This window comes from Micropruina sp., assembly GCF_047606665.1.
Classification (GTDB): Bacteria; Actinomycetota; Actinomycetes; order Propionibacteriales; family Propionibacteriaceae; genus Micropruina.
The window spans coordinates 1-57136 of the sequence record NZ_JASGEF010000036.1; the positions used below are offsets into that span (position 1 = coordinate 1).

A 57136-nucleotide genomic window follows, 5' to 3' on the forward strand; every position below is an offset into this window, starting at 1 on the left:
CGGGCCCGCTGGACCCAACGATGGAAGCAAGCACTCAACGCATTCGACATCCGATTCGACGGCCGCCTCAGCAGCCCGAGAACAGCATGACAACACAACCCAGTTACACCGTTAAGTTGACAGACCCAGCTCCAGCGTTTCGGGTCTTCCTCCCGCAGCCGCCGGATCAACGCGTCCCGCTCAGCCCGCTGCCGGGCGGCCAGCTCGTCCGCTTCGAGAGCCTTGCGGTGCAACTCCCGTGCCCGCGCGGCCCGGGCGTCCGAGACTCCCCCACTGCGTGACGCGCGAGAGGTGGCACCCCTGACAGGGGTGCCACCTCCTTTCAGCGCATCAGCCACGGGCGAACTCCGTGATCAGGTTCGGCACCGCGGCGTCGAACCCGGCAATGTCGAGCATGCCGGCATCATCCGGATCAGCAATGCTGAAACCGGTCGCCGTCATACCGACCACCACGAGCTTGGCCGCAATCCCGGTCTTCTCGCGGTACGCCCACAGCGCCTGGTGCGGGTGCACCGGGCCGGCCCAGGTCTCGTTGTCGGTGCACCTGGACTAGGGTGTAGGGGTCCTACACAATCGTGTCAAGCTGAGAAGTCGGCGAGACCATGGGCTACGAGGCCAACGCCCTGACAAGTCGACCCCGAGAACACTCACTCTCGTTGTCGACGGACGAACTCCGCCATGGCTGGAACCGTGTAGGCCACAACCCCGTACGCCGGCGAGTAGACGAGGCCCTTCGCTATCAGATTGGCTCTGACGGGGCCGAGCGCCCGGCTCTTCTTTCCCAGCCTCGCCGCTATGTCACCGGACGAACTCCCGGCATCGCCATCGACGGCCATCGCCCTCAGATAGTCCTTCTCGGCCGCGGTTGCCCTGTCCCAACGAATCCTGAAGAACCCGTTGTCGAGCGCCAACTGGCCAGCAGCGATCCCGAGCTGCGCGTCCTGCTGAGTGACTGGCGACCCGCCGGCAACGCTCCACGTGTCCTGGCCGAACTGCTGCAGAAAGTAGGGATACCCAACGGCAGCCTCCACGATCAGCGACACCGCCGAAGTCTCCCATCCGACCCCCTCCGACTCAGCCGGCGACGTGAGGGCAGCGGCGGCGTCCTCGTCTGCCAGCGGGCCGACTTCGTGGTAGCTGAACAGCCGCTCAGCGTAGGACTTGGCCTCGGCCAGCTTGCGAGGGAGACTCGGCAGGCCGGCCAACGCCAGCACCAGGCGATCCTGACGCTGATTCGCAGCGTGGACAATCGAGCACAGTGCAATCAGTTCATCGAACGGCAGGTCCTGCGCCTCGTCAACCAGCACGGCGACACCGACTCCACGATCTTCCGCGGCGCCGGCGAGGTCACGCAGCAGCTTGCCGAGGTCCGATTCGAACACCCCGGTATCCGCTCCCCCGCCGTCCGCGTCATTGAGGTCAACACCGAATGTCCATGTGCCGGCGGCGTCGTAGGACGCCTTGAAGCTGAGCGCCGTTCTGAGCGCCTTCAGCACCCGCTTGCCGACACCCGGCCGAGCCAGGTCGACAAGATCATCGTGGAGCGCCTCACCGACTCCGTCACGAAGGGAGGCGCCCGTCCTCCCCTCGACCTGCGCCGCGATCCAGCCGCGCTCACGCGCCAGCCGCGCGAATCGGCTGAGCAACACTGTCTTTCCAACGCCCCGCAAGCCATAGAGAACGACGGACTGAGCGTCCCGTCCGGCCTGCACGCGACGGAGTGCGACATCCCAAGCGGTGAGTTGCGCCTCACGTCCGACCAGCGCCGCGGGCGGTCGCCCCGCGCCAGGTGCGTACGGATTCGAAACCGGATCCATCAGACCCTCCCACTTCACCAACCACTAACAAGGTATAGCCCGATATAGCGAAACGATATACCGAGTTAGTTCTTGCTAGCCCCGGTGTTTCTTCGGGGGGTGACCGGTCCGTCGGGCTGGAGGGCCGCGTACAGGTTGAGGAGTTCGGCATCCGCCAGAACGACGGACCCCTGCGGGGAAGCTCGTTCCGGGCCGCCGCGTCCGGCCCGCACCCTCTCCACGCCCCGATGGACGACCAGAGAGTCCGAACCGCGGCCCGTTGCGGGAACTGGAGCGTCTTCGCCAGGAGAACGCGCGGCTGTCGCGGTTGCTGGAGGTGCGGGGTGACACCCCTCCGGCGGACGAGCAGCCGGCGATCCCTGTGCACCGGCCGGGCCCCGTCACGCACGAATCCCCGATCGCCGACAAGCTCGCGCTGTACGCCGAACTGTTTCGAGCCCGACGCGACGTGTACGCGCTCCGCTGGGAGAATCACCGCACCGGACGGAGCGGCTGGTCACCCGCGGTCGCCGGCGGCTGGGGTCGCATCGACAAGAAGCACGCCCGCTACTTGCCGTTGACCACCGACGTCCTGGTCGCCCGCCTCAGCGGCGGTGTCTTCATCGGGTTCTATCCGCTCTCGTCAGGCAGCGAATGCCAGTGGCTGGCCGCCGACTTCGACGGACCGACAGCAATGCTGGACGCCCTCGCCTACACGAAGGCGGCACGAAGTCGTGGTATCCCCGCGGCCCTGGAGCTATCTCAGTCCGGACGAGGTGCACATGTCTGGATCTTCTTTTCCGGCCCGGTGCAGGCGGCCTCCGCCCGCGCGGTCGGCACCTGGCTGGTCCGGGAGGCGATCCTGTTGCGCGGGTCGATGGACCTACGCTCGTACGATCGCCTGTTCCCCAATCAGGACGTCGTGCCCGAGGGCAGCTTCGGCAATCTGATCGCTGCCCCGCTCCAGGGCACCCGGCGCGCCAACGGCCTGACCGTCTTCCTCGATCTCGCCACCCTGGAACCACACCCCGACCAGTGGGCGTTCCTGTCCACGCTGGCGCGGCTGAGCCCGAGCGAGATCCTTCGGTTCGCGCGCGAGGCGTCCCGAAGCGTCACCGGCCCGGACGTGAAGACGATCGAGCGCTCGTCCGCCACCAAGGTGAACCCGCCGCTGCCGCCGGTGGTCCGAGCCGAACTCGGTGCTGGCCTGGTGATCCCGACCGAACAGCTGACGCCGGCCGCCCTCGCCACGTTCAAGCACGCCGCGTCCATGGCGAATCCGAAGTTCTACGAACTGCAGCGGCTGCGCAAGTCGACCTGGGACACACCGCGCTTCATTCGCGGCTACGACCTGACCATCGATGACCAGCTGGTACTGCCGCGCGCGCTGCGACACGCGATCGCCGACCTGCTCGCGTCCGCGGGCTCCCGGCTCGACGTCACCGATCTACGGCAGTCCGGCGTCGAGATCGAGGTGAGCCTGGCCACCGAGCTACAGGACGCGCAGGCGTCCGCAGTTGGCGAGTTACTCACCCAGGACGACGGGGTGCTGGTCGCCCCGCCAGGGTCCGGGAAGACCGTGACGGCCTGCGCGATGATCGCCGAGCGCGGCACGTCGACCCTTGTCCTGGTCGATCGCATGGCGCTCGCCGAGCAGTGGCGCCGGCAGCTGGAGCGGTTCCTCGGGGTCCGTCCCGGCCAGCTCGGGGGCGGGCGCAAGAAGCTCACCCGCGTCATCGACATCGCCATGCTTCCCTCCCTGGCCAGGCGGGACGACATCGCGGATCTGACCGCGGGGTATGGCCAGGTGATCGTTGACGAATGTCATCACCTCGGCGCGGCAGCCTATGAGCACTCGGTGAAGCCGATCGGCGCACGGTACTGGCTCGGTCTGACGGCGACCCTGACCCGGCGCGATGGGCTCTCCGACCTGGTCACCTGGCAGCTCGGCCCGGTCCGGCACACTTTCGAGGCTGGACGTGACAGGGACACACTGCTTGATCTGCGCTCCGAACCGGGTCCGCTGCTACGGCTGCATCTCCATGACACCGCCTTCACCCACGGCGACATCGATCTCTCCGAGCCGGCGCCTACGCCGGACTGCTCGGCGTGCTGATCGACGACACCGCCCGCAACAGCCAGATCGTGGACGACGTCGCCGAGTCGCTTCGACGGGGCCGTAACTGCGTGGTGCTCACCCGGCGAGTCAAGCATGTCGACACGCTCGCGACGGCGCTTGCCGAACGCGGATTTCGTGCTCTGCGGCTTCAGGGCGGGATGGCTGTCGCTGAGCGGCGAGCTGTCATCGACGAGCTTTCGGACACCAAGGCCGGGGACGGAGTTCTGGTCATCGGAACCACCCCGTTCATGGGTGAGGGGTTCGACGCACCCGCTCTCGACACCCTCTTCCTGGCCGGGCCGATCGCGTTCGACGGGCATCTCGTCCAGTGCGCCGGTCGGATCATCCGGCCCTTCCCCGGCAAGGAGGTCGCGGAGGTCCACGACTACCACGACACCCAGGCACCGATCCTCGCCGCGTCGTTGCGCCGCCGTCTGCCCGGCTATCGCTCCCTCGGCTTCTGCCGTCCGGACGGCACGGCGGTGTGAGCGGACTTCGCTGGAGGACGAGGCCTGACGGGAGCGACATCGCCTGCGCAAAGACACGTTGCCTGGGTAGCAACGCGGGCGATGTCCCTTACCGCAGGCGACGTGTGTCCGCCGGGCCCGACTCGCGTCCAGATGTTAGATAGCAGCGTGTCCATCTGTTAGTTAGCTATCTGTCCAGCGTCTGCAGGGCGCGAGCCATCCGCCCACTGCCGTGCCGGAACGGGTGGATCATCACGAGATTCAGATGCGCCATCGCGGCCTGCACCATGGCTTCGCCGGACATATCCCCCAAGGTGCGCACCAGGCTGCGGACCAGTTCCGCCACCTTTTCGGGCTCGGGCCCTTCATACACATTGCGGTCGCTACGGTCGTCGTGGACATAAATCGGCGTACTGCGGTAGCGGCCGGGGGCGACTTGGCGAGTTCGTGTTCCAACAGCATGAAGTGCATCGATCGGAGCATGCTCTCGTCAATGGCGAAACCCGGCTCGGACGCCACGCTGAGCACGTAGGTGAGCACCCGCCGGTAGCCGATGATCTCGGCCCAGGTCCGCTCGTCCGCGGTCAGTGGTGGTTCGTCCTCGACCGCGGCGGCAACGTCCGGGTCGCTCACCGTGTAGCCCTCGATGCTGTTGGAGCCCTGAATCGCGCGCGCCTGGGCCGTCCGGCGAAGGCCTCCGTCCCACCGCTTGGGGACGCGCAACACCGACGCCAGGCGCTCGCGGATCTGGCCTATTTCGCCGATGACCGCCAGATCGTCGAGGCCCAGTTCTGGAGGCTGGAAGAGGGTTTCCACGACAATGTCCTTATGTCTCAATCATTAGGACATCCAGAGTGCGAGGCGCGGGCAGATGTCGCAATGTTTGAGACATAGAGACATCGGACGCCAGCCGCCCCGACCCACGCCGTCGTCAACCGACCACGGACGCGCCTGCCGGCGTCAGCGGTAGTACTCCTCCAGCGTGTCGTCGTAGCGTTGGCAGAGTTCCAGCACCGCCATGATCCGCTCCTTCAGCTGATCGGCGGGGAAGTCGTCGTCGTGCAGCGTCGGTCCGGGCTCGACCCTGGCAATGGCGTCCCGCAGCGTGCGGAGTTCGGTTGCGGGCAGCTTGTAGTCGTGCCCGATGACGTCCAGCACCACCCGCATCTCGGCGCGTCCAGCTGGGTCCGACGCCTCCATCACCTCGATCGCGGCGTCCAGCCAGGCCGGGTCGCCCTGTTCGGATTCCTCGGCGACGTCGCTGACCAGGGAGTAGAGCATCAGATGCGCCTCGAGTGCCGCCGGTTCCTGTTCCTCGATCTCGTCGTAGGGCAGCCGCAGCGCCGTGTCCACGTAGGCGCTCGCCTTCGCCGGATCGGTGGCCAACACGCGGCGTGCCTTGCCCAGCACGTTGGCCGCCATCTCCCAGTGAGGCCTGCGCAGGCGGTCCTGAAAGTACCTGTAAGGAGCCGTCCTACTGAATGCGGCAAGCCCGCGGAAGTTGCTCAACGGGTCCAGATCGTCGGTCACACCGCGACCCTATCGCCGCTCCGCATGGGTTCGGCACCGCCCGGTTCGCGGGTGAGCACTGTCGGCCACCGGCCGATAGGGTCGTCGTCGATCAAGGAGGTGCCACCATGGCCGACGACAACCTGATTCCGTTCCCCGGCACAAACCTGCCGAAATCGGCTCTGGCTTCGCTATTCGGGCAGTCCGGATTCGACTGGCTCGCGCACAGCACACCGAAGCTGTTTCCGCGCAAGCCGAAACGCGTCCGGTTCGTCGTCCGGGTCGATCTCGACCACGTCCGTCCGCCGATCTGGCGACGCCTGCAGCTCGCCAGCGATCTCCGGCTCGATCAGTTGCACGAGATCCTCCAGGTAGCGATGGGCTGGACCGACAGCCACCTGCACCACTTCGTGATGGGACCGGGCACGCACAGTCGCAACGTCGACCCGTTCCTCACCGATTTCGACTTGGACGAAGGCGACGAGGGAATCGCCGAATCCGACGTCCGCCTCGACGAGGTGCTGGCCAAGACCGGAAGCCGGCTCTACTACGAGTACGACTTCGGCGACAGTTGGCGGCACACCATTCGGCTGGAGAAGACGGAGCCGTGGACGGACGGCGATCCGGTCGCGCGCTGCACCGGCGGACGCCGCGCCTGCCCACCCGAGGACATCGGCGGTGTGCCTGGATACATGGACATGCTCGACATGCTGGCCGGCCGCACCGACGGAATGGACGTCGACTGGGTCGAGCAGGTGCTCGGCTGGCTACCCGACGGCTACGACCCCGACGCGTTCTCTGTCGACGAGGTCAACGAGGAGTTCACCGTTCCCGAGTTGCCGCCGCTGGCAGGTTGGCATCCGGGCGTCGGTGAGTTGGCCCTCCGGCTGGCGAACCGAGCCTCGGGACGCGCGAGGGCCGACCTGACCCGGCTGATCGTTCGCGCCGCCAAGGGTCCGGAGCCGACGGACGCCGAGATCGAGGCGCTCAGTCGGCGATACCGCCGCCTGCTCGAGATCGTCGGCAGCGGCATCGCGCTCACCGCCGCCGGCTACCTGCCCCCGAAAATCGTGGCGACTCTACACAGCGAGCTGGGCATGGCCGACCAGTGGGTCGGGAAGGGCAATCGCGAGGACCAGACGCAACCCGTCTACCTTCTGCGGACGTCAGCGACGGCCCTCGGATTGCTGCGCAAGACCCGCGGCCGGCTCACGGTGACCGCAGCCGGCGCCAAGCTCGCCGCCGATCCGGCCGCCCTGCTGCGCCACATCGCCTCACGGGTGCCGCTCGGCAAACCGCACGAGCAGGACGCCGGCCTGCTCACACTGCTGATCGTCGCGGACGAGGGCGACCCGTACGAGTTGCGCGGGCTGACCGCCGACTTCCTGTCGGAACTGGGTTGGCAGACCGACGACCCCTACCTCGATCGGGCCGCCTACCAGTGGTCTGCCCCGACCCTGGACGTCATCCGCGGGCTCGCCGGCTGGCTCGACCCTGAGCAGGCGAGGTTGGCGGCCCGCGTGCTGCTGCGCGGCGTCCGTTCAACACCCCAGGAGTGACACACACGGACTCAAGCGCAGGTCCGCACGGTGTGTGCGCAAGGTACTATCGGCTGCCAGACGAACTGCGTGTCTCAGTGATCACGCTCGCCGAACTCGAGGCTGGGTGCTGGCCGCCCAGACCGTGGCCGATCGCGTGGCCAGACTGCAAACCTGGAGCGGGTAGCGCAATTGGAGCCCCTCGTCATCGATATCGCCTCCGCAGCCGCCTGGGCCCGCCTCCGGGTCGAGGTTCACCAGGGTCTGAACGGACACACCTCCGAAACTGTCGGGAGCACTGGCTACAGTCCTGTCGACGGTGAAAGGAGGCGACCATGCCGGTACAACCCAGGTTTCTGCCCGAGGATCTGTTCGCCTTCGCGGGTGCCGATCGGGGCCCGCTCTACACGGCGCTGCTGTACGCGTTCGGCGAGGCGAACGAGCAGTTGCTCACCTCGCTGGCGCTCGATGACGTCCGTGCCCATCTGCTCGACGTGGGCTGGCCGCAGCCTCCGGACGACGCCGAGCTCACCGCCGCGCTCCAGCAACTGCGCAATTGGCAGTTGGTGGACGCCGGCCAGAATCACTCCGAGCACTACCGGACGGCGCATGAATACGAGCGCCGCAATCTGCAGTACTCGCTGACCCGCAACGGCGAGGCCGCGCTCGCCGGCCATCAGGCAGCGGTTTCCGCGCTGGAATCCACCGGCGGCCTGCAGACGGCCGTGCTCGACGCCATCGCCGAGACCCTTGCCCGGCTGGCCCGGCTCGCACAGGCATTGCCCGACGCCGACCCGACGTCGGCGTCGGAAGCCAGCACCGAGCAGCGCCGCAGCTACGCCGCCTTCCAAGAGCTCACCGGCCATTTGGACGCCTTGCGCACCGGCGTCCGTACCTTCAACAGCGATCTTCAACGGCTGTTGCGCGCCGACGAGGTCGACGACACGGTCTTCGGCGAAGTCAAAGAGGCCACTGTGCGCTATCTCGACGACTATGTGACCCGGCTCGACGACCGGACGGCGCGCATTCGGCACGGCATCGACCGGGTGCGATCAGCCGGCCTCGACCGGCTGCTGTCGGCGGCACTGGCCGGTGCAGAGTTGCCGCCGCATCCCCGGCCCGACGAGCGCGACGCGCAGTGGTTGGACGCCGCCCGCGCCCGCTGGGCCGGGTTGGAGGCCTGGTTCGCACCCGCCGACGGCGTCCAGCCCCGCGCCCAGCTGCTCAGCGCGACCGCACGACGCGCCATCGTCAGCCTGCTGCAGGTGGTCGACCGGATGCGCACCGCCCGGCGCCGGCCGTCCTCGGCCCAGGCCGATCTGCGGCGACTCGCCCAACTGTTCGCCGCCGCACCCGCCGACGACGATCTGCACCGGCTCTGGCGGGCCGCGTTCGGGCTGCATCCGGCCCGGCACACCCACCTCGGCCATGCCGATCCCGAACTCGTACCCAACGGGGCCTCGTGGGCCGAGGCCGACCCGGTGCCGGTATCGGCGCTGCTCCGCGAGACCGGACAGACCGAGAAATTCTCCCGCCCGAGCAGGGTGCGCGACGTCGCCGAGGTGCGGGCGCAGCGGGCAGCCCGGGCCCGCGCCGAACGGGCCGCCGCCGAACAGGCGATCCGGGCGCTCGGCACCGACGGTCCGATCCGCATCTCGCAGCTGACCAGCCTGAACACCGACGCGTTCACCGCCTTCCTCGATCTGCTCGGCCGAGCGGTCGCCAACCCGCCGCGGGCCGGACGGCTGCACGCGAAGTCCGCCGACGGCCGCGTCGAGGTCACCCTGACGATTCCCGGCGACGGCGGGCGCGCCGTGCTGCGGACCACCACCGGCACGCTCGAGTGCCCCGACTACGAACTGAGCATTCTGGCGCCACACCGCCGGGTCCCGGTGGTGGCGGAAGCATCGTCATGAGCACCCTGCAGAATCAGCTGGCCGTCCAAGAGCGCGAGGACGTCGCCCGCGCGGTCCGCGGACTGTTGCGCACCCCGTGGGTCACCCAGGCGTCCGACCCTGCTCTGTATGAACTGGTCCGGCGTCGTCGCCTGGCCGTCGTGAAGTGGTTCGAGCACTACCTCGGCTGGGAACTGCTGGTGCAGACCGACGCCGGGTACGTCCGGCTGGCCAAGCAGCCCGGCGATCGGGTGGCGTCCGACGATCTGCGGCCGGCCCGCCGGCAGCGTTCCAGCAAGGCACCGTTCGACCGGCTGCGCTATGTGCTGCTGTGCGTGGTGGCCGCGGAACTCCTGGACGCCCGGCTGATCACCATCGGCGACCTGGCCGAGCGGGTCACCGCCGCCTGCGCCGCCGACGAGGGGCTGCCGCGGTTCCAGACCGATCGCCACGAGCACCGCCGGGCCTTCGTCGACGTCCTGATCGCCCTGGAGAGTTGGGGCGCGGTGGTCCGCATCGACGGCCAGACCGAGGTGTTCGCCGACGACGCCGCAGTCGCCGTGCTGTACCGGGTGCACCCACCCGCAGTGCACCACCTGGTGGCCTGTCCGCAAGGCCCGTCGCTGGTCGCCGCCGACGACCTGACCGTCGCCGAGACGATCGAGGCGCTCACCGACGAGCCCGGGTACGGCCCCGATCACCGCAACTCGGCCCGGCAACCGGCGTCCGAGGGCGATCCGGCACGGCCGAGCAGTGTCCAACGGTCGTTGTGGGCCCGGCATTCGGTGCTGCGCCGGCTGTTCGACGACGCCGTCGTGCACCTCGACGAGCTGACCGTCGCCGAACGCGACTACGTCCGCTCGATCACCGGGCGCAAGATCCTGCGGCAGGCCGCCGAGCTGAGCGGGTTCGCCTTGGAAGAACGGGCCGAGGGCTTCCTGCTGGTCGACCCCGATCGGGTCAGCGGGCCGGACGCCTTCCCGTCCTCGGGCGCTGCCTCCGCCGCCGCGCTGCACCTGATCACCCACCTGCTGACGACCGGCGACACCGGCGCGACCACCGACGAACTGACCGCCCAACTCGCGGCGCTGATGGACGACGCACCGACCTGGGCACGCAGCTATCGCGACGACGCCGGACCGCAACGCCTCGCGGACGAGGCCATCGGCCTGCTCGCCGGCCATCACCTGGTCCACCGAGCCGACGGACGCGTGGTCGCCCGGCCGGCCGCCGCCCGCTACCGGGCCGCGACCCTGACCCGCCGACCGGCCCGCCGTACCACCGCCCCAGCCGCCGAGCCGGCCCAGGACGATCTGTTCGCCATCGAGGAGGCATCGTGACCCGCTGGCGTCCGGTCCGCGCCGGCATCACCAACGTCTGGCGCTACTACGACGAGATCTTCACCTTCGACAACGGCCGGCTGCTGTTGCGTGGGCCGAACGGTTCCGGCAAGTCGAAGGCGTTGGAGGTGCTGCTGCCGTTCCTGCTCGACGCCAGCACGCAGCCGTCGCGGCTGTCGACGTTCGGCACCGCCTCGCGCACCATGCACTGGAACCTGATGGGCGAGGGTGCCACCGGACGCACCCGGGTCGGTTTCGTCTGGCTCGAACTCGCCCGTGACAACGACGAACGCGTGACGATTGGGGCGCGTCTGCAGGCCTCCGAGAACACCACGCGGGTCGAGCCGACCTACTTCGTCACCGACGCACGGGTCGGCGACGACCTGCCGCTCATCGACTCCTACGGCGCGCCGCTCACCGTCGCGGCACTGAAGGAGGCGCTCGACGGCAACGGACGGGCGTTCAGCCGTCCGGCCGAATACCGCACCGCGGTGCGCGAAGGGTTGTTCCCCGGCATGACCGCCGACCGCTACAACACGCTGGTGCAGGCCTTGCTGCAGTTGCGGCGTCCGAAGCTCTCCGAACATCTCGATCCCGAGGCGCTCTCCGGGCTGCTCTCCAGCGCGCTGCCGCCGGTGGACGAGTTGCAGATCGCCGAGCTGGCCGAGGGTTTCGAACGGCTCGATCAGCAGCGCAACCATCTCAAACAGCTCGACCGGCAAGAGGCCGCCGCCCGCGACCTGGTGGCCGCCGTGGCACGCTACGCCCGCGCCGAGATCCGCCGGCATGCCACCGCGCTCACCCAGGCCACCACCGCCCTCGACAACGCGTCGGCCACCGTCCGCAACGGCGAGGAGGAGTTGACCCGACAGCGGCAGGCCGCGCAGGTGGCCCGCGACGAGGCCGGCGAAGCCACCGCCCGAGGGGAGGAACTCGCCGGCGCGAAGGACGCCCTGCAGCGTTCCGAGGCCTACCAGCAGGGACGCAACCTCGACGACCTGCGCCACCGGGTCAGAGACGTCCGGGCCACCGCCGACCGCACCAGCGACGACGCTGCCGTGGCGCTCCAGCGGGCCATCGACACCCAGGCCCAAGCTGACGCCGACCAGGATCGGGCTCAGACCCGCAATGACGCGTTGGCCAGGCATATCGAGGCCGTCGGAACCTCCGCGGTCGACGAGGGGCTGGTCGCGCCCGGCGACCTGGAGCTGCCCGCTCCCCCGCCGCCCGACATGGCGAGAGAGATCGAGAACGACACCTGGCCGGCGACGTTGACCGGCGACCTCGACGGGCTGGACGCCCGTGGTCGCAGCCGCCTGGACCAGATCGCACAACTCGTCGGCCTGCTCGCCGAGCACGAGAAGGCGGTCGAGGAACGGCGACGCTGCGAAACCCAAGTCGATCGGGCTGACCAGCGGCTCGATGAGGCCCGCGCGACGCACGCCCAGGCTCTCCAGCGGCTGAACGACGAGGTCGAACGGCACGACACCGCCGTCGTTGCCTGGCTGGAGACCGCTAGGACGCTGAACATCGATCGCGGGGCCGTTGAGGCGGCACTCGACGCGCTGCGGGACGCGGTCACCGGCGCCGGGGCGTCCGATGAGGCTCTGTCGTTGTCCGAGTTGGTGCAGACCGCGGTCGGCCAGGTCAGGCAGCGGACGGCGCAGCGTACCGGGGAGCTGACCGTCAATCGGCAGGGCGTCCAGGCAGAACGGGACGCCACCGAGGCCGAACGCGTCCGGCTGGAGGCGGCGACCACCGCCGAACCGCCACGATCCGGTTGGCGCGACGAGCCGCCGTCCGAGGGTGCACCACTGTGGCGACTGGTGGACGCCGCGGCCGGCGTCGATCCCACCGCACTCGCCGGCCTCGAGGCGGCATTACAGGCCAGCGGCCTGCTGGACGCCTGGGTCTTCCCCGACGGCGCGGTCCGACTGGACGGTCACGACGTGGTGCTGGGCGTGGCACCGCCGCACCAGCCCGAGCCACGATCGGTGGGTACCCGGCTGGGAACGATCCTGCGTCCCGACACCGCCGACCAACCGGTGCCGGACCAGGTGGTGGCCCGGCTGCTCGCCGCGATCGGGCTGCATCAGGCCGGTGACGATGCCGGGTCGGACGCGGGCCCGTGGGTCGGCACCGATGGTCGATGGCGGTTCGGCGTCCAGCACGGCCGGTGGGCGAAACCGGCCGCGCAGTTCATCGGTGCCGAGGCTCGCGAGCGGCACCGGCGACAGCGTCTGGCCGAGTTGACTGAGCGGCTCGCCGCCCTGGACGACCAGCTCGCCGCGATCGACGCCGAGGTCGCCGAACTCCGTTCGCTCGCCAAGCGGGCACAGGACGAGGCTCGCGCCCTGCCGTCCGAAGCACGATTGCGGGCTGCGGCGCACTCGGTCAGCGGGGCCGAGACGACGGTGCAGAACCGGGAGCACGACCATGCCGAGGCGGTCGCCGCGCGCACCGCGGCGGAGGCCGCGGTGGCGACCCGGTGGCGGGAAGTAGAGGTCGCTGCCGCCGGCTCGCGGCTGCCCGTGCAGCACGGTGACCTCACCGAGCTGCGCCGCCGCATCGATGAGCTGCTGCGCCGGACGTCCGATCTGCGTCGCCAGATCGCCAGTTACCTGGACGTCGTGCGCGCGTTGCTGCGCAGCACCCAGCGCGCCGAGGCGGACGCCGACGCGGCCGAGCAGCTTCGCGAGCGTGCCGACGCCGACCAGACCGAGGCCCGCCGGCTGGAGGCCGAGTTGGCCGAACTCGACGCCACCAGGGGTGCCGAGTTCCGCGAGGTGCTGCGCCGGATTCAGGAGTTGGACGCCGAACTCGGCACCCAGCTGACGATCAGGCGCCGGGCCGAGGACGCCTTCCAGATCGCCGATCGGAAGGCCACCGAACTGGCTGTCCGGCTGGAGACGGCCGAGGCGGCCTACCGCAACGCGGCCAACGAGCGCGACGCCGCACTGGAGGCGTTCGGCTGGGTGATGGGCACCCTGCTGGCCGACGATCTCGACCTCGACGAGCCGTTCGACGTGGACGCCGAGCGGGTCCGCCCCACTCTCGACCAGGCTCGACAGGTGCTACGCACGGTGAAGGCCGAACGCACCGGGCTGGCCGAGCTCAACAGCCGGATGACCGAACAGGTGCGGCAGGCCGAAGCCGTCCTGGCCGACCGCGCACAGCTCGAACTCAACTCCGACCGGGACATCATCGTCGCCTCGGCCATCCATGGGGGACGCCGCACCTCGGTCCGCCGGCTGCTGGACGCCGTCGCCCTGGAACGCGTCCGCACCAGTGACGAGATCACCGAGCACGAACTGGCCCTGTTCCGGCGCATCCTGACCGGCGACACCCGCCGCCACCTGTCCAGCCGGATCCGCGACGCCGGCGACCTGATCACGTCGATGAACAACCGGCTGGCGTTGGTGCGCACGTCGTCCGAAGTGCGCGTCCGGCTGGTCTGGGAGGTGCGCCGCGACGAGGGCGATTCCCTGGCACGGGCCCGTGAATTGCTGTTGACAACGCCCGACAGGTTGTCCGAGGCCGACGAGGCAGCACTCGTCCAGTTCCTCGACGAACGGATCAAACGGGCTCGCGAGGCCGACGACGGGCTGCCCTGGGCACAGCAGTTGGCGAAGGTCTTCGACTACACCGACTGGCATCGGTTCCGCGTCCAGATGGCACGGGGCGAGTCGGCCGAATGGAAGCCGCTCACCAAACAGGTGCACAGCGCGCTGTCCGGCGGTGAGAAGGCGATCGCCCTGCACCTGCCGCTGTTCGCGGCTCTGGCCGCGCACTACGAAGCCACGCCCGGTTCACCGCGGCTGATTCTGCTCGACGAGGTCTTCGTCGGCATCGACACCGCGAACCGCGGTCAGATCTTCGGCCTGCTCACCGACCTCGACTTCGATCTGCTGCTCACCTCCGATCACGAATGGGCGGCCTATCCGCAGGTCGACGGCATCGCCATCCATGCCCTGGCCACCGACCCTGATGACGACGCGGTGACCAGCACCCGGTTCGTCTGGACCGGCACCGAGCTGCTCGAAGACCCGATGGACGAAGGCATGCTGCTGTGAGTTGGGAGGACCACCTCGATGCCGTGCTCGCCACCGCGCACGCGAGGCTGTCCCGCGATCCGGCGGCTCGTTCGTTCCGAGTCACGTTGCCTGAGCCGGCGCAACGCGATGCGCTGGCCGATCTGCTCGGGTCGGCCGCGCGTCCGGGTGAGGTGGTCCGGGTCCAGCTGGACGGCCCACGCGGGTTGGCGGCGGCGGTCGAGCAGGCGTCCGGCCTGACCTTGCGCGACTATCTGACCGCCCGGTTCGGTCCGTTTCTCGACCCGACCGAGGCCAAACGGGTCGCTGCCGGGCAACGCGCCGAATTGTGGGGGTGGTGGCTCGGGCACCCCTACCTGCGGCAGCGGCCCGAACTCGACGAATGGGCGGACGGCGTCGTCCGGCTCGGCACCCGCGGCGGAACGTCCGCGACTCGTGCCTTGCTGGAGCAGGTGCTGACGGTGCTGGCCGAACTGCCGGTCGCCGACGAGTTGCTGCCGATGCTCGCCGGACGTCTGGTGAACGACACCCATGCCCTCGATGCCGGCACCGCTCTCGGATCGCACGTCGTCGCCGCGATCGCCGCCGCCCAGGGTGTCGACCGCCCGGTGGACGCCGCCGGGCGCCGCGCACTGTGGCGTTCGGTCGGGGTGCGGGACGACGAACTGTCGTCGACCGTCCTGGTGGCCGGGCTGCGACCGTCCGGCGATTCGACGACGGCGCGACTGTGCCGACTGGCCGCGGACGCCGGTGAGGCGGTCTCGCTGACCTTGGCCCAGGTGCGGCAAGGCGTTGAGGCCTGGAACGCCGACCGCGTGTTCGTGGTGGAGAACCCAGCTGTGGTGGCGCTTGCCGTCCGCGAGTTCGGACGCCGGGCACCACCCCTGCTGTGTGGGGCCGGCTGGCCCTCGGCCGCCGTCACCGAACTGATCGCACAGCTCCGCGCCGCCGGTGCAGACGCCTGCTACCACGGCGATCTTGACGGCGAAGGCCTCCGGATCGCCGCCCACCTGATCGACCTCTGCGGCGTGATCCCGTGGCGGATGAGCACCGCCGATTACCTGAGCGCCGTCGCCGGCCATGGCGCCGGAGTAGGCCGGGTCACTGCCGCTCTGTGGGACGCCGAGTTGGCTCCCGCCCTCGCCGACCGCGGCGTGGCGGTGCTGGAAGAGACCGTCTGGCCTCGGCTCCGGGACGACCTGGCTCACCATCTGAACGAAGCCGCGCACCCACCCACTGACTGCCACTTGCTGTAAACACGGCAACCGGACACGCCCCCATCGGCACCCGCACCCGCACCCGCAAGTCCTGCCGTGGCTGCCTCTCGTAGCGGCTTGGCAAGTTCTCTTGCGCCAAGTAACCATGCGAAATGGAGCCGGAGCCGATCATCCTCAACAGCGCCCACCGGCACGGCGTCTCGGACGAGGCGATGCTCCATGCGCTCCGTTTCCCTGTCCGCCATTTTGTGCAAGACGACTCGATGACGATGTTCATCGGCCCCGACGAAACCGCCACCCCCGTGGAGGTTGGTGTGATCGAGTGGCAGGGTGTCATTGCCATTGCGCACGCCATGCGCCAGGCCCGAACCAAGTATCTGAGGTGAACCACATGACTCGACGCTCTATTGACGACATCAAGGCTCGCGCCGACGAGTTCGCCGACGCTTTCGAGAACTACGACCCGAAGCCCGGCGATCAGAACGCGCCGCTCCCACCAGCGATGGCGGTCGAGCTCGCCGCCTGGCGGCGCGACGCCGCCGAGAAGGAGCTTGCCGAAGCGGTGCGAGCGGCGCGTGAACAGCGGATGTCCTGGCGCGAGGTGGGCGAAGCGATCGGCACCAGCGGTGAAGCCGCACGACAGCGTTACCGCGCAACGGCATAGCTTTGTAGGCAACTCATCGACGAACAGCCCAGTTACTTCGGACTGCGCGGCAGCGTCCGGATGGTCAGGCGGACAGCCGCGATCCCGGACGCCGGCGCCGACGTCCGCTGCCCTGACGGGAGAGCTGAACCACCGCGTCCCCACGACCGCCCGACGAGGACGCCACCGCGGCGACCGGACGCGCTCCGCCGGAACGGGAACCCGATCGCGACCGCGAATCTGAGCCTGAACCGGATCCGCGACCTCCCCGGCCACGTCCGCCACCGGACCGGCCGGCAGACTTCCCGTGACCACCGGACGGCGCCGAATCGGACTTGATCAGCTGTGCGGCCTCGCTCGGAATCTGCCCCGCGGCCACTCGTGGCGCGGCCTCGCCGGCGACGTCCGCGATCCGCTGGTCGCCCGAGCGGACCGGCGTCGGCTGCACCGCGATCTTGGCGGCGCGGGCCAGGCCGCTGAAGTCCCGGCGTTGTTCGGGGAGCACCAGGGTGACCACGTCGCCGTCGTTGCCGGCGCGCGCCGTCCGTCCGGAGCGGTGCAGGTAGGCCTTGTGCTCCGCCGGCGGATCGACGTGGACGACCAGTTCGACCTCGTCGACGTGGATGCCGCGGGCCGCGATATCGGTGGCAACCATCACCCGGACCCGGCCATCCGCGAACGCCTTGAGACCGCGCTCGCGGGCGTTCTGCGACAGGTTGCCGTGCAGCTCGACGGCCGGGACGCCGTCCGCGGTCAGTTCGCGCGCCAGCCGGCGGGCCTGATGCTTGGTGCGGGTGAACAGCAGTCTCCGCGAGGTGCCGGCAGCGAGTTCGCGGACGATCGCGCGCTTCTGGGTGGCGTCCGGCACCAGGAAGACGTGATGGGTCATTGCGGTGACCGGCGATTCGGCGCCGTCGACGCTGTGCACCAACGGTTCGTTCAGGAATCGCTTGACCAGCTTGTCGATGCCGTTGTCGAGGGTCGCCGAGAACAGCAGCCGCTGTCCGCCGCGCGGGGTGGCAGTGAGAATCCGGGTGACGGCCGGAAGGAAGCCCAGGTCGGCCATGTGGTCGGCCTCGTCGAGCACGGTGACGGCGACCGCGTCCAGTCGGGCGTGGCCCTGGCCGATCAGATCTTCGAGGCGTCCGGGAGTGGCGACGACGATGTCTGAGCCGGCCCGCAGCTGCTGCACCTGGCGGGCCTGGCCGACGCCGCCGAAGATAGTCATCACCCGTAGTCCGGCCGCCTTCGCGAGCGGTTCAAGGGTTTCCAGGATCTGGTTTGCCAGTTCGCGGGTCGGGGCCAGCACGAGCCCGCGCGGCGCACCCGGACGCGTCCGGGGCTGGATGCCGGAGCCCGAGGGCACCAGCCGGGCCAGCCGGGCGACCAGCGGCAGCGCGAACGCCAGGGTCTTGCCCGAGCCGGTGCGGCCGCGGCCCAGGACGTCCCGGCCGGCGAGGGTGTCGGGCAGGGTTGCCCGCTGGATCGGGAAGGGTTCGGCGATGCCGCGTCCGCTGAGCGGGCCGACCAACACCGAGGGAACGCCCAGCGACGCGAAGGACGTCGGGGCGGATTCGTTTCGTGACAAAAGACTGCTTTCCAAGAAGGTTCACCACGGTCCAAGTCCGCTCGCGTTCCTCAGCGATCGATACGCCGGCGCGGTGCGGAAAGTGGTGCGATGCCGGGCTGCGATGGTCGCGCCCTGCGTCCATCATCGCACAGCCGCCGCCCCGGATGGGAATCGATGCCGGTCCAGAGTCAATGCCGGTCCAGAGTCAATGCCGGTCCAGAGCGGTCCAGAGTCAATGCCGGTCCAGAGCGGTCCAGAGTCAATGCCGGTCCAGAGGTGGTACGGTAGTGACTCGCGCGAATGCCTTTCGCGCGGATCGGCACCCCGATCCACCGACGCTCTCCGGCGGAGGCGTCACCGGCATCGGTGAGCCTGACCACCCGGTCATCCCGGCTCACCGGACTCCCCCTCGATCATCCTCACGCGGCCCACAGCCGCCCATCATTTCCCACCTCGGCGCCGTCGGGGTGGTCATCGGGACCGTAACCGCGGCCCACGCAACACAGAAGGAAATACCGGCATGGCCACTGGCACTGTCAAATGGTTCAACTCCGACAAGGGGTTCGGCTTCATCGCGCCCGACGACGGCTCCGCCGACGTCTTCGCGCATTTCACTGCGATCCAGGGCCGCGGACGCCGCGACCTCTTCGAGGGTCAGCAGGTCGAGTTCGACACCGAGCGCGGCCAGAAGGGCATGCAGGCCTCGAACATTCGGGCGCTCTGACACCTGACGCGACATGGGGACGGGCTTCGGCCCGTCCCCATTTCCATGCCCTCATCCGCCGGCCGAACCACCACGCGATACGCGGCGAGGCCGACCGGCGAAGCGATCGACAGGCGCTCAGCCACGGCCGATGCTCACCGCCGCCGGGCACATGAAGCTGTGCCGGGCCGCCCAGCCGACATCGTTGATGTAGCGGACCACGATGGTCAGCGCCTCGCCCAGATCGTTCTCCACATACGGGACGCCGTATCGCGCGCAATGCTGCCGCACCAGTCGCCTCGCGTGCCGCAATCCGGGACGAGGCATTCCGGGGAACAGATGATGCTCGATCTGGTAGTTGAGCCCGCCCATCAGCGCGGTGGCCCACCAGCCTCCGGAGACGTTGCGCGACGTCAGCACCTGCTTGTCGAGGAAGTCGAGTTTCACCCCGTGCGGCACGATCGGCATGCCGATGTGGTTGGGCGCGAAGCTGACGCCCATGTAGAGGCCGAAGACACCCAGCTGGACGCCGAGGAACGCGAACGCCATGCCGACCGGCAACACCCAGAAGACCATCCCCAGGTAGAGGGCGAATCGGACGCCGAGCAGCGTCAGCTCGATGCCGCGTCCTTGCAGCTGGCCGGGCCGGAACAGCCGGCGGATGGACGCCTGATGCAGGTCGAGCCCGAGCAGCAGCATCAGCGGGTAGAACAACCAGCCTTGTCGCCGGGTGATCCATGCCCGGAAGCCGGTGGCGTGCGCGGCGTCCTCATCGGTGAACGACACCCAGCCGGGGGCGATGTCGGGGTCGCGTCCGAGCTGGTTCGGATTGCCGTGGTGCCGGGTGTGTTTGGTCATCCACCAGGCGTAGCTGATGCCGACGAAGAAGGTGGCCAACAGGCGTCCGAACCGGTCGTTGGCCGGCCCGGAGGCAAACACCTGGCGATGTGACGCCTCGTGTCCGAGGAACGCGAACTGGGTGAAGATGATCCCGAGCGCGGCCGCGATCAGAAGTTGGAGCCACGATTCGCCGAGCAGGACGTGGCCGGCGAGGGCGGCGGCCAGGGCTACGACCAAGCCTGAGAACAGCGCGAGGTAGAACCCCGGCGTCCGATCGTTCAGACCGGCGGCACGCACCTGCTTGGCCAACTCGGTGAAACTGTTGGTGCGACGCTCCCACTCGGCGCGAGCCGCGGCACCATAGGCCGGGCGTACGGGCGCAGGGACATCTGTGGCCGACATGCAGTCTCTCTCTTCACCGTTCGTTCAGAGAGACCCGGGCGGCATCTCGATAACAGCTACCGCCACCCTACGGGATCGTAAGTAGCGATGGATACACACCGCCAGTCAGCGGAACAATCAACCCACCAGCACCAGCAGTTGCGCCAGCAGGATCTTGCCGACCATGGCCGTTGTCGACATCGCCTGCGGCAACGCACATCGCCTGCGTTCCTACACAGGCGACGTGCTCTAGCGCAGGCGTTGTCATGGCCGGCGGGAAGCGGTCGAAGGCCTGTGGACCTCCGTAGAGAGTTTGAGAACCCCTGCACGGGCCCTGAAAGCCGTGTCTTCCGCTGATCGAAGGGCGTCTCCAGGCGGGGCGGCGGGCCGTCTGAGCCACCCGTGACCGATGAGCGGGGCCGCTTGGTGCGTGCGGTGGGGATGGCTCAAACCTTCTAAGCCCCGCCCAGTTGCGGCGCCGCGACACCACTGCGCCGGCGTCGGTGGATGACCTCAGCGCGCAGCAGGTCGCCGATCGTGAGCTGATCGCTGCGCGGCTGCATCGAGGTGGACACCGCACACCGTGCGAGAGCACATCACCCGCATCACCACCGAGGAGCCATGAAGCGTGTTACCACAAGAGTGGTATCGGCTGTGGTGCAGGTGGTCCGGCGTAGCGGGCGCTTGGCCTGATGATCTTGGGGTCGCGTGCTTGCTCGATGACGTTGGCGGTCCAGCCGATGACTCGGCTTGAGGCGAAGGTGGGCGTGAACATCTCACGGGGTACGCCGCAGCGTGACATCACGACGCCGGCGTAGAACTCGACGTTGGCGTGCAGGTGGCGTCCTGGCTTGAGGTCGGCGAGGACCGCGACGACCGTCTGCTCGACCTGGGTTGCGAGGTCTACGAGCGGGCCACCGAGATGCTGGGCGACCTCTTTGAGCATCTCCGAGCGGGGGTCTTCGGCGGTATAGACGGCGTGGCCGAAGCCCATGATCCGCTCGCCGCTCAGCACCTTGTTGGTGACGATTGGGCGGGCGTGATCGAGGGTGCCGATCTCGTCGAGCAAGTCCAATGCTCGGCTGGGCGCGCCGCCGTGCAGGGGGCCGCTGAGCGCTCCGATCGCGCCGACGACGCAGGCTCCCATGTCGGCGCCGGTGGAGGCGATGACTCTGGCGGTGAAGGTCGAGGCGTTGAAGCCGTGGTCGATGGTGGAGATCAGGTAGTGCTTGATCGCGTCGGCGTGGCGCGGTTCGGGCTCGGTGCCGGTGAGCATCCATAGGTAGTTGGCGGCGTAGTCGAGGTCGTCGCGGGGCGCCACGGGCTGCTGGCCGTTTCCCAGCCGGTAGAGGGCGGTCAGGATCGTGGGTGTCACGGCCGCGATGAACAGGGCGTCCGCGCGTCGTGCTGAGGAGTCGAGGTCGTAGACCGGGCGGCAGCCTCGCTCGGCCGCGGCAAACGACAGCGCGGTGCGGAACCCGGTCATCGGGTCGGACGCTCTGGCGATGGCGGGCAGTACCGAGGCGAGCGCCGGCGGGAGTGCCCGTAGCGGCCGTACTTCGTCAGAGAACGTGGTGCGCTCGACTGGGGTACCGGGCAGCGTCCCGTCGATCAGCAGCCGCCAGACGTCCTCCAATGGCCGGGTTTTCGCGAGGTCGACCGCCGAATACTGCCGGTAGTGGTAGAAGCCCTCGGCGCCGCGCACGTCTCCGATCTCGGTCTCGGCGACGACCACACCCTTGAGGCCCCGTTGCACATCCACCATGCCGGGTGGCATGTCTGCGACGCTTGACATAAGTCTCATTCTGTCCAGGGCTCGCATCTTATTCAAGGTTGATTATCATCAAGTCATGTCTGAAATGACCGCTCAGGAGGTCGCCGCGCGGCTTGGGGTCAAGCTTGACACCGTGTACGCCTATGTAAGCCGTGGTGTGCTCAGCGCCCGTCGGCAGCCCAGCTCGCGCCGCAGTGTGTTCGACCCGCAGGACGTCGAGGCGCTGGCCCGGCGGGGTCGCCCGCGCCGTACCAGTCGACCGTCGGCGCTCGATCTGGTCGTGGAGACCGGGTTGACGACGATCATCGATCAGCGGATTCGCTATCGCGGACGCGATGCCTGCGGGATGGCCCGCACGCATTCCTTCGAGGAGGTTGCCGAGTGGCTGTGGACCGGAGGTGATGACGAGTCCGTCCCTGGCTGGGAGCCGTACCCGATGTCCCTCCCCGCTGAGCTTGAGTCCGCGCGCGACAGGATGCGCGCCGCGGTCGTCCTTGGTTCAGCGGCCGAGCCGCTGCGCTCGGGCCTGAGCACCCCGGCCGTCGCCACCAGCGCCCGGCGGTTGATCGCGAGCATGGCCCTCGCCGTGCCGGCAGCACCCGATGCGCGCGTGGCGCGGCTCGCACTAGCAGGCCGCCCGCAGATCCGTGGCAGCATCGCCGGACGCCTGTGGGGCCGCCTCGCCGGGGGACGGTCTACGCCGGGGCTGGTTGCCGGGTTGAACGCGGCGCTGGTGCTGCTGGCCGACCACGAGCTGGCGTCCTCCACCGTGACGGCCAGGGTCGCGGCGTCGGTGCGTGCCGATCCGTTCTCCGTGGTCCTGGCCGGCCTCGGTTCGATCGCAGGACCGCTGCACGCGGGCGCCAGTGCCCTGGTCCACCGGATGATCGAGGACGCCAGCACGGGCGACTCCGACAAGGCGCTCGCGGCGGCGCTGGAGACGTACCGGCACCTACCCGGCTTCGGCCACCGGCTCTATCCCGATGGGGACCCGAGGGCGACGGTGCTGCTCGACATGCTCACGGCGGCGGCGCCGGGCGCACGGCACCTCCGGGCGGCCCGCGCTCTGGTCGATGCCGCCTATCGCCATTCCCGCACTAGGCCGAACATCGACTTCGCGTTGGGTGCCTTGTCGACCACGGCACAGATGCCACCCACCGCGGGCGAGACGATCTTCACGATCGCGCGGGCCGCCGGCTGGGTCGCGCACGCGATCGAGGAGTACGCCGAACCACCGGTGCGCTTCCGCGCCCGCGCGATCTCCAAACCATCCGGGAGCGTCACAGCATCACATTGACGATAATCAACGTTGATCACCTGCCGGTGTGTGCGGTTGACTGCTCTACGCCCTGGATTCCCCACCGAACGCCCTCCGCGGCCCGAGCCCGGCGACTTCATCCTCAAAGTCACCACCACCGCCTGGGGACGGAACAGCGCGTACCACCACCGGGACGCATCGACGGCATCCTCCACGCTGGGCGCAGCACCACGGACCACCCAACCGACTCCCAGCCACATGGAACCAGCGGTGGAGTGTTTCCGCCTTGTGCGTGTGGGCCCACTGGGAATCGAACCCAGAACCCGCGGATTAAAAGTCCGCTGCTCTGCCAATTGAGCTATAGGCCCGCGCCTCGCGCGTGCTCACTCTATCGTCCGCATGGGGGTCGGGGCGCACGTCCACCAGTGGCCGTCCGCCGGTCCCGAGGCAGCCGGCGTCGGCTCTCTACCGGAGCGGGCGGGCACACTGGGGCCATGGACTGGTGGGGCATCGCGATCATCCTCGTGCTCGGGATCGCCGTGGTGACCTACGGAGCGCTCGACGATCGGCGCAAGACCCGCGAACGGGACGCCGCCATGGCCGCGCCGCCGAAACGGGACATCCCGCGCTTCGAGCCATCCCGCGAGCCGCCGCAGTATCTCAGCGAAGGCGAAGCCCGCACCCGCCCGGCCGGTCTCCCCGCGTCCGATCTGACCGATCAGCAGCGCGCCGACCTCACCAAAGCGTTGGACGCCGCGCCGAGCATCCAGGCCGGCATCCCCGATGGCCGATTCGTGACGGACGCCGCCAGCGGCTGGGCGGTGGCCTCCGACCCGCTCGTGGTGCTGTGCGGCGACCCGGTCACCACGATCCGCGAGTTGCTGCCGGTGTTGGAGAAGGCCCAACGCGCCGGACGCCCGTTGGCGCTGGCCGCACCGGAGTTCGGGCCCGAGGTGATCGACACGCTGGCCGCGAACACCGTCCGCAGCAAGGAGCAGTGCATACCGGTGGTGGTCACCGCGAACCAGTCCGCACAGCTCGCCGAGCACACCCTCGCCACGCCCCTGGCGCGCGGCGATCTGCAGGCCGGCTGGGTGCCGGAGGAGTCCCTGGGCACCGTCGCGACCTGGGTGTCCAGCCGGGACCGGTCCTGGCTGGTGCATGGCGCTCAGGCGTAGCCGAGTTTGTCCAGGTGGTCGTCGTCGATGCCGAAGTAGTGCGCCACCTCGTGCCAGACCGTGATCCGCACCTCATCAACCACGTCGTCCTCGTCTTCGCAGATGTCCAGAATCGCGTCCCGGAAGATGACGATCCGGTCGGGCAGCACGCCCGAATACCACGAACCTCGCTCTGACAAGGGGATCCCGTCGTAAAAGCCGAGCAGGTCGGCGTCCGGCTCGGGAGCCCGCGACTCGATCACCAGGACGCAGTTCTGCACCAACTCAGCCAGGCCCTCCGGGATCTGATCGAGGGCGGCGTCGACCAGCTCCTCGAACCTCTGCTCACTCATCGACACCGGCATGGGCCCCACTGTAGGGCGCGCTCTCCGCCGGGAATCTCATCGTGCCGTCCGCCCAGATTACGCGGGGTCCGACTTCGGGCCGCGCTCGTTGAGGACGCGGTACCGGGTGCGGACGAGGCCGGCAGGCGTGACCCGGCAGTCGATGAGTTCCAGTCGGATCGGCGTCCCCGCATCGCCCAGCGGATCGCCGTCCATGATCGACGGCGTCCCCACTCCCCCGACCAGACCCGGCAAGGTGACCACGTCGATCTCATCGACCAGACCGGCGTTCAGCAATCCGGCGTTGAAGGTGCCGCCGGAATCGGCGACCACGATCGACGCCTCGAGGACCGCGGCAATCTTCGACAGTCCCGCTTCGAGATCGACGCGGTCGACACCCGCGCTGAGATGACCGATGCCCCGATCGCGGAGCAACTGTAGATAGCCCGCGGGCGTCCGGTCACACACCAGGACGACCAACGCCGTGGTTTCGTGGCCGACGAACGACCAGTCCACCCGGCCACGGCTGTCGGCGACCACGAACCAGTGCGGCGCGCGACGGGGGATGAAATCCTGGCGCAGCACCGATTCCGGCATCGTCGGAGTCGGCAGCACAGCAGGGGGATCGTCGTCGCCGATGAAGCTGCCACTACCCTCCAACGTCACCGTTGCCCCGTGCTCGGCTCGCCGCGCGCCGAGTTCGGCATCGGTGCCGTCCGGCTTCATCACCGACCAGCGGCGGGCGACGTCCGGTTGAAGGAGCCGCGAACTCCGACTGAGCGCGATGCGACCGTCGACCGACGCGGTGGTCGTGAGGACGACCCTCGGTAGCGGACGCCGCATGTCGCCGCCGATCACTGCTCACTCCGAGCGATGGACACCTGGCGATCCTAGGGGTTTCCGAACAGAAGCTGTCCCGGCCCGCGGGCGCGCGGCGAAACGTGCGTTATGACGCCGTCAATCCGAACTCGGCCCCAGTCGCGGCGAGACGAGCGCAATGAGAACTCCCGGAACCGGGATAACGCTCGTTTCTCGGCGGCGAGCCAACCAGCGGCCAGAGAGCCGGCTGATAACGGTCATTTCTCGGCGCGCACCGCCACCCCCGGCCACTCCCCGAGCCGGACCAGTGCTCGCGGCGGCGAATCAGAGCAGGCGGCGACCGGCAGCCCAGCGGGTCAGCTGATGCCGGTTCGACAGCGGCAACGTGCGCCGGCACGATCGGGACCCGACGACCTGGCTGGCATCGCCGGCCAGCGGCAGGTTTGGGTGCACGATCCCTGGACCGGTATGGTTCTTCGGTCAGGTCCCCATCGTCTAGCGGCCTAGGACACCGCCCTTTCAAGGCGGCAGCGCGGGTTCGAATCCCGTTGGGGATGCCAACCAAGAGGTCGCCGACTGCGTCCGGTCGAGGTCTTGAAGTAGCTCCTCTTCAGCGCCCGCGCGGGACCTTCCTTCGCAGTAGAGAAGAAGTCGCTCTCCGAGGCCGACGACCCGATCTTCTTGCGCAAGAGCGCGAGCGTGCAGCACAGGTCGGACCCTCCCACGCCGCCGCCGAGGCACCACGGGTCCAGCACCGCGAGACGTCGACCCTCACACCCGGAGCGCGCACCTCGATTTCGACGGCACGGCTAGGGGCTGTTATAGTTTCGGGGCCGGTCGGGAACGACCGGTGAGGCCTGTAAAGGCCCCGTGGCGCAGTTGGTTAGCGCGCCGCCCTGTCACGGCGGAGGTCGCGGGTTCGAGTCCCGTCGGGGTCGCTTGAGCGAATCATCGCTCAGGGGCCAGGTAGCTCAGCTGGTAGCAGCGTTCGCCTGAAAAGTGAAAGGTCACCGGTTCGATCCCGGTCCTGGCCACATCCGACGCCCCGGGGAAACCCGGGGCGTTTCGCGTTCTCACCTCGCTCCGATGAGAGCACTCTCACCCGCCGCTCACCAGCGGCTCCGGACGCCTTTGGCACAATGTGGCAATGGCCTCCCCGACGCAGTCCGCGCGTCTCCTCGGCCGGTTTCCCTGGCTCGCAACGGTGCGGGCCCGTGTCATCGCGGCGGTGCTCGCGCTCGCCGCACTGGCTTTGACCATCGCCGGACTGACCGCCTACAGCCTGGAACTGGCAATGACCGAGCGGCGGGTCGAGGGTTATCTGCAGCGGTCGGTGGACGAGTTCCGGGTGCTGGCCTGCGGCAACAGCGCGGACTGCTCGCCGGGGATCGACCCGACCACCGGGCGTCCGTTCACCAGCCCGGACGACCTGATCCGGGTCGCCATGCAGCGTCAGGTGCTGGCCGCGAACGAGAGCGAACTGGGGATAGTTGCCGGCAAGGTGGTCTGGACGGCGCCCGAAGGCATCGCGTTCCGCCCAGAACGGGATCCTGATTTCGTGAACGCCGTCCTGCCGCTCAGCCAACTCGACCACGTCACCCGCGGACGCTTGGCGACCCCGCTCGCCGACTACTCCTACGCGGTCACCCCGGTCCGCTTCCCGAACGCCCACGGCGCCCTCGTCCAGACCTTCGACATGCGCGCCGAGCATGCCGTGCTGCGCGCCACCTACGGCACGTATGCCCTGGTCGCGGTGGGGTCGCTGGCCGTGGTCGGCTTTGTGATCTGGCTTCTGGTCGGACGCCTGCTGCAGCCCATCCGGTTGCTGCGGACCACCGCCGAGGACATCACCGAGCACGACCTGACCCGGCGGATCCCCGTCCACGGCAACGACGACCTGTCGGCCCTCACCCGCACGGTCAACGCCATGCTCGACCGGCTCGACGCCGCGATGGGCAGCCAGCGCCAGCTGCTCGACGACGTCGGCCACGAGCTCCGGACGCCGGTCACCATCGTCCGCGGCCACTTGGAATTGATGGACGCCGACGACTCCGACGATGTCCGAGCCACCCGCGTCCTCTCGCTGGACGAACTAGACCGGATGGGACGCCTGGTCGATGACCTGCTCACCCTGGCCAAGGCCGAACGCAGCGACTTCATTCAGCCCCACCTCACCGACATCGGACGCCTCACCGACGAGACCCTGGAGAAGGCGCGCGGGCTGGCGCCGCGTCGATGGTTGCTGGACGACCTGGTCGATGTCGAGGCGGTCCTCGACCCGCAGCGGGTCACCCAGGCGTGGTTGCAGCTGGCCTCCAACGCCGTCAAGTACTCCCCGCCCGAGGCCCCGATCGCGCTCGGCAGCGCCGTCCGCGGCAACGAGCTGTGGCTATGGGTCCGCGACCGCGGCGTCGGCATCTCGCCGGAGGACCGCGAACTGGTGCTGTCCCGGTTCGGACGCGGCGCCAACGCCCCGCTGCGTGCCGACGGCGCCGGGCTCGGCCTGGCAATCGTCGACAAGATCGTCACCGCCCACGGCGGCCGGGTCGACATCGAGTCGATCCTCGGCGAAGGCAGCACCATCGCGCTCGTACTCCCCCTGCAACCCGTCGCACCCACCTTGGAGGCAGTCCCGTGAGCCAGATCCTGATCATCGAGGACGAACCCCGCATCGCCGCCTTCGTCGCGAAGGGGCTGCGCGCGGCCGGTTACAGCACGCACATCGAGGGCACCGGCATCGTCGGCGCCCAGTTCGCCGTCTCGGGCGACTTCGACCTGGTCATCCTGGACGTGGGACTGCCGGACATCGACGGCTTCGAGGTGCTCGACCGGCTGCGCGGCCAGGGCGTCACGATCCCGGTGATCATGCTGACCGCGCGATCGTCGGTCACCGACACGGTTGCCGGCCTCGAGGGCGGTGCGGACGACTACATGGCCAAGCCGTTCAGCTTCGAGGAGCTGCTCGCCCGGGTTCGGCTGCGGCTGCGCGCCGACCAGAGCACCGCGGCGTCCCCCACCACCCTCACCCATCGCGATCTCAGCCTCGATCTGCGCACCCGGCGCGCCACGGTGGACGGCCGCGAGGTGGACCTGTCGGCCCGCGAGTTCACTCTCGCCGAGGCCTTCCTGACCAACCCTGGCCAGGTGCTCAGCCGGGAGCAGCTGCTCTCCAGCGTCTGGGGTTACGACTTCGACCCCGGCTCGAACGTGGTGGACGTCTACGTCCGCTACCTGCGCCGCAAGCTGGGCGCGGAACGGTTCGAGACCGTGCGCGGCATGGGCTACCGGCTGGTCTGAGCCGGACGCCCGGCCGACCCATTGGCCAGGGTCTGGACAGGCCTCGCTAGGAACCGCTGATCATTCGCGTCATCCCGTGCTCCGACACGGGATCTCAGGCGGGAGAGATCCCGGATCGAGTCCGGGATGACGATGGAGGGGCTGACACGTGAATCCACGATTCACATCCACCCGTGGACGCGAACGCCAGGCCCATCCCGTCTTGATCAGCGCATCGCTAGCGCGTTCGGGCCGACTATGGAGGGGCTCGAATCAGCGCATCGCTAGGGCGTCCGGGCCGACGGTGGGCTCTTGGGCGTCCGGGGCGACGGAGCGCTGTTGGACGTCTCGTTGAGCGACTTCGGCTTGGCGAGCGGCACCTGCTTGGTGGTGCGATCGCCGTCCACTGTTGCCGTGCTGGTCTCGGTGCTCGTGGACTTCAGGGGCGACGCCTTTGCGCTGGGCTGTTTGCTTGGCACGGCCTGCGTCGGAGCGCTCAGCACCACCGCCGGTCCGGCCTGTTGGCTGGTGGGGCCGCTGCGGGCGCAACCCGCGGTGCCGAGCACCGCCAGACCGATGGCGCCGCTGACCAGCCAGCGCCCGCCACGGTTCGAGGTATCCATGGACCTCATTCCACCCGTCGCCGATGAGCCCGGCGAGAAGCACAGATGAGGGACCTCTCATCGACGTCGACGAGCCGTTCCGGATCGGCGGCGGGACGGGGTCCGGCAACCACACCGGACGCGGTCAGCTGAGCGCCTGCCGTGCCCGGACCAGCCAGGCGCGGGTCAGGTCGAGCCGGGCGAGCGCGGTCGGGACGTCGGCACCCGAGACCAGGCTGAGGATGACGGCGGCGGTCCTGGCCCGCAGCGAGGCCGGATGCACCAGCCGTTCGAACTCGGTGCGCCAGGACTCGACCACCTCCGCCACTCGCGGATAGTGCTCCGGCGACAGGTTCGGCAGCACCGCGACATGCCCGAGCAGGCAGGCCAGATCGTCGTCACGGCGTCCGGGACCGAGCGAGTCGAGATCGATCACCGACGTGGCCCGGCCGTCCACCGTGAAGATGTTGGCCTCGTAGTAATCGCCGTGGGTCGGCACGATCGGTCCGGACGGCGCCAGCGCCAGCAGCCGGGTGATCTCTCCCGACAGCGCATGGATCTCGTCGGCCTGGTCGGGCAAGACGACGGCCGCCCCCGCGCCGTGGAAGTCGATCCGATCGCTCCACGATTCCCGCCGTGGGAATCGGACGGCGGCAGCCGGCAGGGCGTCCAGCAGGGCGACCAGCGACGCCGCAGACGGCAGGCGCTCCGGCTCGTCGGCCCAGGCCACCAGGGCGTGCGCCAGCGAGATGCCGTCGGCCACGGCACTGACCACCACACCGGGCTGGGGTTCGGCGATGATCGCCGGCGCGATGCCGACCTGATGCAATAGCCGCTGCCGTCTGGCCAGCCCGGACGCCTTGTCCGACCGCAGCACCTTGACGAACGCCGGGCGCTCGCCGCGGGCGGCCAGGACGGCCCGGCGCAGCGGCCGGTAGGCCAGCATCTCCAACTCGACAGGGGCACCCAGCCAGCCGGCCACCACGTCAGAATCGCAAGCGGCCGGCAGACCGGGCAGCCGCGGATCAGCCGGATGCCGCCAGGCCCGTACCACCAGATCGTTATGCACCAGGGTGGCGACACCGTCGGTCACCTCGACCGTGGTCAGCCCCAGCCACTCTTCGGTGGGCTGCTGCGGGGACGGCAGGTCGTACCAGACCTGGTAGATGGCGCTGACGTCGGCACCGGGCCGGTGATGGACGCGGTCGAGTTCGAACCGGAAACCGGGCAACTCGACCCCCGGCTCGCCGGTGAGTGCCAACTGCAGCACCGAACCGGCCTCCGGCGAGGTCATCAGGGTCATTGCCCGATCGATCGTCACGAGCTCCTCCTCGAACTGCCCCAAGCATGCCCGATGCCGCAGCTCCTCACTCACCCCTTCTACCCGGAGATGCTTGTCAACACGAGATGTCTGCACTCAATCGGATCGGCCGCCGTCACTGGGCGAGCGACCCGCTGTCGAGTGCAGACATTTCATGGCGTCAGTCGTTGCTGTCAGCCGACGGGGCGCTCTTCGGCGAGTTGGGCGTCGTCGGCGACACCGGAGACGTCGGCGACACCGCGGAGACCGGCGACGTGGCCGACACCGGTGTCTGCGGCGAGACCGGTGTCTTCGCGGTGACAGCGGTGCGCGGCGACGCCGGCGTGTTCGCGGTCGCGGCCGACGGCGCGGTGTACGCCTTCGGGGCGGCGGCATGCGTCTCCGCACCTGTCCCGACCCGGTCGCCGGCGACCGCGGCGGCCGCAATCCCCCGGCCGGCCGGTGCCGCCGCGCTCTGATCGGCGAACGCGAAAGCGGCACTGGCCATCACGCTCAGGCCGAGCGCGCCGGTCGCCACCCATGCGGTGGTCGTCTTCTGAAGCTTCATCATGATCTCGTTCCTCTCCTCGATTGCTTGTCATTCACTCAATCAAGCGGTCGTGAGGAGTCCCGGAGATCACGATGAGAGCGACCTCATCTACGGGTCAGTCGGCGAGTTTCGCCATCACATTGACCTGGGCGCCGTCGACGCCACGAACCCGCAGCGGGCCGAGAGTGACGAATTCGATCGTCTTATCGCCCAACGGCGCCAGCGTCATGTCCTCGATGCCGACGATGTAGCGATCGACATGGTTGCCCAGCAGCCACTGGTGGGCGTCCTTGCCGTAGCCGTTGGAGGGGCTGGCGATCGACAGCCAGTCCATGCCGATGCACTGCACCTTGTCGGTGTTCTCGATCAGCCATCGGCAGGTGTCCGGGTGGAACGACAGACCCTCGTACTCGTAGGTGTGCGGGTCGCTGAATTTGTTCACCTCGAAGCCGGTCCGGAACAGCACCAGCCGCTTGCCCTGCAGTTGCTCGGCGTACGGCTCGACGTCGGAGACCTCGATCACCGCCTTCGGCTTGTTCTTCTCGGGCAGGTCGAGCACCAGGACCTCGTCACCCTCGTAGCCCCAGATCTCGTCGGGCAGATCGATCATGTCGATGCCGTCGGGATTGAAGTGGTGCGGGGCGTCCATGTGGGTGCCGAAGTGGTTGGGCAGATGGATGATCGCCGAGTTGAACGGCTTGCCGGTCTCGCTGATCACCGAGTCGGGCTCGGTGGCCACCACGGGCTCACCCGGGTAGGCGTTGTCGTTGGGATCCAGGATGTGTGACAGATGGACGAACACGGTCTGCTCCTTTGCATCACGAGGCGGTCTCCGCCGCCCATTGTCCAGGAGCCTAATGCCGCTCCGGGCGGCCACAATAGGGTCGCCTTCCATCGGTGGTCGCCCAAAGAAGCCGCCTTCCCTAGGCTTCCGGTCATGCCGCCGACCTTCCGCAAGACGCGTCCGGACGCCCCCGAGCACTTCTTCGCCGCCGAGGCTGCCGGCTTGCGCTGGCTGACCGTGCCGGACGGGGTGGCGATCGCCGGCGTCCACGCGGTGACCCGGACCTCGCTGACCATCGACCGGGTCGCCGCCGGCACGCCGTCCCCGCAGGCCGCGGAGGAGTTCGGACGCCGGCTCGCCGTCACCCACGACGCCGGGGCGTCCTTCTTCGGGGTCGGGCCGGACGCCGGTCCAGGCGTCGGCTGGATCGGCGACGCGTCGCTGTCGCTGCGCACCGCAGCGCCGGCGTCCTGGGGCGCCTGGTATGCCGAGGACCGGCTGCTGTTCCATGCCCGCCGAGCCAACCTGGCCGATCCGGCGCTCGACCGGGTAGTCGAACGGCTGGCCGATGGCGACTTCGACGACGACGCACCGCCCGCGCGGCTGCACGGCGATCTGTGGTCCGGCAACGTGCTCTGGTCACCGCACGGCGTGGTGCTGATCGACCCGGCCGCCCACGGCGGCCATCGGCTCACCGACCTGGCGATGCTGGCTCTGTTCGGGACGCCTTACCTGGCCCGCATTCAGGCCAGCTATGCGGAGGCGTCCCGATGGCTACCGGACGGCTGGCCCGACCTGATCGGATTGCATCAATTGCACCCGCTGCTGGTCCATGCCGAGTTGTTCGGCGGCGGCTACCGGATACAGGCCGTGAAGACCGCCCGTCGCTATCGCTGACCGGGTTCGGTCAGCGGCAGACACCGTGCTCGGCGGTGCGACGATGCCTCAGCCGAAACGCCGGGCATCGCCCTCGTCGTCGGCATAGCGGCTAGCCAACTCTGCGTAGGGATCGTCTTCGTCGTCGTCCTCATCGTCTACGGCGTTCCCGGTGGGTTCGCTGTAGTGGCCACCGCGCAGTTCGCGCTCCAGTGACGCGAAGTCGGTGTCGTACGAACGGTACTTGAGATCGCGAGCAACTCGTGTTTGCTTCGCCTTGGCACGGCCGCGCCCCATATGGGTCAGCCCCCTCGCAGGTCACAGCGGCGTTGCCGCTTATTCGTCAGAAATGTGTCGTGAGCACAGGGTACCCAATCACCCCCACCCAGCAAAGCGGACCTCACCGAGCGGGATGGTCCCCCAGGAGGGTCACCGAGGCCGGCTCGCCGGCGTCCGGACGGGTCTCGCCGAGCACCCAAGACGGCACGCCGTGGGCGTCCAGCAGCGACCGTGCGGCATCCACCGAGGACGCCGGCAGAACGACCGCCATGCCGACGCCCATATTCAACGTCGCCTCGATGTCGGGCTGCGAAATTCCGCCGACCCGCTGCACCGTCTGGAAGACGGCTGGCGGCGTCCAGGAGCCGCGGTCGAGCCGGGCTGCGACGCCGTCCGGGAGCACCCGGACCAGGTTGTTGGCCAGTCCGCCGCCGGTGACATGGCTGATCGCATGCACCTCGCAGGCCGCGATCAGGGCCAGGATGTCCCTGGCGTACACCCGGGTCGGGGTGAGCAGTTCCTCGCCCAGCGTCTTGCCGAAATCGTCGACGTACCGCTCCAGCGCCCAGCCGGCGTCGGTCAGCAGCACCTTACGGACCAGTGAAAAGCCGTTGGAATGCAGTCCGGACGACGCCAGGCCCAGCACCACGTCGCCGGCCCGGACCCGGTCGGGGCCGAGGATCTCGTCGCGTTCGACGACGCCGGTGGTGGCGCCGGCGATGTCGTACTCGTCGGGGTGCAGCAGCCCGGGATGTTCGGCGGTCTCGCCGCCCAGCAGCGCCGCACCGGCGGCCGCACAAGCCTCGGCGATGCCCTTGACGATGGCCGCGATCCGCTCGGGGACGACCCGGCCGCAGGCAATGTAATCGGTGACGAACAGCGGCTCGGCGCCGGTCACCACCAAGTCGTCGACCAACATCCCGATCAGGTCCCAGCCGACCGTGTCGTGGACGTCCAGGGCCTGCGCGATGGCGACCTTGGTGCCGACGCCGTCGGTGGACGTGGCCAGCACCGGATGCCGGTAGCCCTTCAGTGCGGACGCGTCGAAGAAGCCGGCGAAGCCGCCCAAGCCGCCCAGCACCTCGGGACGCCGGGTGGCCACCACGTGAGCCTTCATCAACTCCACGGCGCGGTCGCCAGCCTCGATGTCGACCCCTGCCGCCGCGTACGCCGACGTCCGATCTGCTCCGCTCACGCGGTCCTCCCCCGCTCGGATCCCACCTGTTCCAGCCGCATCTTCTCGGCACGCCCCGCCGGCACCTCGACCGGGTACACCCCGTCGAAACAGGCCCGGCACAAAGTCTTCTTGGCCAGCCCGGTGGACGCCACCAGCCCCTCCAGACTGATGTAGCCCAGCGAGTCGGCACCGATCGAGCGGCAGATCTCGTCGGTGCTCAGACCCGGCGCGATCAGCTCGGCGCGGGTGGCGAAGTCGATGCCGTAGAAGCACGGCCACTGCACCGGCGGGGACGAGATCCGGACGTGCACCTCGGCCGCGCCGGCCTCGCGGAGCATCTTCACCAGGGCGCGCTGGGTATTTCCGCGGACGATCGAGTCGTCCACCACCACCAGCCGCTTGCCCTCGATGACGTCACGTATCGGGTTGAGCTTGAGCCGGATGCCAAGCTGACGGATGGTCTGCGACGGCTGAATGAAGGTGCGACCCACGTAGGCGTTGCGGGTCAGGCCGAGGCCGTAGGGGATGCCGGAGGCGTCCGCGTACCCGATCGCGGCCGGGATGCCGGATTCCGGCGTCGGGATCACCAGGTCGGCGTCCGCCGGCGCCTCCAGGGCGAGGGTGCGGCCGATCTCGACCCGCACCGAGTGGACGCGGCGATTGCTGATCTGGGTGTCGGGCCTCGCCAGGTAGACGTACTCGAACAGACAGCCCTTGGGGTCGGCGTCCGCGAACCGGGTCGACCGCAGGCCGCCCTCATCGATGGTGATCAACTCACCCGGCTCGACCTCGCGGATGAAGGTGGCGCCGACGATATCCAGTCCGGCGGTCTCGCTGGAGACTACCCAGCCGTTCGCCAGGCGTCCGAGAACCAGGGGACGAATGCCCTGCGGGTCGCGGGCGGCGTACATCGCGTGCTCGTCCATGAACACGAAGCAGAACGCGCCGCGCAGCCGGGGCAGCACCTCCAGCGCCGCACCGTGCACACCCAGGTGCGAATAGGTGGCCATGATCGCCGTCACCAGCGCGGTGTCGCTGGTGGAATCCATCCGGTCCTTGTGCGGCACCTGCTGGCTGGCGTCCCGATCCTTCAGCCACTCTTCGAGCTCGTCGGTGTTGGTCAGGTTGCCGTTGTGCGCCAGGGCGAGTCCGCCGGACGCGGTGGCCCGGAAGGTCGGCTGAGCGTTGCTCCAGACGCTGGCTCCGGTGGTCGAGTAGCGGCACTGGCCGATCGCCAGGTGCCCGTCCAGCGAGTTCAGGGTGGGTTCATCGAAGACCTGGGAGACCAGGCCCATGTCCTTGAACACCATCATTCGCTCGCCATTGCTGACCGCAACACCGGCCGACTCCTGGCCGCGATGCTGCAGCGCGAAGAGCCCGAAGTAGCTGAGTTTGGCGACCTCTTCGCCCGGGGCCCACACACCGAAGACGCCGCAGGCGTCCTGGGGTCCCTTGTCCTGCGGGTCGAGATCGTGGGTCAGGCGACCGTCCGGACGAAGCACCCGCTCACTCTACCCCGACCGCCACCGAGCACGACGCCACTGAAGCCAGATCCAATCGCGGCCCGCGGAAGGGAGCGCTACTTGATGATCTTGATCGAGAACGGGTACTTGTACGGCCGGCCCTGGTTCTCGGCCACCGCACCCATGATCGAGAAGATCAGGCTGGCCAGGCCGACCAAGGGCCACAGGAACGCCCCGATCGCGATGCCGGTCAAGATGTAGCTGATGACGAAGCCGATCGCGATGGTGATCTGGAAGTTCAGCGCCTCGATCGCCGCCGCCCGGACGCGGGGACTCTTGGAACCCCTGGACGTCATCACGATGAGCGGGCCGAGCCAACCGAGCACACCGGCCGAGACCAGGGCGGCCGCCGGCCCGGACCAGTGCGCCGCGGTGGCCCAGGTCTTCTCCTCGGCCGGGCTGAGGCTGCTGTAGGGCTGCATGCCATAGCCGGGCTGCTGACCGTAACCATAAGGAGACTGCTGACCGTAACCGGGCTGGCCAAAACCGGGCTGGCCCGGTTGGCCATAGCCGGGCTGCGCGTAGGGGGCTTGCTGACCGTAGGGCGGCTGCTGGCCATAGGGCTGGCCCTGCGGATCGGCGTAGGGCTGCTGGGTCTGTCCGTACTCGGAGGGCTGGCCGAACACCGATTGGGGCTGGCCGTACGGCGCCGCGGACGACGCGGACGGGGCGCTGCCCGAGGTGCCGTAGCCCTGCCCGGCGGGTCCGGCCTGTCCGGGCGCCCCGTAGGGGCCGGACGGCGCCGAGGGTGCGGCACCGGGCGGGCCGTACGACTGCTGACCGTAGCCATAGGGCGCGGAGGGAGCGGACGGGGCGCTCCCGGTTCCGTACGACGACGGCTGACCGTAGCCGCCGTAGGACGCCGGCGCTCCGAAGCCGCTCGGCTGGCCGTAGCCGGACGACTGGCCGGGTTGCGCAGGCTGCCCGTACGGGCCGGGCTCCCCATACGAACCGGGCTGGCGATAGGGATTCGGCTGGCCGTAGCCACCCGGGTGCCCGTAGGGAGTCTGCTGCCCATAAGGCTGGACGGTCGGGCTCTGATCGAACGCGCCGCCGAGGCCGGGCGGGGTGGCACCCAGGTCGAACGCGCCGGGAGCCGCGGTCGGCAGATCGCCGGGCAGATCCAGCGACGAGCCGGTGGACGCCACCGTGGGCGGCGTCCGATCGCTGGCGGCGGTGTCGAAGTCCGTGCCGACCGGGGCCGGCGGCTCGTCCTGACCCAGATCGAAGGCGCGCCGGGCCGGCGATTCGGGCATGCCCTCGGCGGTCGCTTCACTCTCAACGACCTGCTCGCCGTCCGATTCTTCGGCAGCCGGGGCGGCTTCCTCGGCGGCTGGGGCGGGGTCGTCCAGGATCTCGGCGTCGACGATGTCCGGCAACTGCGACGACGGATCGGAGGCGCGCGGCTGGTCGAACTCACCCGTCGGCACGACCGGATCGGGCTGCGGCGACGACCAGGGTTGCGACTGGTCCTGCGGAGTCTCGACGGCACCGGTCGACTCACTCTCGACGGGACGCTCCCACGGGTTCTGGGTCATGGTGGCTGCTCACTGTTCTGACGGGAGGCACGGCGGGCGTACCCGGACCGCTCCATTCTTGCGCGCGGTCCCCCCACATGACAGCGGGGTCTACCCGGAAACCACCCCGTTGACCGGGCGTCCGAGGCCGGCCACTCGGTCGGACCCGAGTCGGCCTCGACACGCTCGACCAGCGAACGTCAGTGCGCCATGGCGTCGCGCAGCGGTGCCGCCCAGCGGGCACGGATCTCGTCCAGCGGCAGGGCGAACTGACCGACCACCTCGAACTCGGACAGTTCGGTCACCTCGCCGAGCCGCTGCAGCACGATGTCGTGCTGCGCGCACAGTTCGGCGAACTCGGCCGCCGACGAACCGGGCAGCGAGACCAGCACGCGTCCGGGCGTCTCGGCGAACAACTGTACGGTTGGGTCGCCGTCCGGCAGCGTGATCGCCACGCCCAGCCCGCGGCGCAGGCAGGACTCGACCAGCGCCTGGGAGAGTCCGCCGTCGGCCAGGTCATGGGCCGAGGTGAGCAGGCGCAGCTTCGCCGCCATCGCCAGCACCTTCGCCAGCCGCTGCTCGTGACCGAAATCCGGCACCGGGGGCATGCCGCCCAGGTGGCCGTCGTGGATCACACTGGCCCAGGTGGTCCCGGAGAGATGCTCGCCGGTCTCGCCCATCAGGAAGACCGCGTCGCCGGCGTAGCCGAAGCCGATGCCGATCCGGTCGGCGACATCGTCGATCACGCCGAGCACGCCGACCACCGGGGTCGGGATGATGTTGGTCTCGCCGGTCTGGTTGTAGAACGACACGTTGCCGCCGGTGACCGGGGTGCCGAGCGCGGTGCAGCCGTCGACCAGGCCGAGGATCGCCTCGGAGAACTGCCACATCACGCTCGGGTCCTCAGGCGAGCCGAAGTTCAGGCAGTCGGTGATGGCGACCGGCTCGGCGCCGGTCACCGCCACATTGCGGTAGGCCTCACAGAGCGCCAGCTGTGCGCCCAGGTATGGGTTCAGGTAGGCGAACCGGCCGTTGCAGTCGGTGGCCAGCGCGATGCCGAGCCCGCTCTCCTCGTCGATCCGGAGCATGCCGCCGTCCTCGGGCTGGGCCAGCACCGAGTTGCCCCGCACGTAGCGGTCGTACTGGTCGGTCACCCAGGACTTGTCGCACAGGTGCGGCGAACCGGCCAGCCGCAGCACGGTGTCGGCCAGTTCCTGCCCCGATCCTGACCGCGGCAGCGCCTCGGCGGCGTCGGCGTTGAGCGCGTCGATCCAGTCCGGACGGGCGTAGGGCCGCTCGTAGACCGGCCCCTCATGCGCGACGGTGGCCGGATCGACGTCGACAACGACCTCGCCGTCCCATTCGATGATCAGCCGGTCGCCGTCGGTGACCTCGCCGATCACGGTGGCCAGGACGTCCCATTTGGCGCAGATCTCCAGGAAGCGGTCCACATTGTGCGGCTCGACGACCGCCATCATCCGCTCCTGGGACTCGCTCATCAGGATCTCTTCGGGGGCCAGCGTGTGGTCGCGCAGCGGCACCGTGTTCAGGTTGACGTGCATGCCGCCGTCACCGGCGCTTGCCAGCTCGGACGTCGCACAGGACAACCCGGCCGCACCCAGATCCTGAATGCCGGAGATCAGGTTCTCGGCGAACAGCTCCAGGGTGCATTCGATCAGCAGCTTCTCCATGAACGGGTCGCCGACCTGGACGCTGGGGCGCTTCGCCGGGCCGTCCGCGTCGAAGGTCTCGGACGCCAGGATGGACGCCCCGCCGATGCCGTCGCCGCCGGTCGCCGCCCCATACAGGATCACCTTGTTGCCGGTGCCGCGGGCGAACGCCAGGTGCAGGTCGTCGTGCTTGAGCACGCCCACGCACAGCGCGTTGACCAGGGGATTTCCGTAGTAGGTGGGATCGAACACGACCTCGCCGCCGATATTCGGCAGACCCAGGCAGTTGCCGTAGCCGCCGACGCCGGCGACGATCCCGGGCAGCACCCGCGCCGTGTCAGGGGCGTCCAACGGACCGAAGCGGAGCGGGTCCATCACGCCGATCGGCCGGGCACCCATCGCCAGGATGTCGCGGACGATGCCACCGACGCCGGTGGCCGCACCCTGGTAGGGCTCCACGTAGGAGGGGTGGTTGTGCGACTCGATCTTGAAGGTGACCGCCCAGTCGCCGCCGATGTCGACCACACCGGCCTGCTCGCCGATGCCGGCCAGCAGCTTGCCGCGGGGGGTGTCCCGGCCGAGCTTGCCGAACTTCTTCAGGTGCACCTTGGACGATTTATACGAGCAGTGCTCCGACCACATCACCGAGTACATCGCCAACTCGCACGAGGAGGGCCGGCGTCCGAGGATCTCGCGGATCTTCAGGTACTCGTTCTCCCGCAGTCCCAGGGCGGCCCAAGGCTGCTCGAGATCGGGGGTTTCGGCGGCATGCGCAACGGTGTCGACCACGCCCACAAGCTACCGCCTCGAAGCCGTCCGGCGATGCGCGTCCCGAGCCCGGAAATGGGCACGTATCCGGCGTGGGCTGGCGTCGCAGGCCTAGAATTCGAGACCAGGAAAGGCGGGTGAGCGTCATGTCCGAGTCGGTGAACAGCGTGCTGGCGATCGACTGCACCAAGGACGGCACCGCGTGGAGCATCTCGGGTGCGAAGCCCGGCTTCACCGGAGGTTCCGGGCCGGGACTGGACGCCGGGCGTCCGATCGAACCCCAGCTGATCGACCTGGTCGGCGCGATTCTGGACGAGACCGGGCTGCGGCCACAGGCGTTCGCCTGTGGCGCCGCCGGCCTGCACCGTCCGGACGCCGACGCCGCGCTCGCCGGGCTGCGGGACACCTCGATCGAACAGGTCGTGCTGGCCGATCACGCCACCACCCGCTATCTCGGGGCGCTGGGCGACGCCGAGGGCGTGATGGTCGACTGCGGGACGAGCGTCGTCACGCTCGCGGTCGGCCCCGGCGAGATCGCCCGGGTGGACGGCTGGGGCTGGCTGATGGGCGGCTCCGGCTCGGCCTTCTGGATCGGCCGCAACGCCCTCGAGGCTGCGATGCGCGGCTACGACGGACGCCGCGAGTCGACCGTGCTGACCGACATGCTGCTGGACGACTTCGACGACCTCGAGCTCGCCTACATGGAGTTGGAGGCCGACCCCGACCGGGTGGCGCGGGTGGCGTCCTATGCCAGCCGGGTGGACGAGGCCGCGGTCACCGACCCGGTGGCCCGGAACATTCTGGACAAGGCCGCCGCCCACCTGTCCGAGTCGGTCGTGGCCGCGGCATACCGGGTCGACCTGGGACGCCACGAGCCGCCGACGGTGTGCGCACTGGGCACGACCTTCGAATCAGATCGGGTCCGGGCTCGGTTCGTCGACTTCCTGACCATGAACTGGCCGGCGTTCGAGTTGAGCACACCGCTGAGCGACGGTCTGCACGGCGCTCAGCGACTGGTATCGCTCGGCGACAGTCCGCTGTCGGCCCGGGTGTTCCGGGCCGATCGACACCGTTGATCTCTCGCCGGTCGAGACCTCCCGCTCTCCATGAGCTTCGACAAGCCCATCCCCACGCGCCCTCAATCCAGATTCGCCGAATCACGGCGCCGTCCGGTGACTCCGAGAGGTAGCAGAAGACCCACTGCATTCACGAAGGAGTCCACGATGACCAGTCCAGGATTCATGGCCAACCAGGCCGCCCAACAGGCGGCACAACAAGCGGCACAACAAGCGAGTTGGGCCGCTCAACAGGCGGCCCAGCAGGCCGCCGCCCACGCTCAGCGCGCCGCCCAGCAGGCGGCCGAGGCGTCCCGGAACGCCGCGTTCCACGCCAACGAGAACGCCCGACTCGCGGCAGCGAGCCGGGCAGGTATGCGTCCCCGCACCGGTGGGTCGCTCGGACGGAGGTTCCGGCCCTCGGGAAAGCGCTGAATAGCACACACCTACCGCTGGTTGAGCGTGTCGAAGCCCTCTGGTTCGCATCGCGTCGTTCGGGGTCTCGACAGGCTCGACCAGCGGAGAGACAGGCGCGTGGGGGTTGTCGCCGACTCAGCCGACCGCTGCGGCGAGGAAGCGCTCCAGGGAAGCGAAGAACGTCCGGCCGTCGAGGCTGGGCGAGGTGAGCTCTTCCATGTTGTGCTCGGGGTGCGGCATCAGGCCGACGATGTTGCCGCGGGCGTTGGTGATGCCGGCGATGTCGTTCATCGAGCCGTTCGGATTGCCTCTCAGGTAGCGGAAGACGACCTGGTTCTCGCCCTCGAGCCGAGCGATCGTGTCGGGATCGGCGACGAATCCGCCCTCGCCGTTCTTGAGCACGATGGTGATCTCCTGGCCTTTGGCGAAGGCGCAGCTCCAGACTGTGTCCACCGACTCGACACGCAGCTTCTGGTCGCGGCAGACGAAGGTGCGGACGTCGTTGCGGATCAGCGCGCCGGGCAGCAGATGCGACTCGCAGAGCACCTGGAAGCCGTTGCAGATGCCGAGCACCGGCAGGCCGCGGTTCGCCGCCGCTATCACCTCGGTCATGATCGGGCTGAACCGGGCGATGGCACCGCAGCGCAGGTAGTCGCCGTAGGAGAACCCGCCGGGCAGGATCACTGCTTGCACCCCTTGCAGCGACTCGTGCGCGTGCCATAACGCCACCGACTCGTGGCCGGCCAGCTTCACCGCGCGCTGCGCATCGTGGTCGTCGAGCGATCCGGGAAAGGTGACGACGCCGATCCGGCTCACTGCTCGACCCGGACGTCGAAGGCCTCGATCACGGTGTTGGCAAGCAGCTTCTCGGCCGCCTCGCGCACCTGGTCGAGGCGTTCGCCGGTGAGCTCGCCCTCGACGTCCACCTCGAACCGCTTGCCCTGCCGGACGGTCAGCCCCTCGAACCCGAGCCGCTTCAGGGCTCCGGTAACGGCCTTGCCCTGGGGGTCCAGGATCTCGGGCTTGGGCATCACATCCACGATCACGCGCGCCATGCGGCACACCCTATCGGTGCGCGCGACGACGTCCGAACCCCTTCCACGGGCCAACGGCGCGGTCCTCGACGCGGACATGTCACGACGGCTGCGGTGTTCGTCGGCATCAGTGCAGTCGGATGGTCGCCCGAACCATGTTGTGGTCGGACGGGATTACGCCGGCGAATTCCCCGTTCGACTTCAGGCTCAGCACCACCTTGTACTCGAGAACCCGGATCGCCGTCGAGGTCAGGATGTAGTCGATGTAGGCACCGAGGTCACTCCCCTCGCGCGAGGTCGGCCGGGCTTCGAAGTTGTTCAGGGTGTCGTACTTGGTGTTGATCAGCTTGTCCACGATGGCGTGGCTGGCCGACTTCATCAGGTGGCTGTTGCCCAGCGGGTCGATCACGAGTCCCGAGTTCATCAGCGCGTCGTAGACCTGGTTCGCCGAGCTGAGCTTCGTGGCCGCGAAGTCGCCTGTCATCACCACAGGAAGGTGGCCACGGTTCTTCGCCTTGATCTCCGCGACGATCATCGCGGCCTGCTTCGCGCGGACGGCGCGGGTGGCGCTGCTCTGGCCCGGCTCGACGTGGGTGTTGGCGAAGAAGAACTTTCGGCCGTCGGTCTTGTCCCGGAAGATCGCCCAGGCCAGGAACCGGGGACCCGAGGTGGCCTTCTCCTCGTCGAGTTGCTTCGAACCCTGGTCGATCAGGGCGAGCCGCCTGGTCTTGTAGACGATCCGGACGTCGGCCGAGGCGCCGTTGTTTACCTTCGTGCAGCGCTTGTAGGTGGTGCTCTTGGCGCAGCCGTAGCGATTGCTGTTGGTGAGCCTGTACGAGCTGCCCAACCGCTTGGTGAGGTCCTCGAACTGGGAGATCTTCTTGCCCACCAGCCGGCCGGGGGACGCTTCCTGCAGGGCGATCACGTCCACCTTCTCGGCCCTGATCTGGGAGACCACCTTGGCGCGGCGCTTCTCCCATCTCTTCTCTCGGCCGTTGATGCGGCTGACGCGCGAGCAGTTCGCGCAGCGGACGTTGAAACTGGCCACCCGCAACGACTCCGCGGCCGAGGACGCCGTTGCCTTGGCAGCGAGGTTGGGGGTGACGGACGGTGAGGCCGCGGGTCGGACGGTGGCGGCGCCGGCGATCGGCAAGGCACCGAACAGGGACAGCGATAGGGCCACCGGGAGGGCCACAGACCAGCGACGAAGAGTGGGGATGTGCATCACGAGGTTAGGCCTTTACTGAATGTCTCTCAGGCTGACTCTCAGCTCATGGCGGGATCATACGCACAGCGGACCAATTTCTGAGAAATAGCTGAATGAAGGATCGTCCAGGTCAGGCGGCGAAGCGTCGACCGGTGAGCTTTTCGTACGCCTCGACATACTTGGCCCGGGTGGCGGCGATGACGTCGGCCGGCAGCGGGGGCGCCGAAGCGTCCGACGCCTTGTCCCAGCCCGATTCCTTGGTCAGCCAATCGCGCACGAACTGTTTGTCGAACGACGGCAGGGCGACTCCGGGCTGCCAGAGCGCGGCGTCCCAGAAGCGGGAGGAGTCTGGGGTGAGCACCTCGTCGGCGAGCACGATCGAGCCGTCGGCGCGTCGTCCGAACTCGAATTTGGTGTCGGCCAGAACGATGCCGCGGCCGCGGGCGATCCCCTCGGCGCGGGCGTAGATGGCCAAGGTCAGCTCGCGCAGTTGGTCGGCGAGTTCCGCGCCGTGCAGGTCGACGATGGTGGCGAAGTCGACGTTCTCGTCGTGCTCGCCCAGCGGCGCCTTGATCGCCGGGGTGAAGATCGGCTGCGGCAGCCGGGAGCCGTCCACCAGGCCGGCCGGCAGCTCGATGCCGCATACCGTGCCGGCGGCTTGGTACTCGGCCCAGCCGGAGCCGGTCAAGTAGCCGCGGGCCACGCATTCGACCGGCACCATGTCCAGCCGCTCGGCGATCACCGCCCTGCCGCGCACGCTCGGCGGAACGTCGGTGCTCAGCACGTGGTTGCCGACCACGTCGGCCAACTGCTCGAACCACCACAGCGACAGCTGGTTGAGAATGGCGCCCTTGTCGGGGATCGGCGTCGACAGCACCTGGTCGAAGGCCGAGATGTTGTCGGTCGCCACCATCAGGATCGCGCCGTCCCGCAAGGCGTAGAGCCGCCGGACCTTCCCGGCGTGAATCAGCGGCAGGTCCAGGTCGAAGTCGGTCACGGCGCTCAGTCTAGAGAGGCGCCGATCGATGCCGCTCCGAGCGACCACATAGCCGGCGGGATGAGCTGCGGCCACCGGGCGGGCATCGCCCGTCAGTCTGAAATCGACCCCAGAGTCGATGCGACACGCCCATGTTGTGGAGTCGTTCTTCGGCGTGTCGTGGTCACTCTGGGGTCGATTTCAGACTGACCCTCGGATCACTCGGCGATCACCAGCGACCGTCCGAACCTCTCAGGACTCAGGCGGGTCGATCAGGCCGCGTTGGTAGGCCCGCACCAGGCGTCGCGGAACCCGGTGAACCACGCCGCGGATCGTGATCGGCACCAAATCGGGCGGGGTGGCCTTCCAGACGGAGCGGCGGTGACGGGTGTTGCTGCGCGACATGCGGCGCTTGGGGACAGCCATCAGGACGCCTCCCTGATCACCCATTGCCGCACCGGGCCGAGCCAGGGCTCGAAGCCGTCGTCGAGGACCTCCCAATAGGGGCCGCGTTCGGCAAGTTCGCGGTCGGTGAGCAGGCAGGACCGGAAGGCCTCGGCCAGTTCGTCGCGGCCGTCGTCCAGGCCGACCACCACGATCCGGGTCAGCGGACCATGCTCGTCCCAGTGATCACAAGGGCCGATGCTGAGCATGCCGCCGGCGCCGTCCCACTGGCAGACCTGGGACGGCCGGCTGGGCAGCCAGAAACACCCGCGGGACCGGCGCGGTCCGCCGCCGAGCACCTCGATCGTCCGTTGCAGCCGGTCGGGGTGAAAGGGGCGCTCGGACCGGAAGTCGAGCACCCATGCGTCGCCCGCGGTCGGCACGGGCAGCGGCTCGCGGCGCACCACCGCCACCCACTTCTCGCTGTACTCGAACAGATGGACGCCGGCCAGCAGCGTCGCGGCGTCGAGTTCGCCTACGCTCTGCGCCAGCCGGACGCCCGGGCGGGTCAGCGCGTCGAGCAGTTCGCGTCCGGCGGCGTCCAGGCCACCGACCGCGACCACCACATCGGCGTATTCGACCATCGCCGAGGCGGTTTCGGCCACCCCGGCGTCGTCGTCCTCGCGCACCGGCAGGCCACGGTCGAGCAGCCGGTCCTGGCCGAGCAGATCGTCCACCAGGCTATCGCCGTCCAGCGCGACCACGGTCGCCGCGATCCGCAGGTGCGGCGCCCCCTCGCCGACCATGGCCACCGCGCGGCAGACCTGCACCGGGTCGGCGGTGATCGGCAGATGAGCGACGATCGCGCCCCAGCGTCCGGCGGCCGCCAGCCGTTCCAGGGTCGGCACCACGTCGTTGCGGATCGCGCAGCTGACGCAGGCGTGGTCGACGTCGATCTCCACCTCCTCCAGCGTCCCGGTGATGTCGGAGACGGTGCGGGTGAGCACCTCGCGCTCGGGGTCGACCTCGTGCCGGACCACCACCGCCGACGGCAGATCCCACTGCAGGGCGATGGTGGCGGCGGCCATCGGCTCCTCGGCGATCCCACTGACCAGGATCGCCGGTACCCGCGCGGCGTTCACCCTTGCCTCGCCTTCATGCGCGGGTTGAGCTTGTTGATCACGAAGGTCCGACCGCGGCGACGGACCACCTGGGCACCGGGGATCCGCTTCAGCGCCCGCAGCGAGTTGCGCACCTTCATCGCCGTCCCCCTGCCGCCGGGTAGCGCCGCCGGAACCGTTCGACCCGGCCCTCGGTGTCGACGATCCGGTCACGTCCGTTCCAGAACGGGTGGCTGGCAACGGAGATGTCCACGTCGATCACCGGGTACTGGCCGCCCTCGAAGTCGATCACTTCGGTCGAGGTCAGCGTCGATCCGGTGCGGAACAGGTAGCCGGCACCTCGGTCGCGGAAGACGACCTGCTGGTACGCGGGATGGATGTGCTTCTTCATCGCTCTCCTGGTACGTTAATGATTGTCGTTCTCATTATGCCACAGGAGATCTGGATGTCACGAACCTGCCAGGTGACCGGGACCCGTCCCGGCTTCGGCAACAACGTCTCGCATTCGCACCGGCGCACCCGGCGGCGTTTCGACGTCAACGTGCAACGCAAGCGGTACTGGGTGCCCGGCCTCGGCCGGTCCGTGACGCTGACCGTGAGCGCCCGCGGGATCAAGACGATCGACCGCCGCGGCATCGACGTCGTCGTCGCCGAACTGCTCCGGAACGGGGTGCGGCTCTGATGGCGGCCAAGAAGGGCAAAGAGGTCCGGCCGATCGTCAAACTGCGCTCCACCGCCGGCACCGGCTACACCTACGTCACCCGCAAGAACCGCCGCAACGACCCGGAGCGGATGACGCTGCGCAAGTACGACCCCATCGTCCGCCGGCACGTCGAGTTCAAGGAGTCCCGCTGATGGCAAGCAAAGCGAAGATCGCCGCCAACGAACGCCGCCGCGCCACCGTGGCGCGGTACGCGGCCAAGCGCGCCGCCCTCCGCGAGCAGGCCCGGACGGCCGCCACGGACGCCGACCGGCTGGCCGCCTACGCGGCCCTGTCCAAACTCCCGCGGGACGCCAGCCCGACCCGCGTCCGCAACCGCGACAAGGTGGACGGACGGCCGCGCGGCTACCTGCGCAAGGCCGGCGTCAGCCGCGTCCGGTTCCGCGAGCTGGCCCATGGCGGCTACCTGCCAGGGATCACCACGTCGTCCTGGTGAACCGCGGGGACGGGTCCGTTTCAGTTCAGAGGACGGTTCCTTGAACCGGAAAGGAACCGTCCCCGTTGTTCACCAGGCGGCGCCGAGGACTTCTGCCAGAAGGGTGTCGGCATCCACCGCGAGACCCTTGCGGACGAACCAGTCGGCCATGTTCCGGCAGTCGCGGTGCAGAAAGTCGATCCCGTTGGGGTTGCTGACCAGATCGAGCACCTGCGGCACGTCGATGATCACCAGCTCGGGCTCAGGGCCGCCCAGGCCGCGGACCAGCACATTGAACGGGCTGAGGTCGCCGTGCACCAGCTGCAGCCGGCCGATCCGGATCAGCGCCTCCACCACTTGCGGCCACAGCCAGCGCAGCTGGTCCGGTGTCGGGGCGCACTGGGCGCGCCGGGGTGCGGCGGCGGGGCCGTCCGCGATGAACTCCATCAGGACCTCGCGGCCGTCCACCTGTACCGGGTAGGGCACCCGGACGCCGACGGTCCAGAGCTGTTTCAAGGTGGCGAACTCGGCCTGTGCCCAGCGGGTAGCCTCGGTCTCGCGGCCGAACCGGGACTTCAGCCGGACGGCGCGGTTCTCCCGGCTGTCCCGGCCGCGACGTCCCTCGGTGTAGCTGGCGGCGCGATGGAACAGCCGGTTCTCGGACGATCGATAGCGTTTCGCGGCGAGCAGGCAAGCGTCACCGTCCGGCACCGCGCGCTCCAGCAGGAACACGTCGGCCTCCTTGCCGGTCTTCAGGATGCCGAGTTCGGTGTCCAGGGCGGCTTGGGAGGTGACCAGCCAGCTCGGACGCGGCTTGGGGCCGCGCGACAACCGGTCGACGCTGCGCCAGGTCGACCAGCGTTGGCCGTCGCCGAGATCTTCGGACATTTCGGTGTAGTTCAGAGCAGCCCAGTCGAAGGCTGCGGGATTGTCTGTTGACAACGGGTTTCTCCTCGTGGAGGAAGCCACGCAAGCGGCCGACAGCCGCAGAAGGTCAGTGAGTGCGGGCCTCGAACGGACGGGACGCGAACGCGTCCACGACAGTGACGGACATGACGCGCCTCCCTTCCCTCGGAGTGATACCGAGCGGCAAGGCTACTCCGACCCCACGGTTCGCGGTAGTGGACCACCCGTCCGTCGACCGTCTCGAGATCCACTGCCAACCCACCAGTCCGGGTGCCCCTCGCACGCCGGGGACGGTTCTCACACATGCGAATTCCGCATGCCCGGGGACGGTTCTCTGGCGTGCGAGATTCGCACGTGTAAGAACCGTCCCCAGAAATGCGGAATTCGAACGTTCGAGAACCGTCCCCCGACAACAGGGTCTCGACGCCCGCGCAGCGATGTCGCTCAGCCACCTGACCGGCCGCGCGCGTTAGTTCGCCGTCCGTTCGCTTACGGGGGGCGATAATGGCTGACTCAACCCCGCGTCCCGCCTTGCCGCCGGGCCGCCGATCCGAGGAGCCGTCGTTGAGCCTGTTGCGCCGCACCCTGGCGCCGCCGCCCCGCACCCTGGTCGACATCTTTCGCGAGACCGCCGACGAGTGTCCGGACGCCGACGCGCTCGACAACGGTGCCACGGTGCTGACCTACGCCGAGTTCGCCGACGCCGCCGATGAGTTGGCGGACGAGCTGGCCGATCTCGGCGTCGGTCCCGGCGACAAGGTCGGGGTGCGGATCGCGTCCGGCACCACTGACCTGTACGTGGCGATCATGGGCATTCTGCTGGCCGGAGCCGCCTACGTCCCGGTGGACGCCGACGACCCGGACGAACGCGCCCGCACCGTCTTCGCCGAGGCCGACGTCCGCGCCGTGATCGGCAACAAGCTGGAGATCGAGACCCGCGGCCCGGCCCGTCCGGCGGTCGGGCGGATCGATCCGAGCCCGGACGAGGACGCCTGGGTGATCTTCACCTCCGGCTCGACCGGCAAACCGAAAGGCGTGGCGGTCACCCATCGCAACGCCGCCGCCTTCGTGGACGCCGAAGCCCGGGTCTTCCTCACCGACGCATCGCTGGGGGTCGGCGACCGGGTGATGGCCGGACTGTCGGTGGCCTTCGACGCCTCCTGCGAAGAGATGTGGCTGGCCTGGCGCTACGGCGGCTGCCTGGTGCCGGCGCCGCGTTCGCTGGTCCGCTCCGGGATGGATCTCGGTCCCTGGCTCCAGGCCAACCGGATCACCGTGGTCTCCACTGTCCCCACCCTGGTGTCGCTGTGGCCGGCCGAGGCGCTGCGCCGGGTACGGCTGCTGATCCTGGGCGGCGAGGCCTGTCCGCCCGATCTGGGCGCCCGGCTGGTCACCCCCGACCGCGAGGTATGGAACACCTACGGCCCGACCGAGGCCACCGTGGTGGCCTGCGGCGCCAAGCTGACCGGTGAGCCGCCGATCCGGATCGGGCTGCCACTGGACGGCTGGGATCTCGCCGTCGTCGACCCGGCCGGCAATCCGGTGGGGCCGGGCGAGACCGGTGAGTTGATCATCGGCGGCGTCGGACTGGCCCGCTACCTCGACCCGGTCAAGGACGCCGAGAAGTACGCCCCGCTGCCGTCCCTGGGCTGGGAGCGCGCCTACCGTTCCGGCGATCTGGTGGTGAACGACGAAGCCGGGCTGCTGTTCGTCGGCCGCGCCGACGACCAGGTGAAGGTCGGCGGACGTCGCATCGAGCTCGGCGAGATCGACAATGCGCTGCTCGACCTGGACGGGGTCAGCGGGGCCGCAGCCGCCGTCCGGCGCACCGGTTCGGGCAGCCAGCTGCTGGTCGGCTACCTGGCCGTCGAGGACGGTTTCGACGCCCACGCCGCGCTGGTCGCGCTGCGGGAACGGCTGCCCGCCCCGCTGGTGCCGCGGCTGGCGGTGGTGGACGCGCTGCCCACCCGCACCTCCGGCAAGATCGACCGGGACGCACTGCCCTGGCCGCTGCCGGACGCCGGAGGCGGGGCGTCCGAACTGCAACTGGCCGGCACCGAGGCGATGGTGCGCGATCACTGGGAGTCGGTGCTCGGCACCCGGGTCGGTGCGCTGGACGCCGACTTCTTCGACCTCGGCGGCGGCTCGCTGACCGCGGCGCAGATGGTGTCGCTGCTGCGCCGCAGCCATCCCGAGGTGACCGTCGCCGACATCTACGACCATCCGCGGCTGGCGGATCTCGCCGCCCATCTGGACGAGATGGCCACCCCGGCGTCCCAACTCAACTCCAACGTCCGTCCGGTGCCGGTCAAGACCCAGCGTGGACAGCTGTGGGCGCTGCTGCCGCTGCGCACCATTCCCGGGTTGCGCTGGACGATCTGGGCCGCGGCCGGCGCCAACCTGGCCCACGCCGCGGGCCTGAACTGGCTGCCCACGCTGTCCTGGTGGTGGATCGCGACCGGGGCGATCCTGTTCGTCGTCACGCCGACCCGGATGCTGGTGACAGCCGCCGGGGTGCGGCTGATCCTGGCCGGCATCGGTCCGGGTGAGTATCCGCGTGGTGGCAAGGTGCATCTGCGGCTCTGGCTGGCACAACGCTTCGCCGACGAGATGGGTGCCGAATCGATCGCCGGCGCCGTGCTGCTGCGCTGGTACGCCCGGCTGCTCGGCGCCCGGATCGCGCCCCACGTCGACTTGCACAGTACCCCGCCGGTGACCGGCCTGCTGCGGCTGGGCGAGGCTTGCTCGATCGAGCCCGAGGTCGACCTGAGCGGGCATTGGCTGGACGGAGACCGGCTGATCATCGGCGAGATCCGGGTCCGCAAAGGCGCCCGGATCGGTGCCCGCAGCACCCTGTGCGCCGGCACGGACGTCGGCGCCGGTGCCGAGGTGGCACCCGGCTCGTCGGTGTTCGGACGAGTCGGCACCGGCGAGTACTGGTCGGGTTCGCCGGCGGTCAAGGTGCGCGATCGGGCCCGCGGGCCGTGGCCGGAGCAGCCCGCCAACAAGCCGGTGTGGTTGGCGGCCTATGCGGCGATGGGTGTGCTGATCGCCGCCTTGCCGCTGCTGGCGACCCTGGTCGGGCTGGCCGTGCTGTGGCCGCTGTTGGCGGCGTCCAGTTCGGCCGGGACCGCGCTGCTCGCGGTGCTGCCCTGGCTGTTGCCCGCGGTGCTGGTCGGCTATCTGAGCCTGACGGTGCTGATCTGGGCGCTGGTGCGGCTGCTCAGCCGTGGCCTGGTGCCGGGCCATTACCCCGTCCAGTCTCGCCTCTCCTGGCAGGCCTGGTCGATCATCCGGGTGCTCGACGAGGCACGCACCTGGCTGTTCCCGATCTACTCCAGCTTCCTCACCCCGGCCTGGCTACGGGCGTTGGGCGCCACCATCGGCAAAGAGGTAGAGGCGTCCACGGTGCTGATGATCCCCAAGCTGGTCACCGTGGACGACGGCGCGTTCCTGGCCGACGACACCCTGATCGGGGGCTACGAGTTGGGCGGCGGTTGGCTGCGGATCGAAGAGGTCCGGGTCGGCAAACACGCCTTCGTCGGCAACTCGGGGATGGCCGCACCGGGTCGCAAGGTGCCCAAGGGCGGCCTGGTCGCGGTGCTGTCGGCGGCACCGGCACGGGCACGGGCCAAGCGCGGGACGTCCTGGATCGGTTCGCCGCCCACCAAGCTGCGCCGCACCGCCGCTCACGCCGACCAGTCGCGCACCTACGCGCCGGGCGTCCGGCTGAAGGTTGCACGCGCGCTGGTGGACGTCTGCCGGTTGATCGCGCCGCTGACTCTGGTCGCCTTGACGGTGCTGTGTGTGACGGCGCTGATCGGGCTGGCCTACGCCGGCTGGTGGCTGGCCGCGATCCTGTCCGGGGTGGTGTTGGGCATCGGCGGCGTGTTGGCCGCGGCGTCGGCCACGATCGCGAAATGGGTGCTGCTGGGCAAGCTGCAGCCGTCCGATCATCCGCTGTGGAGTTCGCTGGTGTGGCGCAACGAACTGGCCGACATGTTCGTCGAGATGCTGGCCGCACCCTGGTTCGCACACCCGACGATGGGGACGCCGGCGCTCAACGCGTGGTTCCGGTCGATGGGCGCCAAGGTCGGCCAGGGGGTGTGGTGCGAGACGTATTGGCTGCCCGAGGCCGACCTGATCGACCTGCGCGCCGGGGTCACCGTGAACGCCGGCTGCGTGGTGCAGACCCACCTGTTCCACGACCGGGTGCTGAGCATGGACACCGTCACGCTGCGGGCCGGGGCGACGCTCGGACCGAACAGTGTGATCCTGCCTGCGGCGACCATCGGACGACACGCTACGATCGGGCCGGTCTCGCTGGTCATGCGCGGTGAATCCGTCCCTGACAAGACCCGATGGATCGGAAACCCGATCGCTCCATGGCCGGCGTCCCACCCGTCCACGGAAGATTCCCAGCCGTCCACGGAGGCATGATGCCCGCAGCCGACCCGTACGTCCCCGGTCACGGGAACCGGCGCTACGCCGTCCGCTCCTACCGGCTCGACCTGGACTACAAGGTCGCCACCAACCATCTGGCCGGCCGCGCCGTGCTGGAGATCGAGGCCCTCGACGAGCTCGATCAGGTCGCCCTCGACCTGTACGGGCTGAACGTCTCCCGTGTGCGGGTCGACGGACGCCAGGCGCGCTACGCGCATCGGGAGCGCAAGCTGCGGATCACCGTGGCCTCGAAGGCCAAGCGGGGCGGACGGCTGAAGGTCGAGGTGGACTACGCCGGCAAGCCGCGTCCGATCCCCAGCGTGTTCGGTCCGGTGGGCTGGGAGGAACTCACCGACGGGGTGCTGGTGGCCGCCCAGCCGTGCGGCGCGCCGTCCTGGTTTCCTTGCAACGACCGGCCGGACGACAAGGCCCGCTACCGGTTCGCGGTGACCGTTCCGGACGGTTATCGGGTGATCGCCAACGGCCGGCTCGAGGCGCGCGACAAGCGATCGGGGCGGACGACCTGGCACTACCGGCAGGACGAGCCGATGGCGCCCTATCTGGCCGTACTGCACATCGGACGCTACGTTTCGACCGCCCTCGGCGAGAATGTCGAACTGGTGCATCCGCGCGGTGTCGGGGTGGGCGCCGGAACGGCGTTCGCCCGGCAGGCCGACATGCTGGACGCGTTCGCGGACTTGTTCGGTCCCTATCCGTTCGGACGCTATACGGCGGTGATCACCGAAGACGAGCTGGAGATTCCGCTGGAGGCGCAGACGCTGTCCACCTTCGGCGCCAATCATGTCGCGGACGGCTGGGAGAACGAGCGGCTGGTGGCCCACGAATTGGCCCACCAATGGTTCGGCAACAGCTTGACCGTGACGGCTTGGAAGGACATCTGGCTGCACGAAGGGTTCGCCTGCTACAGCGAATGGCTGTGGTCGGAGGCGTCCGGACGCCGCAGCGCGGCCGAGTGGGCCTCCGAATATCACCGGAGGCTGGCCGCGTTGCCGCACGATCTGGTGCTGGGCGCGCCAGGACGCGAACTGATGTTCGACGACCGGGTATACAAGCGCGGCGCGCTCACCCTGCATGCGCTGCGGTGTGAATTGGGTGACCGATTCTTCCCCATGCTGCAGGATTGGACGGCCTCTAACCGCTGGTCGACAGTGACCACCGCGGCATTCGTAGCACACGTCCAGCGCTACACCGAAACCGACGTGGCGTCCCTGATCGACACCTGGGTCTATCGCGCTCCCCTGCCACCGCCCAGGTAATCCGTCCGTTGGTCGATCTTGTCGAGCCCAGTTTCGCCCAGTGTCTGCCGAGCTCGACCGATCGGACTCAGGTGCCGGACAGCCAGCCGATCATTGCCTGCGTCCCCAGTTCGAATGCCTCGGATTCGGGACGGGCCAGGTAGCCGTGCCGAGTTCCGGGTAGATACCAGCCCTCGTGCGGGACGCCGGCCAGCGTCAGCCGGTGAGCGAAGTTCTCGGCCGATGCTCGCAGAATGTCCCGGTCGGCATTCAATAGCCGGACCGGCGGAAGACCGGCCAGATCGCCCAGCCCCGGGAAGATGTGCGCATTGCCTACTTCCTGTGCCGAGCCGGCATGGTTCACGGCGGCGCGACGCACCATCTCTTGCATGACCCGGAGATCGGCCAGCCCGAACAGCCGGCGTCGCAATGCTGCCGACGCCGGCGGCAGGACGCCATGGAAAAGCCCGTACAAGAAGGCCAGCCCGATCGGGGGCGGGGCCTCGCCGTCCCGCAACCGCAGCGCGACCCCGGCGGCCAGACAGGCGCCGGCACTCGCCCCGCCCAGCCACATCGGTCCGCCGTGGGTGGCCTGGGCGTCCAGCCAGGCGTCCATCACCTGGTCCTGGGGGACCGGATAGCGGAACGGCGACGGTCGCAGCCGAAGCGGGCCGACGACCGGGAACATCGGGATCAGGCCGTATTCGACGCTGGTCACCGGGAAGCCGGCCGCGGCGATTCGGAGCGAGACCTGATGCGCCTCCGGCTCGTCCAGGGTGCCGACCACCCATCCACCGCCGTGCACCCAGACCAGTCGCGGCCCGATCGGCTCGTGGGGCGGTAGATATTCGCGCACCCGAACCTCGCCGTGCCGTCCGGGAATGTGGCGTTCGACCCAGATCGGCTCGATCACCACGCCTCCCGTCCCCGCAGGTTGTCTTGTCAGCGTCATGATGCCAGTGTCGTCGGTTCGGCTGTGGTGCGTGGCGGTACGTTTCTCTTATGCACGAACTGAGCCGGCGCACGGCGCTCGTAGGGCTGCTCGGCACTGCCGGAGCGGCCGTGGCCGGGTGTTCCGGCCAACCCACAGCATCCAGCGCCCCGGTGATGAGCCCGTCCGCCACCCCGAGCCCGACGCCGTCCGTCGACGATCGTCCGCGCTGGCCGCTCTCGGGCAAACTTCTGAAGAATCAGGACGACGCTCTGCATCCCGCGGTCGCGGTGAAGGTTCCCGACAACCGCAACGAGCATCCGCAGCGCGGCCTGGAGTCGGCCGACATCGTCTTCGTCGAATTGGACGGCTACCGCGACCCCTCGGGGTACAGCGGAACCCGCCTGGTGCCGGTGTTCCATTCCACGATGCCGGACGCCGTCGGCCCGGTCCGCTCCATCCGGCCGGTGGACATTCCGCTGCTCTCCCCCATGCACGCCCTGATCGGCAATACCGGGGCGACCGGCTGGGTGCTCAACTACGTGAAGAGCTTCGGCGATTCCTTGGAGGGAATGTTGTCGTACATGAACACCAAGGGCACCGGATCGTATTCGATCGATCCGGCACGGGTGCGTACGTATCAGGGCGTCACCTATTACGACCGGGCCGTGCTGTGCCATCCGAAGGTTCTGATCAAGCAGACCAAGAAATTCCAGGAAGGTCCGCCGCAGGTCTATTTCCCGTTCGGGGACGCCGATGTCGCCAGCACCGTGGACGGTGCGGACGCCCGCACGATCAGCGTGCCGTGGAAGAGCGGAAACAGCTACAACATGAGCTATACCTGGAACGCGTCGTCCGGGACCTGGCTGCGCAGCATGCCCTGGGGACCGCACATTCTCAGCAGCGGCAAGCGGGTCGCGCCGGTGAACGTGCTGGTGATCAGCGCGAAGCAGCACTACGACAAGATCTACACCGGCGGCGGCCACGACGAGCCGATCCACGACATCATCGACACGACCGGCCCGTTCCACTACTTCCACGGCGGCCGCTATGTCACCGGCACCTGGCAGAAGGCCGACGTGACCGAACCGTTCACTTTCACCCTCGAGGACGGCAGTCCCCTGGTGATGGCGCCGGGTCAGACCTACGTCGAACTGCCGGACAAGAAGGCCAAGATCGTCATCAAGAACTGATTCGCACGCTCGGGGACGGTTCTCCCACACGCTCGGGGACGGTTCTCCCAGGTTCGAACTTCGCACGCGCGGGGACGGTTCTCCCACGTGCGAACCTCGCACGCACGGGGACGGTTCTCCGGCATGCGAGTTTCGAACGTGTAAGAACCGTCCCCAGCTATGCGAAATTCGAACGTGGAAGAACCGTCCCCAGTTCAGAGGACCGAGCCGGGGGTGTAGGCGGCGGCGTCCGGATAGAGCTTGGCGACGCGTTTCACCTTGTCGGCGACGTCGTCCACCTGGTCGCGCGCGGCACCGGTGAGTTCCAGCGGATCGGCCTGGGTGGCCTTCAGTTGCTTGCGGGTGAGCCCGAGGCGGGGGTCGGACGCCAACCGCTCGAGCAGATCGTTGGTCCGGGCGCCACGGCGCAGATCGAGCGCCACCGCGACGGCGTGCTCCTTGATCGCCTCGTGGGCGGTCTCGCGTCCGACACCGGCTTGGACGGCCGCCATCAGCACCTTGGTGGTGGTCAGGAACGGCAGGTAGCGGGCCAGTTCCGCCTCGATCACGGCCGGGAAGGCGCCAAACTCGGCCAGCACGGTGAGGAAGGTCTCGAACAGGCCGTCCAGGGCATAGAAGGCATCCGGCAGCGCCACCCGACGCACCACAGAACAGGACACGTCCCCCTCGTTCCACTGGTCGCCGGCCAGTTCGCCGACCATGGTGGCGTAGCCGCGCAGCACCACACTCAGCCCGTTCACCCGCTCGCATGAGCGGGTGTTCATCTTGTGCGGCATCGCCGAGCTGCCGACCTGGCCCTCTTTGAATCCCTCGGTGACCAGCTCGTGCCCGGCCATCAGCCGGATCGTCGTCGCCACATTGGACGGCGCCGCCGCCACCTGCACCAGCGCGGTCAGCACCTCGTAGTCGAGCGAACGCGGATAGACCTGGCCGGTCGAGGTGAAGATCCTTGCGAAACCCAAGTACTGGCCGATCTGGGTCTCCAACGCCAGCTGCTTCTTGGCACTGCCGCCGAGCAGATCGAGCATGTCCTGCGCCGTGCCCATCGGACCCTTGATGCCGCGCGCCGGGTAGCGGTTGATCAACTCGTCCACCCGGGCGAAAGCGACCAGCAGCTCGTCGGCGGCGGTGGCGAACCGCTTGCCCAGGGTGGTGAGCTGCGCGGCGACGTTGTGCGAGCGTCCGGTCAGCGCCTGATCGCGGTACTGGACGGCGAGCCGGGACAGCGACACCAGCACCGTCACGATCCGCTCGCGGACCAGCTTCAGCCCGCTGAGCACCTGGAACTGCTCGATGTTCTCGGTCAGGTCGCGGCTGGTCATGCCCTTGTGGA

The 57136-nt window shown here is 69.0% G+C and carries 51 protein-coding genes, 4 tRNA genes and 1 pseudogene (1 of these 56 cut by a window edge); 27 read left to right on the plus strand and 29 right to left on the minus strand.

What is annotated here, in order from left to right:
- Positions 1-330: 330 nt before the first annotated feature.
- Together QM619_RS07980 and QM619_RS07985 are read right to left on the minus strand one after the other, a co-directional pair.
- Positions 331-513 (minus strand): hypothetical protein, encoded by a 183-nt coding sequence (locus QM619_RS07980; RefSeq protein WP_415106513.1) that lies wholly within the window; start codon positions 511-513, stop codon positions 331-333.
- Between the two features lie 134 nt (positions 514-647).
- Positions 648-1817 carry an ATP-binding protein gene (locus tag QM619_RS07985; RefSeq protein ID WP_415106516.1) on the minus strand — a complete coding sequence of 390 codons (1170 nt, stop codon included), beginning with the start codon at positions 1815-1817 and terminating at the stop codon, positions 648-650.
- A gap of 259 nt (positions 1818-2076) precedes the next feature.
- Between QM619_RS07985 and QM619_RS07990 the strand changes: the two genes are divergently transcribed.
- Together QM619_RS07990 and QM619_RS07995 are read left to right on the plus strand one after the other, a co-directional pair.
- Positions 2077-3912, plus strand: a complete 1836-nt coding sequence (locus QM619_RS07990) for a TOTE conflict system archaeo-eukaryotic primase domain-containing protein (RefSeq protein ID WP_415106519.1) — start codon at positions 2077-2079, stop codon at positions 3910-3912.
- Positions 3906-4403, plus strand: coding sequence for a DEAD/DEAH box helicase (locus tag QM619_RS07995; RefSeq protein ID WP_415106522.1), 498 nt, complete (start codon positions 3906-3908; stop codon positions 4401-4403). Before QM619_RS07990 ends, QM619_RS07995 begins: the two co-directional genes overlap by 7 nt.
- Before the next feature lie 166 nt (positions 4404-4569).
- Here the strand turns inward: QM619_RS07995 and QM619_RS08000 are convergent, their stop codons facing one another.
- Both QM619_RS08000 and QM619_RS08005 read right to left on the minus strand, forming a co-directional pair.
- Entirely contained in the window at positions 4570-4857 is a 288-nt protein-coding gene (locus QM619_RS08000; RefSeq protein WP_415106713.1) for a Fic family protein, read from the minus strand.
- 485 nt (positions 4858-5342) lie between these two features.
- Positions 5343-5912, minus strand: a complete 570-nt coding sequence (locus QM619_RS08005) for a hypothetical protein (protein WP_415106525.1) — start codon at positions 5910-5912, stop codon at positions 5343-5345.
- Positions 5913-6019: 107 nt separating this feature from the next.
- On the opposite strand from QM619_RS08005, the gene QM619_RS08010 reads away from it, so the two are divergent.
- The 7 genes from QM619_RS08010 to QM619_RS08040 all read left to right on the plus strand — a co-directional run bounded on the left by QM619_RS08010 (position 6020) and on the right by QM619_RS08040 (position 16597).
- Entirely contained in the window at positions 6020-7450 is a 1431-nt protein-coding gene (locus tag QM619_RS08010) for a plasmid pRiA4b ORF-3 family protein (protein ID WP_415106528.1), read from the plus strand.
- A 314-nt stretch (positions 7451-7764) separates the two neighbouring features.
- Positions 7765-9345 (plus strand): TIGR02677 family protein, encoded by a 1581-nt coding sequence (locus tag QM619_RS08015; RefSeq protein WP_415106531.1) that lies wholly within the window; start codon positions 7765-7767, stop codon positions 9343-9345.
- On the plus strand, positions 9342-10664 hold the full coding sequence (locus tag QM619_RS08020) for a TIGR02678 family protein (protein WP_415106533.1): 1323 nt from the start codon (positions 9342-9344) through the stop codon (positions 10662-10664). Before QM619_RS08015 ends, QM619_RS08020 begins: the two co-directional genes overlap by 4 nt.
- Positions 10661-14737, plus strand: a complete 4077-nt coding sequence (locus QM619_RS08025) for a TIGR02680 family protein (RefSeq protein ID WP_415106536.1) — start codon at positions 10661-10663, stop codon at positions 14735-14737. The genes QM619_RS08020 and QM619_RS08025 overlap by 4 nt, the downstream gene beginning before the upstream one ends.
- Positions 14734-15972 carry a TIGR02679 family protein gene (locus tag QM619_RS08030; RefSeq protein WP_415106539.1) on the plus strand — a complete coding sequence of 413 codons (1239 nt, stop codon included), beginning with the start codon at positions 14734-14736 and terminating at the stop codon, positions 15970-15972. The genes QM619_RS08025 and QM619_RS08030 overlap by 4 nt, the downstream gene beginning before the upstream one ends.
- A 113-nt stretch (positions 15973-16085) precedes the next feature.
- A complete protein-coding gene (locus QM619_RS08035) occupies positions 16086-16319 on the plus strand; it encodes a hypothetical protein (RefSeq protein ID WP_415106541.1) in 234 nt (77 codons plus the stop codon).
- A gap of 5 nt (positions 16320-16324) precedes the next feature.
- On the plus strand, positions 16325-16597 hold the full coding sequence (locus tag QM619_RS08040; protein ID WP_415106544.1) for a hypothetical protein: 273 nt from the start codon (positions 16325-16327) through the stop codon (positions 16595-16597).
- A 64-nt stretch (positions 16598-16661) separates the two neighbouring features.
- Here QM619_RS08040 and QM619_RS08045 read toward each other — a convergent pair whose 3' ends face one another.
- Positions 16662-18164, minus strand: coding sequence for a DEAD/DEAH box helicase (locus QM619_RS08045; RefSeq protein ID WP_415106547.1), 1503 nt, complete (start codon positions 18162-18164; stop codon positions 16662-16664).
- A 502-nt stretch (positions 18165-18666) separates the two neighbouring features.
- Between QM619_RS08045 and QM619_RS08050 the strand changes: the two genes are divergently transcribed.
- Complete coding sequence (locus QM619_RS08050; protein ID WP_415106550.1) at positions 18667-18870, plus strand: cold-shock protein; 204 nt, start codon at positions 18667-18669, stop codon at positions 18868-18870.
- Positions 18871-18987: 117 nt separating this feature from the next.
- Here QM619_RS08050 and QM619_RS08055 read toward each other — a convergent pair whose 3' ends face one another.
- Together QM619_RS08055 and QM619_RS08060 are read right to left on the minus strand one after the other, a co-directional pair.
- Positions 18988-20091 (minus strand): fatty acid desaturase family protein, encoded by a 1104-nt coding sequence (locus tag QM619_RS08055; protein WP_415106553.1) that lies wholly within the window; start codon positions 20089-20091, stop codon positions 18988-18990.
- 610 nt (positions 20092-20701) lie between these two features.
- A complete protein-coding gene (locus tag QM619_RS08060; protein WP_415106556.1) occupies positions 20702-21865 on the minus strand; it encodes a citrate synthase in 1164 nt (387 codons plus the stop codon).
- A gap of 55 nt (positions 21866-21920) precedes the next feature.
- Here QM619_RS08060 and QM619_RS08065 point away from each other — a divergent pair, with 55 nt between their 5' ends.
- Positions 21921-23141, plus strand: coding sequence for a citrate synthase (locus QM619_RS08065; RefSeq protein WP_415106559.1), 1221 nt, complete (start codon positions 21921-21923; stop codon positions 23139-23141).
- 256 nt (positions 23142-23397) lie between these two features.
- Here QM619_RS08065 and QM619_RS08070 read toward each other — a convergent pair.
- A tRNA-Lys gene (locus tag QM619_RS08070) sits at positions 23398-23470 on the minus strand.
- Between the two features lie 126 nt (positions 23471-23596).
- Here QM619_RS08070 and QM619_RS08075 point away from each other — a divergent pair.
- The gene (locus tag QM619_RS08075) at positions 23597-24280 is read left to right on the plus strand and encodes a hypothetical protein (RefSeq protein ID WP_415106561.1); all 684 of its coding nucleotides are present in this window, start codon (positions 23597-23599) and stop codon (positions 24278-24280) included.
- Here the strand turns inward: QM619_RS08075 and QM619_RS08080 are convergent.
- Together QM619_RS08080 and QM619_RS08085 are read right to left on the minus strand one after the other, a co-directional pair.
- Positions 24271-24612: a metallopeptidase family protein gene (locus QM619_RS08080; protein WP_415106564.1), complete on the minus strand. Its 342-nt coding sequence runs from the start codon at positions 24610-24612 to the stop codon at positions 24271-24273. The two genes, QM619_RS08075 and QM619_RS08080, sit on opposite strands and share 10 nt — an antisense overlap.
- A gap of 69 nt (positions 24613-24681) precedes the next feature.
- Entirely contained in the window at positions 24682-25461 is a 780-nt protein-coding gene (locus tag QM619_RS08085; RefSeq protein WP_415106567.1) for a RibD family protein, read from the minus strand.
- Positions 25462-25906: 445 nt separating this feature from the next.
- Here QM619_RS08085 and QM619_RS08090 point away from each other — a divergent pair.
- The 5 genes from QM619_RS08090 to QM619_RS08110 all read left to right on the plus strand — a co-directional run bounded on the left by QM619_RS08090 (position 25907) and on the right by QM619_RS08110 (position 28719).
- Positions 25907-25982, plus strand: a tRNA-Glu gene (locus QM619_RS08090).
- Between the two features lie 304 nt (positions 25983-26286).
- Positions 26287-26360: transfer RNA gene (locus QM619_RS08095), tRNA-Asp, on the plus strand.
- Between the two features lie 22 nt (positions 26361-26382).
- Positions 26383-26456, plus strand: a tRNA-Phe gene (locus QM619_RS08100).
- A gap of 113 nt (positions 26457-26569) precedes the next feature.
- Positions 26570-28060 (plus strand): sensor histidine kinase, encoded by a 1491-nt coding sequence (locus tag QM619_RS08105; RefSeq protein ID WP_415106569.1) that lies wholly within the window; start codon positions 26570-26572, stop codon positions 28058-28060.
- Positions 28057-28719 carry a response regulator transcription factor gene (locus QM619_RS08110; RefSeq protein WP_415106572.1) on the plus strand — a complete coding sequence of 221 codons (663 nt, stop codon included), beginning with the start codon at positions 28057-28059 and terminating at the stop codon, positions 28717-28719. Before QM619_RS08105 ends, QM619_RS08110 begins: the two co-directional genes overlap by 4 nt.
- Positions 28720-28982: 263 nt before the next feature.
- Here QM619_RS08110 and QM619_RS08115 read toward each other — a convergent pair whose 3' ends face one another.
- On the minus strand, positions 28983-29321 hold the full coding sequence (locus tag QM619_RS08115) for a hypothetical protein (protein WP_415106575.1): 339 nt from the start codon (positions 29319-29321) through the stop codon (positions 28983-28985).
- A 124-nt stretch (positions 29322-29445) separates the two neighbouring features.
- Positions 29446-30621 carry a phosphotransferase gene (locus QM619_RS08120; protein WP_415106578.1) on the minus strand — a complete coding sequence of 392 codons (1176 nt, stop codon included), beginning with the start codon at positions 30619-30621 and terminating at the stop codon, positions 29446-29448.
- Between the two features lie 167 nt (positions 30622-30788).
- Between QM619_RS08120 and QM619_RS08125 the strand changes: the two genes are divergently transcribed.
- Positions 30789-31079, plus strand: coding sequence for a hypothetical protein (locus QM619_RS08125; RefSeq protein ID WP_415106581.1), 291 nt, complete (start codon positions 30789-30791; stop codon positions 31077-31079).
- A gap of 186 nt (positions 31080-31265) precedes the next feature.
- Here the strand turns inward: QM619_RS08125 and QM619_RS08130 are convergent, their stop codons facing one another.
- Positions 31266-31952 (minus strand): cyclase family protein, encoded by a 687-nt coding sequence (locus tag QM619_RS08130; RefSeq protein ID WP_415106584.1) that lies wholly within the window; start codon positions 31950-31952, stop codon positions 31266-31268.
- A 135-nt stretch (positions 31953-32087) separates the two neighbouring features.
- On the opposite strand from QM619_RS08130, the gene QM619_RS08135 reads away from it, so the two are divergent.
- Positions 32088-32831, plus strand: coding sequence for a fructosamine kinase family protein (locus tag QM619_RS08135; RefSeq protein ID WP_415106587.1), 744 nt, complete (start codon positions 32088-32090; stop codon positions 32829-32831).
- A 48-nt stretch (positions 32832-32879) separates the two neighbouring features.
- On the opposite strand, the gene QM619_RS08140 is transcribed toward QM619_RS08135, so the two are convergent.
- The 5 genes from QM619_RS08140 to purL all read right to left on the minus strand — a co-directional run bounded on the left by QM619_RS08140 (position 32880) and on the right by purL (position 39765).
- Positions 32880-33107 carry a DUF3073 domain-containing protein gene (locus QM619_RS08140; protein ID WP_415106589.1) on the minus strand — a complete coding sequence of 76 codons (228 nt, stop codon included), beginning with the start codon at positions 33105-33107 and terminating at the stop codon, positions 32880-32882.
- A 103-nt stretch (positions 33108-33210) separates the two neighbouring features.
- Positions 33211-34284, minus strand: a complete 1074-nt coding sequence (purM, locus tag QM619_RS08145; protein WP_415106592.1) for a phosphoribosylformylglycinamidine cyclo-ligase — start codon at positions 34282-34284, stop codon at positions 33211-33213.
- Positions 34281-35768, minus strand: a complete 1488-nt coding sequence (gene purF, locus QM619_RS08150; RefSeq protein WP_415106595.1) for an amidophosphoribosyltransferase — start codon at positions 35766-35768, stop codon at positions 34281-34283. Before purF ends, purM begins: the two co-directional genes overlap by 4 nt.
- A 77-nt stretch (positions 35769-35845) precedes the next feature.
- Positions 35846-37327, minus strand: coding sequence for a DUF4870 domain-containing protein (locus tag QM619_RS08155; protein ID WP_415106598.1), 1482 nt, complete (start codon positions 37325-37327; stop codon positions 35846-35848).
- A gap of 179 nt (positions 37328-37506) precedes the next feature.
- The gene (gene purL, locus QM619_RS08160; RefSeq protein ID WP_415106601.1) at positions 37507-39765 is read right to left on the minus strand and encodes a phosphoribosylformylglycinamidine synthase subunit PurL; all 2259 of its coding nucleotides are present in this window, start codon (positions 39763-39765) and stop codon (positions 37507-37509) included.
- 125 nt (positions 39766-39890) lie between these two features.
- On the opposite strand from purL, the gene QM619_RS08165 reads away from it, so the two are divergent.
- Positions 39891-40820, plus strand: a complete 930-nt coding sequence (locus QM619_RS08165) for a BadF/BadG/BcrA/BcrD ATPase family protein (RefSeq protein ID WP_415106716.1) — start codon at positions 39891-39893, stop codon at positions 40818-40820.
- A 147-nt stretch (positions 40821-40967) separates the two neighbouring features.
- On the plus strand, positions 40968-41234 hold the full coding sequence (locus QM619_RS08170; RefSeq protein WP_415106604.1) for a hypothetical protein: 267 nt from the start codon (positions 40968-40970) through the stop codon (positions 41232-41234).
- A gap of 117 nt (positions 41235-41351) precedes the next feature.
- Here QM619_RS08170 and purQ read toward each other — a convergent pair whose 3' ends face one another.
- From purQ to QM619_RS08210, 8 genes and pseudogenes are all read right to left on the minus strand, one after another.
- Positions 41352-42032 carry a phosphoribosylformylglycinamidine synthase subunit PurQ gene (gene purQ, locus QM619_RS08175; protein WP_415106606.1) on the minus strand — a complete coding sequence of 227 codons (681 nt, stop codon included), beginning with the start codon at positions 42030-42032 and terminating at the stop codon, positions 41352-41354.
- Positions 42029-42271, minus strand: a complete 243-nt coding sequence (gene purS / locus QM619_RS08180) for a phosphoribosylformylglycinamidine synthase subunit PurS (protein ID WP_415106609.1) — start codon at positions 42269-42271, stop codon at positions 42029-42031. The genes purQ and purS overlap by 4 nt, the downstream gene beginning before the upstream one ends.
- Before the next feature lie 106 nt (positions 42272-42377).
- A complete protein-coding gene (locus tag QM619_RS08185) occupies positions 42378-43433 on the minus strand; it encodes an endonuclease/exonuclease/phosphatase family protein (RefSeq protein WP_415106612.1) in 1056 nt (351 codons plus the stop codon).
- A gap of 172 nt (positions 43434-43605) precedes the next feature.
- Positions 43606-44454, minus strand: a pseudogene (locus QM619_RS08190) (phosphoribosylaminoimidazolesuccinocarboxamide synthase); the annotation flags it as partial.
- Between the two features lie 231 nt (positions 44455-44685).
- A complete protein-coding gene (gene rpmF / locus QM619_RS08195; protein ID WP_415106615.1) occupies positions 44686-44859 on the minus strand; it encodes a 50S ribosomal protein L32 in 174 nt (57 codons plus the stop codon).
- Complete coding sequence (locus QM619_RS08200) at positions 44859-45959, minus strand: CobW family GTP-binding protein (protein WP_415106617.1); 1101 nt, start codon at positions 45957-45959, stop codon at positions 44859-44861. The genes rpmF and QM619_RS08200 overlap by 1 nt, the downstream gene beginning before the upstream one ends.
- Entirely contained in the window at positions 45956-46078 is a 123-nt protein-coding gene (gene ykgO, locus QM619_RS08205; RefSeq protein WP_415106620.1) for a type B 50S ribosomal protein L36, read from the minus strand. Before ykgO ends, QM619_RS08200 begins: the two co-directional genes overlap by 4 nt.
- On the minus strand, positions 46075-46329 hold the full coding sequence (locus QM619_RS08210; RefSeq protein WP_415106623.1) for a type B 50S ribosomal protein L31: 255 nt from the start codon (positions 46327-46329) through the stop codon (positions 46075-46077). The genes ykgO and QM619_RS08210 overlap by 4 nt, the downstream gene beginning before the upstream one ends.
- Before the next feature lie 54 nt (positions 46330-46383).
- On the opposite strand from QM619_RS08210, the gene rpmB reads away from it, so the two are divergent.
- From rpmB to rpsN, 3 genes are read left to right on the plus strand one after another with little or no spacing between them, the layout of a single operon-like run.
- Positions 46384-46620, plus strand: a complete 237-nt coding sequence (rpmB, locus tag QM619_RS08215) for a 50S ribosomal protein L28 (protein WP_415106626.1) — start codon at positions 46384-46386, stop codon at positions 46618-46620.
- Positions 46620-46793: a 50S ribosomal protein L33 gene (gene rpmG / locus QM619_RS08220; protein ID WP_415106629.1), complete on the plus strand. Its 174-nt coding sequence runs from the start codon at positions 46620-46622 to the stop codon at positions 46791-46793. The genes rpmB and rpmG overlap by 1 nt, the downstream gene beginning before the upstream one ends.
- On the plus strand, positions 46793-47095 hold the full coding sequence (gene rpsN / locus QM619_RS08225) for a 30S ribosomal protein S14 (protein ID WP_415106633.1): 303 nt from the start codon (positions 46793-46795) through the stop codon (positions 47093-47095). The genes rpmG and rpsN overlap by 1 nt, the downstream gene beginning before the upstream one ends.
- Before the next feature lie 69 nt (positions 47096-47164).
- Here the strand turns inward: rpsN and QM619_RS08230 are convergent, their stop codons facing one another.
- The gene (locus tag QM619_RS08230; RefSeq protein ID WP_415106636.1) at positions 47165-48016 is read right to left on the minus strand and encodes a serine protein kinase RIO; all 852 of its coding nucleotides are present in this window, start codon (positions 48014-48016) and stop codon (positions 47165-47167) included.
- 468 nt (positions 48017-48484) lie between these two features.
- Here QM619_RS08230 and QM619_RS08235 point away from each other — a divergent pair, with 468 nt between their 5' ends.
- Both QM619_RS08235 and QM619_RS08240 read left to right on the plus strand, forming a co-directional pair.
- A complete protein-coding gene (locus tag QM619_RS08235) occupies positions 48485-52420 on the plus strand; it encodes a Pls/PosA family non-ribosomal peptide synthetase (RefSeq protein WP_415106639.1) in 3936 nt (1311 codons plus the stop codon).
- The gene (locus QM619_RS08240; RefSeq protein ID WP_415106642.1) at positions 52420-53700 is read left to right on the plus strand and encodes a M1 family metallopeptidase; all 1281 of its coding nucleotides are present in this window, start codon (positions 52420-52422) and stop codon (positions 53698-53700) included. Before QM619_RS08235 ends, QM619_RS08240 begins: the two co-directional genes overlap by 1 nt.
- Before the next feature lie 67 nt (positions 53701-53767).
- Here QM619_RS08240 and QM619_RS08245 read toward each other — a convergent pair whose 3' ends face one another.
- Complete coding sequence (locus tag QM619_RS08245; protein WP_415106645.1) at positions 53768-54631, minus strand: alpha/beta hydrolase; 864 nt, start codon at positions 54629-54631, stop codon at positions 53768-53770.
- A gap of 50 nt (positions 54632-54681) precedes the next feature.
- On the opposite strand from QM619_RS08245, the gene QM619_RS08250 reads away from it, so the two are divergent.
- Positions 54682-55803 (plus strand): DUF3048 C-terminal domain-containing protein, encoded by a 1122-nt coding sequence (locus QM619_RS08250; protein ID WP_415106648.1) that lies wholly within the window; start codon positions 54682-54684, stop codon positions 55801-55803.
- A gap of 194 nt (positions 55804-55997) precedes the next feature.
- Here QM619_RS08250 and purB read toward each other — a convergent pair whose 3' ends face one another.
- On the minus strand, positions 55998-57136 hold the 3' portion of the coding sequence (gene purB, locus QM619_RS08255; protein ID WP_415106650.1) for an adenylosuccinate lyase. The gene runs 292 nt beyond the window's last position; 1139 of the gene's 1431 nt are visible here — the last part of the coding sequence; the start codon falls outside the window, past its right edge; its stop codon occupies positions 55998-56000.

What these genes read in the sequence shown, in the direction of transcription:
- QM619_RS07985 (WP_415106516.1), bottom strand. Translation starts at nt 1,817, where the DNA reads ATGGATCCGGTTTCGAATCCGTACGCACCTGGCGCGGGGCGACCGCCC.
- QM619_RS08010 (WP_415106528.1), top strand. Translation starts at nt 6,020, where the DNA reads ATGGCCGACGACAACCTGATTCCGTTCCCCGGCACAAACCTGCCGAAA.
- QM619_RS08015 (WP_415106531.1), top strand. Translation starts at nt 7,765, where the DNA reads ATGCCGGTACAACCCAGGTTTCTGCCCGAGGATCTGTTCGCCTTCGCG.
- QM619_RS08020 (WP_415106533.1), top strand. Translation starts at nt 9,342, where the DNA reads ATGAGCACCCTGCAGAATCAGCTGGCCGTCCAAGAGCGCGAGGACGTC.
- QM619_RS08035 (WP_415106541.1), top strand. Translation starts at nt 16,086, where the DNA reads ATGGAGCCGGAGCCGATCATCCTCAACAGCGCCCACCGGCACGGCGTC.
- QM619_RS08040 (WP_415106544.1), top strand. Translation starts at nt 16,325, where the DNA reads ATGACTCGACGCTCTATTGACGACATCAAGGCTCGCGCCGACGAGTTC.
- QM619_RS08050 (WP_415106550.1), top strand. Translation starts at nt 18,667, where the DNA reads ATGGCCACTGGCACTGTCAAATGGTTCAACTCCGACAAGGGGTTCGGC.
- QM619_RS08055 (WP_415106553.1), bottom strand. Translation starts at nt 20,091, where the DNA reads ATGTCGGCCACAGATGTCCCTGCGCCCGTACGCCCGGCCTATGGTGCC.
- QM619_RS08060 (WP_415106556.1), bottom strand. Translation starts at nt 21,865, where the DNA reads ATGTCAAGCGTCGCAGACATGCCACCCGGCATGGTGGATGTGCAACGG.
- QM619_RS08065 (WP_415106559.1), top strand. Translation starts at nt 21,921, where the DNA reads ATGTCTGAAATGACCGCTCAGGAGGTCGCCGCGCGGCTTGGGGTCAAG.
- QM619_RS08075 (WP_415106561.1), top strand. Translation starts at nt 23,597, where the DNA reads ATGGACTGGTGGGGCATCGCGATCATCCTCGTGCTCGGGATCGCCGTG.
- QM619_RS08080 (WP_415106564.1), bottom strand. Translation starts at nt 24,612, where the DNA reads ATGAGTGAGCAGAGGTTCGAGGAGCTGGTCGACGCCGCCCTCGATCAG.
- QM619_RS08105 (WP_415106569.1), top strand. Translation starts at nt 26,570, where the DNA reads ATGGCCTCCCCGACGCAGTCCGCGCGTCTCCTCGGCCGGTTTCCCTGG.
- QM619_RS08115 (WP_415106575.1), bottom strand. Translation starts at nt 29,321, where the DNA reads ATGGATACCTCGAACCGTGGCGGGCGCTGGCTGGTCAGCGGCGCCATC.
- QM619_RS08135 (WP_415106587.1), top strand. Translation starts at nt 32,088, where the DNA reads ATGCCGCCGACCTTCCGCAAGACGCGTCCGGACGCCCCCGAGCACTTC.
- QM619_RS08140 (WP_415106589.1), bottom strand. Translation starts at nt 33,107, where the DNA reads ATGGGGCGCGGCCGTGCCAAGGCGAAGCAAACACGAGTTGCTCGCGAT.
- QM619_RS08155 (WP_415106598.1), bottom strand. Translation starts at nt 37,327, where the DNA reads ATGACCCAGAACCCGTGGGAGCGTCCCGTCGAGAGTGAGTCGACCGGT.
- QM619_RS08165 (WP_415106716.1), top strand. Translation starts at nt 39,891, where the DNA reads ATGTCCGAGTCGGTGAACAGCGTGCTGGCGATCGACTGCACCAAGGAC.
- QM619_RS08170 (WP_415106604.1), top strand. Translation starts at nt 40,968, where the DNA reads ATGACCAGTCCAGGATTCATGGCCAACCAGGCCGCCCAACAGGCGGCA.
- purS (WP_415106609.1), bottom strand. Translation starts at nt 42,271, where the DNA reads ATGGCGCGCGTGATCGTGGATGTGATGCCCAAGCCCGAGATCCTGGAC.
- rpmF (WP_415106615.1), bottom strand. Translation starts at nt 44,859, where the DNA reads ATGGCTGTCCCCAAGCGCCGCATGTCGCGCAGCAACACCCGTCACCGC.
- ykgO (WP_415106620.1), bottom strand. Translation starts at nt 46,078, where the DNA reads ATGAAGGTGCGCAACTCGCTGCGGGCGCTGAAGCGGATCCCCGGTGCC.
- QM619_RS08210 (WP_415106623.1), bottom strand. Translation starts at nt 46,329, where the DNA reads ATGAAGAAGCACATCCATCCCGCGTACCAGCAGGTCGTCTTCCGCGAC.
- rpmB (WP_415106626.1), top strand. Translation starts at nt 46,384, where the DNA reads ATGTCACGAACCTGCCAGGTGACCGGGACCCGTCCCGGCTTCGGCAAC.
- rpmG (WP_415106629.1), top strand. Translation starts at nt 46,620, where the DNA reads ATGGCGGCCAAGAAGGGCAAAGAGGTCCGGCCGATCGTCAAACTGCGC.
- rpsN (WP_415106633.1), top strand. Translation starts at nt 46,793, where the DNA reads ATGGCAAGCAAAGCGAAGATCGCCGCCAACGAACGCCGCCGCGCCACC.
- QM619_RS08235 (WP_415106639.1), top strand. Translation starts at nt 48,485, where the DNA reads ATGGCTGACTCAACCCCGCGTCCCGCCTTGCCGCCGGGCCGCCGATCC.
- QM619_RS08240 (WP_415106642.1), top strand. Translation starts at nt 52,420, where the DNA reads ATGCCCGCAGCCGACCCGTACGTCCCCGGTCACGGGAACCGGCGCTAC.
- QM619_RS08245 (WP_415106645.1), bottom strand. Translation starts at nt 54,631, where the DNA reads ATGACGCTGACAAGACAACCTGCGGGGACGGGAGGCGTGGTGATCGAG.
- QM619_RS08250 (WP_415106648.1), top strand. Translation starts at nt 54,682, where the DNA reads ATGCACGAACTGAGCCGGCGCACGGCGCTCGTAGGGCTGCTCGGCACT.